We start from the raw sequence: 57,671 nt of genomic DNA, 5'->3' as shown, positions 1-57,671 counted from the left end.
TGTCAGCGACAGCCGGTTCCCGGCCAAAGAGGTCGAGAAAATCCCGTTGCTGGATGACAGCCATATCGCGATGCGGGTTAATCTGGATGCTTGCATCAACTGCAACCTCTGCGTCCGGGCCTGCCGGGATGTGCAGGTCAATGATGTGATCGGGATGGCCGGGCGCGGTCACACCGCGCAGGTGGTGTTCGATCAGAACGACCCGATGGGCGATTCAACTTGTGTGGCCTGTGGTGAATGCGTTCAGGCCTGTCCGACCGGTGCCCTGATGCCTGCCACAGTGCTGGACGATCAGCAGCAGGGAGACAGCAAGGATTACGATAGCGAAACTGAAAGCGTCTGCCCGTTCTGTGGCGTCGGCTGCAAGGTCTCGCTGAAGGTCAAGGACGGCAAGGTCAAGTATGTCGAGGGCATCAACGGCCCGGCCAACGAAGGCCGCTTGTGCGTCAAAGGCCGCTTTGGTTTCGACTATATCCACCACCCACACCGCCTGACCAAACCGCTGATCCGGCGAGAAGATGCGCCTGCAAAAGGGTTGAATGTCGATCCGGGCAATCTGGGCACTCATTTTCGCGAGGCGACTTGGGAAGAGGCAATGGATCTGGCGGCCACCAAGCTGAAGGCGCTGCGTGATGAAGATCCGCGCAACGTCGCTGGCTTCGGCTCGGCCAAATGCACCAACGAAGAAGCCTATCTGTTCCAGAAGTTCATTCGCCAGGGCTTCAAACACAACAACGTCGACCACTGCACCCGGCTGTGCCATGCCTCGTCCGTGGCGGCGCTGATCGAGAACGTGGGCTCGGGCGCGGTGACCGCGACCTTTAACGAGGTTGAAAACTCGGACGTGGTTATCATCATCGGCGCCAACCCGATTGAAAACCACCCCGTGGCGGCAACCTACTTCAAGCAGTTCACCAAGCGCGGTGGCAAGCTGATCGTGATGGACCCACGTGGTGTCGGCATGCGTAAATTTGCTGATGAGATGCTGCAATTCCGCCCCGGTGCCGATGTCTCGATGCTGAACGCGATCATGAACGTGATCGTCGAAGAAGAGTTGTATGACAGCCAGTATATCCACCGCTGGACCGAAAACTGGGAAGCCGAAAAAGAGCACCTGCGCGCTTTCACGCCTGAGGCGATGGCCCCGATCTGCGGTATCGAACCCGATCAGCTGCGCCGCGTGGCGCGCATCTTTGCACAGGCCAAGGCCGGGCTTATTTTCTGGGGTATGGGTGTCAGTCAGCATATCCACGGCACCGACAATTCGCGCTGCCTGATCTCGCTGGCGTTGATGACCGGCAACGTTGGTAAACCCGGCGCGGGCCTGCACCCGCTGCGCGGTCAGAACAATGTGCAGGGCGCGTCGGACGCGGGCCTGATCCCGATGTTCCTGCCCGATTACAAAACGGTGACCGATGACAACATCCGGGCACAGTTCACCTCGGTCTGGGGATCTGAGGATTTCTCGAACGAAAAAGGCCTGACCGTCACTGAAATCATCGATCAAGCATATGCGGGCAATATCAAGGGCATGTATATTCAGGGTGAAAACCCAGCCATGTCCGACCCCGATGTAGGCCACGCGCGGGACGCGCTGGCCAAGCTGGAGTTGATGATCGTGCAGGACATCTTCCTGACCGAAACGGCGAACTACGCCGACATCATCCTGCCTGCCTCGGCGCTGTATGAAAAGAACGGCACCGTGTCGAACACCAACCGTCAGGTACAACGAGTGCGTCCGGCTGTGGCGCCTCCGGGTGAGGCGCGCGAGGATTGGAAAATCACCGTCGAACTTGCGCAGCGCATTGGTCTGAACTGGTCTTATTCGGATGTGTCCGAAGTGTTTGCCGAGATGAAGCTGACCATGGCGTCGCTCGACAACATCACCTGGGAGCGGCTGGAGACCGAAACAATCACCTACCCGTCGCTGTCTGAGACCGATCCGGGCCAAGCGATTGTGTTTGGTGATGGCTTCCCTCGTGCCGATGGGCGGGCCAAGTTCACTCCTGCCAGTGTGATCCAGCCGGATGAAGCGCCGGATGAGGAGTATCCGATGATCGCCACCACGGGTCGTCAGCTTGAACATTGGCACACAGGGTCAATGACCCGCCGGGCCACGGTGCTGGATGCGGTTGAACCAGAGGCCAACTGTTCGATGAACCCACGTCAGCTAAAGCTGATGGGAATCGAACCGGGCGAGACCATTCGCCTGACCACCCGTCGCGGCTCGATCGAGATCATGGTGCGTGCCGACCGGGCGATTGCAGAGGACATGGTGTTCATCCCCTTTGCCTATGTTGAGGCGGCAGCGAATATCCTGACCAACTCGGCCATCGACCCTTATGGTAAAATCCCTGAGTTCAAATTCTCGGCCATTCGCGTTGAAAAGATCGAAGGCGTAATCGCGGCTGAGTAAGAGTGTCGGAGTAGAGTTTTTGAGGGCGGCCTTGCGAGGCCGCCCTTTTAGGTTTCCGTAACGTCAACGGGGAAATAGGCATTTCCCACTCAGCTTTGCGCCATTTGCGCCATATTTCTCTGGTTTCAGCAATTTTAAACCTAAGAAAACGCCACCAAGCGCCCATTTTGCGGTCGTGAGGTTAGGTCTTGATTGGGTTTGGAAACGAAATTGGGGAACCGATTGCGCAGGGCCCGAACCTGTGGGCAGTCGGGCCTAGGCGCCGAAGCCGAAATAGATGGTAGTAGTGCGATCAGAGCAACAAGGGCTGAATGAAACCGCAAGACGTGTATAACGATTTGAAACAGGCTGAGCTTTCGTTTGTCGTATTGCCGGGTATGTCGGTTGATGCGATCCTGAGCGAAGTCCTTAGTTTTTTCCTGTCCAGAAACTTCCTGATGTTTCTGCCCGCTTTGATGCTGTTGCTCCTTGGTGCGACGCCGTCATTGTTTGCTGAACCGCTAAACGGGCTGGGGCGATCGATCTATTGGATGTTCGGATTGCTGGGGTATATGGGTTCGGTGGTTCTGATGTTGCTTTTTGAGGCAGTCTGCAGCCGATATCTGGGCATCAAACGGTTTTTCACCCCGCTGACATGTTTTCCCGTTGCGTATGGGGCGATGAAGTTTGCCCAATTCGCAACGACAATGGTTTTCAGTACGTTTCTGTCTTTCAGCTTTGAAAACTCGCCGCTTTTGCTGCCTCAGTACTTTCTCGTCGTTGGAATTGAAGTGATCGTAATCGTTTGGGTTTTTCCACCTTATCTGGCCCGCCTGCGCGCCGGCGATCCGCAACCCGAGGACGAGCCGGATAGCAGAGTGGAATCCCGTGTTCCTGTGGCCAATGGTTTAGTGTCCGCCAATGGGCAAAATTTTTTGGCCAAGGATATCTTGTTCGTTCAGGCTCAGCAGCACTATGTCACCCTGCGTGTAGATGAAAAAGAAGTGCTGGTGCGTTCAACGTTCAAAGGCATCCTATCGCAAATGCCAGAATGCTATGGCCTACAGGTGCATCGGTCCTTTTGGGTTGCTAATCGGTGTGTGGATATTGCTAAAAGCCTGAATGAAGTCGGATATCTGGTTCTGGGCTGCGGCAAAAAGATCGCGATCGCCCGTAGCCGGCACGGCGCCGTGCGTGATTGGCTGTCCGAGATGGCGTCAGCGGAAAGCCCGGCAACAGTTAAAGCTTCACAACAACAAACCTGACATCGTTCGGCGGAAACATCCGGCTTATCGGTTCGTTTAGATAATCCACCTTCCCATCGCTGCTGGGTACAGAATACGCAGTGGATGGGAAGGTGGGCAGTTCAATATTTTTAGTAATGAAAAGATTTGAATTTTGATCTTTTGCTTTCCCCGATTTTGAGTTTTTCCCCCTCTATAATCAGGTCGTACTGGTCAACAAGTCACTCGATAAAGACGCCGCAAAACCAGGCGCTGCCTTCTTTTCCTGCATAGGCACGGACCTGGCAATGAAATTGGTACGAAACGTCAAAAATTCGAAACGAACGGCAATGAAAATTCGTGTCGCACGAAATGAATAGAGCGACTTGTGCATTCGCTGTCATGTTAAGAAATTGATAGTAAAGGGGTTAATGAAATTCCCTGCCTTCCTGTGATTTGGCCCGAAACTGTTGTCACAGATGCAGAGTTTCGCGCAGGATTAGTAGTCGCGCTCGAAAAAGACACCCAATCCCGTTTCCCCCCGCCCGTCAACGGTTCCGCGCATTGTGATATTATCGGTGACGTCCAGATTGAGGTTCACTTCGGTATTTCCTTCGGTGTTCACGTTGAAATCGGTATAGAGATTGTCACCCAGATACGCCCCGGCGCCCAAAATTCCGCCGCTTGACGTTGCTCCGATATCGACTGTGTCGACACCGGTCGACTCCCTCAGACCCTTGGTCGCATCCCCTCCTGCACCGCTGAGCTGCGCCAGCGAAGCCGCCATCTGGGCAATGACAAAGGGCGACAGCTCAGAGAAACGGTTGCCAAACAACAGCATGGCCAGCGCCTCTTCTGCTGGCCGTTCCGGATCCGAGAACACGTTGACCTCGGGGGCGTCCAGCGGCCCGGCGATTTCGATTGTAGCGGTCCCGTCCGAGGTGCTGTTTGATGATTCAAATTCGATATAGGGTGTCAAGTCGCCTTGTAGGGTCACGATCCCTTTTGTCAGGGCCAGCCTGCGGCCCAGAATGTCGAAATTGCCTCGGATTAGAGCGATCTGGCCCGAAGGAATGATCGAGGTTGTTGTTCCGCCTATGTACAGCTGTCCGCCGAGTTCGGCATTCACGCCTCGACCTCGGACAAACACGGCCTTGGGGGCGAGCAGAGCGATGTCCAGCGCAATACGGGAATCGCTTTGGGTGGCATCGTCCTGTTTTACCAAACGGGCACGTTCCCGAGTCCTATAGCTGGCCGCGTTTTCGTTGATATGTTCGATCTCTGGTATGGGCGCAGCGCCAACCGCACCCGAGGCGGCGGCGAGGTTAATATTGGTTTCTTCGAATGTAATTTGCCCGACTATTGTGCTGTTGCCGGCCAAAGCTCCGGTCATTGCGATTTGCCCGTTCAGGATCGTCTCGTACAAAAGCTGATCCGTCAGCACGAGACGATTGAGCGTGGTCGTAATTTGCGCATTGAACGGAGGCGTCAGGTCAATCGGGCCCGCGACGGTGAAATTACCCCCGGCGCGGGTTCCACCATTTAGGGAGATGTTGGCGCGGTTGTTGGCCAACTCGACCGCGCCGCTGATGCCGGTAATGGTCTGACCGGCACCCGGTATCGCCAACGAGGTTCCAGAGGTCGTGATCGACCCGCTGAGCGCCTCAAGCGAGGGTTGGCCATTCAAGCTAAGGTCGTACCGCGCAGTCCCGTCGATTTGGTTGGGGGTGATGAACAGGTTTGCGATACCGATATTAACCCCGCCTTGCGCCTGCAGATCGGCGTTTCCTGTGGTTTCATCGAACGTGCCCGAGATTTCGCCGGTGATCTGTGCCGGACCCTGCGCCGAAGAGTTGATGGTCCAGACGCCTGCCTCGCGCTTTGCGGTCCCATTGGCGGTGATTGTACCTGGAAAATCTGGGGCGAAACGCTCGACCTTGTTTAGCTCGGCGTCAAAGTCCAAGTCTGCCGATCCGTCAGAGCCGACCGACCCCGTCAGCGACGCGTATGAACTGTCCGGCCCACGCAAGCTGACTCTTCCTTCAAGGCCCGAAGCTGTTGGCGCGGCGTTGCCTTCCAGCGTCAGTGGTCCTGACAACGTCTTGGAAATCCGCGCCAGATCGTCCAGCTCTACCGAATAGCTCAGCCCTCCGGTCTCTTTGCTGACCTGACCCGAAGCGTCTGCGGTCAAGGCGGTGCCCCGCAGTTTGAAGTTTTGGACATTCAGACCCTGATCACTGTTTTCGGCATCGACACGCAGCGTCGTTCGACCTTCGATCAGTTTGTCGACGAGGCTGATGCCAATCTGGACGTCCTGCGCATCGACATCGCCGGCTATGTCGAAGGTCTGGCTGGACAAAGCTCCGTTGCCATTGATATCCGCGGTAACCGACCCGGCAAGATCCCGGCCCGCGAGATCCGAAAATAGCGAAAGATCAGGGACAGTCACCTGTGCCTGACCATCAAGAACTAGATTGTCGGTTGGGTCATTGATCGACGCGCTTACTTGTGCTGTCACGGCCCGTCCGTTGATGGTGGCTTTGCGTATGTCGATAAGGTCTCCCGTTTTCGCACCATCCCAGGTGATCACGGTTTTGCCTGCAAGCAGAGGATCGACTTCGGACATACCTGTCTGCAGATCCTGCGTCGTAATGCTGGCCGTGCCATCAAACTCTTGCGTCTGCAGGGTGCCTTTGCCGTCCATTTGTGCGCTGAGCGACCCGCCAAGCTGCCGCTGGGCCAGCCCGGAAAAGACCGAGAGGTCGGGCGCGTTGAGGCTGGCCTGACCGTCGATTGTCAGATTGCCATCAGGCGTGGTCACTTCGCCACTGGCCTGTGCCTGCGCGGCCTGACCGTTCAGTTTGAACTCGCGTATGGATATTCCATCCGCCCCACGACGAGCATCCAGAGCGATGGTGGTCTGGCCGGTGATTACGGGGTCGATATCGTCGCGACCGGTCGACAGGTTGTTGCCCTGAACAACAATTTTTCCGTCAAAGCTGCCCTCAAGCGGAGAGCCCTTGCCCTGAACCTCTGCCGACGCCGACCCTGCCAGTTCCAACTGGGCAAGGCCAGAGAACCGGGACAGGTCGGTGGCGTCCAGCGTAGCCTTGCCATCAACAGCCAATCCGCTGGTCAATCCACTGATCAGCGTGTCCAGCGACAGAGTGTAATCCGACCCGACCAGTTCGAAACCGGACAATGTCAACGACTGGTCGTCACCATACTCAAATTGCCCGTCCAGCGTGATGCGATCTCCGACGGCTGTATTCAGGTTCGGATCGGTCAGATCAATGCCCGTGACGCTGGCTTGCAGATCGCCGTTCACCGTAAATCCAAGGGTCTGATCGAGCACGCCTTGCGCGATAATTTGCATGCTCTCAAGTTCGGCCTGGGGGGATTTGAACTTATCTGCTGTCAGGCTAAGATCCCAGAGATTGCCGTTCTTCTGATCAAACAAGGTCGAGATCTGCGCGGACTTGATCGTTTTGTCACCACCGCCAACCGGAAGCGTGACCGCCTGTCCCTGCGGCGGGGTAATGCGTCCCTGCAAGGCGGCAAACTGCAATGTGCCACCTTCGGCAAGGGCCAACTTCCCTTCAAGGTTCAGGGCCTGCGTTGCAAGCTGAAGATCGGACAGGTCCAGCGCCCCTTCGGGCAGGGTCTGGCCCTGCACGAACAGCCGCGAGTCCGTCCCGAAAAACGGGTCGATTGCAGGGCCGACGAAGGGTGTCAGGTCTCCGTTCAGATCGGCGGTAAATGCTATGCCTTCCGCAGTGTCGTCAGGGGCCGAACCAAGCCGAACCTGCCCAGCCAGACGCTGCTGCCCGTCACTGCTCAGCCCGATATCGGCGGTGAAATCCGTCAGCGGTCCGGCACCTTTTGCCGTCAGCTCGATCGTTGGGCTGTCGGGAATGTTCAAAGCGGTCGAAATAAGCCCGCCGGATGCCTCGGCCACGTTCAGGTCCAGATTGATCTCGCTTGTCGAGTTGTCGAACCCGGCGGTCAGTGTGATCTCATCTCCGGCACGATCCAGCCGCACCACGTCGAGATTGGTGTCCAGCGTTCCATCAGCAAGCGACAGATTGCCGGTGACGGATAAGTCGGCGGCTACCCCAATCAGCGGCTGCCCCAGCGACAGCTGATCCACGCGGATTTCGCCGATTTCAACTGCGACAGGCAGCTCGGGCAGCTGGAATGTCTGGGTTTCCGCAGAAGGAGGAGGGGCATCTTTGGTTGTGGCGCCCGGCGCACGGGCTACGTCGATCTCTTGCGCTGTCAGCGCATTGACCGAGAACCGCCCACGTATCAGGGCCAGTCTGTTCCAATCCAGTTCGGCATCTTTGATGGTCAGCCAGACGCCCTCATCATCCGATACGGTGATCTCTGCGATTGTGGCCCGTGCGCTCAGCGCGCCTTGCAAGCCTTTGACGGTTACGTTCTGATCATCACCGGACAGGGTATCCTGCAGAAACTGCTCTAGCATACTGCCGCCTTCGTCCTGCGCCAGAACGGGGTAGGGTACCCACAGCAGAACAGCCGCCAAAACTGGATATGAGAAACGATGTGTCAAAATGCCTGACCAATTCCGATGTAAAACTGCAATCCGTCCCCGGTGCCGCCCTGAACGGGAAGGGCGAGATCAAGACGCAGGGGGCCAAAACCACCGAGGTCATATCTGATACCAAGCCCGGCGCCGGAATGGCTCTCTGCGGCGCTGCTGACAAACGAGGACGTGTCGACAACACCATAATCATAAAACCCGACCAGCGATATTGTCTCGGTGATTTTGCCGCGAACTTCGCCAGATAGACCGAGGAAAGACTTGCCGCCAGCAACCTCATTGCCAACAGGAATGCCGAGGCTTTCATAGGGCTGACCGCGCACAGTGCCCGCACCGCCCGAAAAGAACAGGAAATCGGGTGTGACCCCGTCCAAGGCGGGTCCTACAATTGACCCAATCTGGACCCGTCCTGCCAGCACGAGACGACCTTGCGTCCGCAGACTGGTATAGGCACGCGCGTCCGCAAACATCCTGAGGCCTGTTTCTGTGTCGGACAGGCCGACAAATGGCATCACACGGGCATCCAGGTAATAGCCATTGGTGGCGCTGACCTTGCTGTCCCTTTCATCCCATTCTGATCGGAACGGCATGATAAAATAGCGGAACTTACGCCCGTCGCCATAGGCGTCATCTGCATCCGACCACTGAAACCCGGCGGATGCTTCGGCGTATAGGCGGTCTGAAAATGTGCGTCTTGCACCATAGGCCAGAGACGTCACCGTCACGTTGTAATTGTCGGTGTTGCGACGTTCCAGAAGGGCGCTCCAGAACGTACTGTCATCGGGGCCCAGCCGGTCGGGCTGATCCAGCCGCAGCCCGATGCGCCCGTCCAGATCCTCGGCCCCGCCAATATTGCGCAACGATGCCTCAAACCGCAGCCGCTGGGCGCGGCGGAACACGTTGCGATGCGTCCAGGTCGTCGACAGCTCCATCCCGTCGCGCGAGGCCACTTCCAAACCGAAGGTCAGGCGGCGTTTGGGCATGTCTTCAAGATAGACATCGAAATCCAGGGAGCCATCAGGGTTGGGAGTGTCGTGCTCTTCGATCGAGACAATATTAAACGTGCCGGTGCGGCGAAGCCGGGTTCCGACCTTTTGCACCTGCTGGGGGGAATACACCTCTCCGGTTGGGAAGCCGGCGATTTGTTCGACGGACCTGTGGCGAACATCGCTGTCGCCTTTGATGTACATTTTTCCAAAGCTAAGACGCGGTCCCGGGGCGAGGTCAATGCGGGAATCCAGCTTTGCCTGGGCGTGGCGGGCAATGACTTTCTGGCCGCTGACCTCGGCCTTGGCATGACCAGCGTCACGCCATCCCTGCACGCCTGCTGACGCGGCTTGCTGAATGGCGCCGGTGGTGGCCAGTTTGCCCGACGCATAGTCTTCGGGAAGAACCGTTTCGGTCGCGATCGGCCGGACCACCGCCTGGCCAAATGTGAAGGTTGGGCCGGTTTTAACAGCAATCACGATTTTGTTGATCTGATTGGGCACGTTGAGTGAACTGAGTTCCGCCGCCTCTTTCCCGTCCAGTTTAATGCTGACGACGGGACTGAAATAGCCTTCGTCATAAAGGATCTGTACAATGGTGGTATAGTCCGACAGGGCCGCTGACAAAAGTTCAAGCGGCGTGTCCAGCCCGCGGGATTCTGCGGTTGTCACCGATGCGGTATCTTCGATCCGTTCAACCAGCGCTTTCGGAGCGCCCGGTGCCGTGAGGACGGTTTCCAATGCGGCCAGCGATGTGGGCAATGTGGCGACGACTATTCCGAACAGACAATTTCTCACAAAGCTGCATTGTCTTATTCGCTGCATCTATTGGCTCCAGCTGCCCCAACTAGAAATTAATTTCGGCGCCTTTTCGGATGTGGCGGCCCCTTAAGGATAGTTAGAACATCTGTAATCGTGTAGGGGAAGCGTTTATCGTTTGGCCAAGAAAATTAACGGAACAAGTGATGGCTCAGTGCCAGTTCAAAGGCCAGCATTGCGGAACCAGCGAATGATCGCCGCGCGATCTTCCGGTTCCATATAGGTGACATTTGCGGGTGGCATGGCGTGACTGACACCGGCCTGCAGGTAAATCTGTTTCGCATTGCGGGCGATGTCACCTTGGGTTTCCAGAAGAATGCCTTTTGGCGCCCACAGGATGCCGTCCCAAACCGGTTCGCGCGCATGGCACATGGAACAGCGCCCCAGAACGACATCATGTGCCTGTTCGAACCCGTCTGCTGCTGCGTATTTCTGTTCAAATGCGGTGAGCGGCTGTGCCTCGGCCTCCTCCAGAGGTTTGTACATAGGCGCGGTGGACAGCCACATGATGGCGATGAACAGAAGAGCGGTCACCAGCCAGGTCCAGGTCGGATCACCGGCGCGGGCGTGGCGTGTATTGAAGTAGTGACGAATTGTGACACCCATCAGAAATACCAGCGCCGCAATGATCCAGTTGTATTGGGTGGCAAAGGCCAGCGGGTAGTGGTTCGAAAGCATCAGGAAAACCACTGGCAAGGTCAGATAGTTGTTATGAGTCGAACGCAACTTGGCGATCTTGCCGTATTTCGGGTCCGGGGTGCGGCCATTCTTAAGGTCGTCTACGACGATGCGCTGGTTCGGCATGATGATGAAGAATACATTCGCTGTCATGATCGTGGCGGTGAATGCGCCCAGATGCAGCATCATCGCGCGCCCGGTGAATATCTGGTTGTACCCCCAGCCCATCACCACCAGCAGGACAAACAGCAGCACCATCAGTAATGTTGGGCGCTCACCCAGGCCGGATTTGCACAGGAAGTCGTAGATCAGCCAGCCAATAGTCAACGAGGCAGCCGAGATCAGAATGCCCTGCCACAGTGCCAGATCGGCCTTTTGCGCATCAATCAGATAAAGCTCTCCACCAACCCAGTAGACGATCATCAACAGCGCAGCTCCGCTAAGCCAGGTGGCATAGCTTTCCCATTTGAACCAGGTCAGATGATCCGGCATCCGCTCGGGTGCGACGAGGTATTTCTGAATATGGTAAAAGCCGCCGCCATGTACCTGCCATTCTTCCCCGTCGGCGGGGCCGGGGATATCCCGATTCAGGCCAAGGTCCAGAGCGATGAAGTAAAAGGATGATCCGATCCAGGCGATAGCAGTGATTACGTGCAGCCAGCGCACAGCAAATGCCATCCAATCCCAGAACACGGCGAATTCAAACATGAGAGTTCTCTCCAGTAGGTTATAGTCACCCTAGGCAAACTGGCTTTTCTTCGGTATTCCCGTATATTGTCAAACTGTATCAAAAAAAACGATAAGATGTCCTATCTCGACAATATTCGCACCTTCGTTCGTGTCTATGATCTGGGCAGCATGTCTGCTGCCGGGAGGGATTTGCGTGTTTCACCGGCGGTGACTTCGGCGCGAATATCACAGCTTGAGGATCATTTGGGCGTGCGTCTGTTTCAGCGGACTACACGTAACCTCAGCCCGACCGAGCAGGGACGTGCGTTTTACCCCGGAGCGGTTGCGGTCCTGGATGCCGTAGATGAAGCCGAGGCGCAGGTTGTTCACCTGACCGAAGCTCCCCGCGGGTCACTATTCGTAGCCGCGCCTTTGGGCGTCGGGCGCAGGTTATTAGCCCCACATGTGCCGGATTTTCTCTCGGAATACCCCGAAATTGATGTGCGATTGCGCCTGACCGACAGGTCAGTGGACCTGACGACCGAAGGATTGGATCTGGCCTTTTTCATTGGTCAGCCCGAGGACAGCACCCTGCGTATTCGCAAGATCGCGGATTGCGCGCGGGTTCTGTGTGCCGCACCGGACTATGTAAAACGTAGGGGGATGCCGCAAAACGGAGCCGATCTTGTGTCCGACAAGCACGAGTGTCTTAACCTGCGGTATCCCGGTGCTGCAGAGTTTCAGTGGATGCTGGAAACTCCAGACGGGCCAAGACGTTATGCCGTGTCGGGCCGGTTTGAATGCGATGACGGAGACGTTTTGACCGATTGGGCGTTGTCAGGGCAGGGGATCGCGATGAAACCTGTGTTTGAGGCAGCGGAACATCTCAAGGCAGGACGTCTGGTGGTGGTTGCGAAGGAGACACCTCCTGTCTCTGTTCAGATGGCGTGTCTCTATACCCATCGACGTCACCAGGATCCCAAGGCGCGTTTGTTCATGGATTTCATGATCGCGCGAATTGGCAAGGTTGTTCAAAACTCGGAGATCAACGGTTAGCAAAGGCTCCCGGCCGCGCGTAGCTTTTCTCGAAGGGCTGTAACCGCCACTATCCGCGCCGCGCCCAACGGGTGCGGCGCCCGGCTCAACAGGAGGAGGCCCGGCAGGGGCGATCGACGGGCGGGAGGTTCGCCCGGTCAGTTAGCTGCCACGATACGTGGAGTAGCTGTATGGCGATAGCAAGAGCGGCACATGATAGTGGGCGTCTGCTTCAGACATACCAAACCTGATTGGAATCTCATCCAGGAACAGCGGTTCGTCATCCGCCTGGCCAGAGGCGCGCAGATAGTCACCCGCACTGAAAACAAGCTCGTATTCCCCGGTTTCAAAGTTTGCTTGCGGTAGTATTGGGCTGTCTGTTCGCCCGTCTGCATTGGTCAGCATCTCAGCCAGTTTATGGCGTCCGTCCTGGGTAATCGCGTACAGAGCAATTTTCAGCCCCTCTGCGGGACAGCCTTTGGCGGTGTCCAGAACATGGGTTGTCAGGTATCCTGCCACGCGTTTCTCCTCATATTCCGATCACCGCAACGAGTGGCTGTTGAAAACCGCAAACTGCAATCGAGCATTGATTGACGCAGTCTGGGGCGAAACCCGAGACTTTGGGAATGCCGAAAGAAAAGGAAACAGCGTTCGGATTGATTTGATAATACTGCATCCAATTCTGCGGTAAAGCGTAGGTAGTGTAACACAACTGAGACGGAACATTCATGCAGCCCCCTCGCTATCCCCGTGACATGATCGGATACGGAGCCAACCCGCCAAACGCCCAGTGGCCTGGCGGAGCAAATCTGGCCGTTCAGATTGTGCTGAACTACGAAGAGGGTGGCGAGAACTGCGTGCTTCACGGTGATGCCGCGTCCGAGGCCTTTCTGTCCGAGATTGTCGGCGCAGCGCAATGGCCAGACCAGCGTCATTGGAACATGGAATCGATCTATGAATATGGGTCGCGGGCAGGGTTCTGGCGTCTGCACCGCTTGATGCAGGGCTTGCCCATAACCGTTTACGGTGTCGCTTCGGCGCTGGCACGGTCGCCCGATCAGGTTGCCGCCATGAAAGACGCAGGTTGGGAGATCGCAAGTCACGGCCTGAAATGGGTCGAACATAAGGATATGTCTGAAGCGGAAGAGCGCGCTCAAATAGAAGAGGCCATCCGCCTGCATGCTGAGGTCGTGGGGGAACGTCCCTATGGTTGGTATACCGGCCGGTGTTCCGAGAACACCGTGCGTCTGGTGGCAGAAGAGGGGGGCTTTGCCTATGTGGCGGACACCTATGCGGATGATCTGCCCTATTGGATGCAGGCCTCTGGCCGGGACCAGTTGATCGTACCATATACTCTCGATTGTAACGATATGCGCTTTGCAACGCCGCAAGGTTTCAATTCGGGCGATCAGTTCTATTCCTATCTCAAAGACAGTTTCGACGCGCTTTATTCCGAGGGTGAAGCCGGTGCGCCCAAGATTTTGTCGATCGGTCTGCATTGCCGCCTGATCGGTCGTCCAGGTCGGGTCATGGCGCTGAAACGGTTTCTGGATTATGCGCGTGGGCACTCGGATGTCTGGTTCGCGACCCGTCTGGAGATCGCCCAGCATTGGGCAGCGCAGCACCCGCCTGTATCAGGTCCAAAGCCGTCAGAAATGGCGCGGGACGCTTTCGTTGCCGCTTATGGCGGGATCTTCGAACATTCGGCTTGGATTGCAGAGCGCGCCCATGGGCTGGAACTCGGCGCGGCTCACGATACTGCCGGCGGGTTGCACAACGCATTGACGCGCATGTTCCGTTCGGCCTCGGATGAGGAGCGGTTGGGCGTGCTGACCGCGCACCCGGATCTGGCAGGCAAGCTGGCACAGGCCAAGCGACTGACGCAGGAAAGCACGGCGGAACAATCCTCGGCGGGGCTGGATGCGTTGACGGATGCCGAACGCGATGCCTTTACCGATCTGAATAGGCGCTATACCGACAAGTTCGGATTTCCCTTCATTATTGCTGTGCGTGATCATGACAAAGCCTCTATCCAGCAGGCGTTTCTGCGGCGGATAGATCAGGACCGGGACACAGAATTCGCCGAGGCCTGCCGACAGGTCGAGCGTATTGCCGAATTCCGCCTGAGGGATGTGCTGCCTTCATGAAACAGATCCGGACTGTTCCTTTAACGCCTGACGCTTTTGCCCCGTTCGGAGATGTGATCGAGGCATCGGGCGACCCGGACAAGATCATCAACCAGGGCCAGTGCGGGCGTTTTCATGACCGGGCGGCCCTTGATTTCGCGGGCGGCCGCGCCGGGATCAGCCTGTTCAACGCCAACCCCCGAACCCTGCCGTACCAGTTGGATATGGTTGAACGGCATCCTGATGGCAGTCAGGCCTTTGTGCCCATGACCCATCAACCCTTTCTGGTCATTGTTGCACCAGATGTTGACGGGCAGCCGTGCGAGCCGTGTGCCTTTGTCACCCGGCCCGGTCAGGCGGTGAATTATCATCGTGGGACGTGGCACGGCGTTTTGACACCGTTGCATGGCCCTGGATTGTTCGCCGTTGTTGATCGGATCGGCGATGGGCCCAACCTGGAAGAATACTGGTTCGATACCCCTTATCAGGTGGTGTCGTAGCCAAATGAAGCCGCAGCATAAGCGGTAAGACCCCCGTGAATCTGACAGAGAGGACAGTAACTCATGGCTGACACTTCAATAGGGACACCCGAACAGCTTCGGGATCCAAATTATACCCCGGCGCTGCACAAGGCAGTTCCGCTGGGCATTCAACATGTTCTGGCGATGTTCGTTTCGAACGTGACGCCTGCGATCATCGTTGCAGGGGCCGCCGGGTTTGGGTTCGGTTCGAACTCCCCCGATTTTCCCGAACTGCTGTACCTGATCCAGATGTCGATGCTGTTTGCCGGCGTCGCGACCTTGCTGCAAACGGTGACGATTGGCCCGGTAGGAGCGGCTTTGCCTATTGTTCAGGGCACCAGCTTTGCGTTTCTGCCGATCATGATCCCGCTGGTTGCTGGCAAAGGCGTCGATGGTCTGGCCGCATTATTTGGCGGTGTCATTATCGGTGGGGTGTTCCATGCCCTGCTGGGCACGGTGATTGGCAAGATCCGTTTTGCCTTGCCACCTCTGGTCACAGGTCTTGTGGTGACAATGATTGGTCTGGCGTTGGTCAAGGTCGGCATTCAATACGCCGCCGGAGGGGTTCCGGCCATTGGAACGCCTGAATACGGCTCGGCGCTAAACTGGTCGGCTGCTTTGGTCGTGGTTGTGGTAACGCTGGGGCTGAAGTTCTTTACCCGCGGAATGCTTTCGGTTTCTGCCGTTCTGATTGGTCTTGCGGTTGGGTATGTCTATGCCCTGATGGTTGGCATGATCACGTTTGAGGCAATCGGAACAAGCTGGAGCCGCGCTGCAACTTTCGCCCTGCCTGTGCCCTTCAAGTATGGGTTCGAGTTCTCATTCGCCGCCATAATCGGGTTCTGTCTAATGGCCTTTGTTTCGGCAGTTGAGACGGTGGGGGATGTGTCGGGTGTGACCAAAGGCGGAGCCGGGCGCGAAGCCACGGACAAGGAAATCACCGGTGCAACCTATGCTGACGGCTTCGGCTCGGCCCTGGCGGGCGTGTTCGGCGGCTTACCCAACACGTCGTTCAGCCAGAATGTCGGGCTGATCGCAATGACCGGCGTCATGAGCCGAAATGTCGTCACCATCGGCGCCTTGTTTCTGATCCTGTGCGGCCTGGTGCCCAAGGTTGGCGCGATCATCCGCACCGTTCCGATCGAAGTCCTGGGCGGTGGCGTCATCGTCATGTTCGGGATGGTTGTCGCCGCGGGTGTTTCGATGTTGTCCGATGTGGATTGGAATCGGCGCAACATGGTGATCTTTGCCATCGCGCTGTCAATCGGGTTCGGCCTCCAGCTCGAGCCGGGTGCGGTGCAACACTTGCCCGATACTCTGGGCATCCTGATGAAAAGCGGGCTGCTGCCTGCGGCTCTGATCGCTATCGTGCTGAATCTGATCCTGCCGGATGAGTTGGCCGATGAGGCAACCGAAGAAGTTTCGGGCGGCATGTCGGGGCACGGGTCGGGCAGCCTTCCCGGCAAGTAACCAAATGAAAATCGGCGGATCGCGTTAGGTCGCGGTCCGCCTATGTGTCGGCCATCATACGAGCGACATCCAGCATGCGGGCTGAAAACCCCCATTCATTGTCATACCAGCCAAAAACACGAACCTGAGTTTCGCCGATCTGCCGGGTTTCTGGCCCTGCGATGATCAGAGATTCCGGCCGCGTCCGCAAATCGGACGACACCAGCGGCTCATCCGTCCAACCCAGAACGGGAGACTCTGCAACGGCTGCACGTAGGGCGGCTTCAAAATCGCAGGCGCTCAGGCCGCGCTTCAGCGTCACAATCAGATCAACCGCGGAAACGCTTGCCGTAGGCACCCTGACCGCCGCGCCCGAGATGCGCCCGGCCAGATGGGGCAGGACTTCGTCTATCAGGTGCATAGCGCTGGTGGTGGTCGGGACCATCGACAGCGCTCCGGCGCGTGACCGTGCCAGATCACCACGCGGAGCGTCGATCATCGGCTGGCTGTTGGTGTAGCAGTGGATGGTGGTCATATGGCCCGACGCGACACCAGCGATCCCGTCCAGAACCTTGACCAGCGGAGCCAGCCCGTTGGTGGTGCAAGAGGCATTTGACACGATCCGCGCATTGCCCAGATGATCCTCATTTGCGCCCAGAACGATTGTGGCCTCGGTCGCGGGCGAGGGGCCGGAAATCAGTACTTTCCTTGCCCCTGCGGTCAGGCCCTGACTGGCAACATCCGATGTCCGGGCAACGCCGGTGCAGTCCATCAGGACATCTACACCGGACAGATCAACCCGGCTAAGGTTGGGGCTGTGTGTAACAGAAATAGCGTGCCCATCGACAACCAGTTGCGCAGTTCCCTGTTCCACTTTGCCCGGATAAGGCCCAAAAGTGCTGTCGTACTTGAACAGATAGGCGCAGGTCTCTAGCGGTGCGATATCGTTGATCAGCACCAGTTCGATGTCGTGACCGAGCGGCATGGCCAGAAGCTGCCGCAAAATCGTGCGGCCGATGCGGCCGAATCCGTTAATTGCGAGTTTCATGCGCAAGCTATGGCAGGGGCTTGAATTAACCTCAATGCCAGTTTCCTGTCCGGGTCAGTTACAGCTGACCTGTGAAAAGAACTGGCCCGAGATGTTCTGGTACATGCTGGCCACAATCGGCTTGCACCCGGTTGCCTGCTGAATAGCCGCGATGGCCTGAACAGTGCGCAGCCGGGGCGGGGGGCCGAATGGGTTGAGATTGTTGTTATCACGTGTGGCACGGTATACGACCGGAGCTTCCGAAACCTGGGTAATGGCCCAGGTGCGGCTCATGACGTTGACGGTATTCGTCTCTTTGGCGGTTGCAGGGTTCACATCCAGGGCCGTCAGGCTGATTGCAGCCGCCAGTGCCAGCGTTACATTGCGCAGTGCCATCGTACAATCTCCTGAACTAAAACCGTTTGTTATTCCATCAGATTACCGCGCTTGCCGAGTTCCGCCAAGGCCGAATTTATCCTAGCGCCCGCCTGGTGAAAGAGGCATCTGGCGGTTCACATCTTTGTACAGCAGATACCGGAACCGCCCGGGACCGCCCGCATAGCACGCCTGAGGGCAAAAGGCGCGCAGCCACATAAAGTCTCCGGCTTCGACCTCGACCCAGTCCTGATTCAGCCGGTAAACGGCTTTGCCTTCCAGCACATACAGCCCGTGTTCCATGACATGGGTTTCGGCAAATGGGATCACGCCACCCGGTTCGAAAGTCACGATGTTCACATGCATATCGTGGCGCAGGTCCTGCGGATCCGCGAAACGTGTTGTGGCCCAGCGACCCTCGGTACCCGGCATTTCGATCGGGGCGACCTCTTGCTCATTGGTGATGATCGGGTCCGGCGCGGGCAGGCCGGGCACTGCCTCATAAGCCTTTCGAACCCAATGAAACCGCGCTGGCTGCTCCGTATGGTTGCGCAACGCCCATTTGGAACCAGCGGGGATATAGGCATATCCACCAGTTTCCAAAACGTGAACACTTCCCTCAAGCGTCAATGTGACCGCCCCTTCGACAACGAACAACACCGCCTGCGCTTCGGGGTCCGTTTCGGGCGTATCGCTACCGCCACCGGGTTGGACCTCCATGATGTATTGCGAAAAGGTTTCGGCGAACCCGCTAAGGGGGCGTGCCAAAACCCACAGGCGGGTGTCTTCCCAGAAGGGCAGATAGCTGGTGACGATGTCGCGCATCGTACCCTTGGGTATAACGGCATAGGCCTCGGTGAACATGGCGCGATCTGTTAACAGGGTGTCCTGTCCGGGGTGTCCGCCATGGGGCGCATAATAAGTCGGGTGTGCCATCAAATGCCTCTGGTTCGTGTTTCGTGCACTATGCGAGGGACGCTCGGTATGGCCTAGCGTCAGAGTTGCAATAGGTTTCTTCGGGATAATTTGAAGGTTGCAGACTAGGGCTTGGCCCTGTGCCTTCCCGGGTATATCCTTGAATGTAAATTGGTTGCAGAATTGCGAGGCGGTATGAGAATTTGGGGATCACTATTAGTTGCAGGTGTTCTGGTGCTGAGCATTGGTGTTGCCGGCAGCGCGAAACCGCTGTCGCGCATCATCGCAGAGTCGGGGTTGAGCCCGGATGATTTCACATTGCTGAGTGCAACCACAGACACCATGCTGGGCAGTGGTTTGCCGCAGGTTGGTGCCGAAAGTGAATGGATCAGCACCGAGACCGGGGCCAAGGGCACCGTCCGTGTGCGCGAGGTCCGCGATAATTGCGTGCATCTGCAGCATTTTATCCGACCTCCGAGTGCCGAGCAGACCCGTGAGATCAGAACCCGCAGGTGCCAGGATGCCAATGGTAACTGGATTTTCACACCCTAATTGGGTTGCTACACCCGCGCGCGACGCAGGTTATTGACGGCTATACGGTTGCCAGTCTCCGGTTACTGCACTCGTTTAATCTCATATAGGGTTGGGTTACGTCCCGTCACCCAACTGGACATCATGACGGTGGCTAAGTCATTCTCGGCCCAAAGGTAATGCCCGCGTGTCGGGGCGGAGGAGAAAACTCATGAACATGTCATTCGGCCTGCGCGAGGAAAACCGCGAACTGCTGACCCGCGTAACAGAGATGATCCGAAATGAAGTCATGCCGCTGGAAGAAGAGTTCCATGCTGAAATCAACAAAGGTGACCGCTGGCAATATACCGACCGGCAGGCGGATATCCTTGAAGGGTTGAAGGCCAAGGCCAAGGCGGCGGGATTGTGGAACTTCTGGCTGACCGACAGTGAAAAAGGGCTGGGTTTGACAACTGTGGAATACGCCTTTTTTGCTGAAGAAATGGGAAAGACCCCGCTGGGTGCCGAAATCTTCAACTGTTCGGCCCCAGATACGGGCAACATGGAAGTATTCGAGCGGTACGGGTCCGAAAAGATGAAGCAAGAGTGGCTCAAGCCGCTGCTCGATGGGCAAATCCGTTCGGCCTATCTGATGACCGAACCGGATGTCGCCTCGTCAGATGCCACCAATGTTTCGATGTCCTGTGTGCTGGACGGCGAATCCTACGTTCTGAATGGCGAGAAATGGTGGGCCTCAGGCGCCGGTGATCCGCGGTGCAAGGTCTATATCGTCATGGTCCGGACGGGCGGTGATGACCTGCCTGTTCACAAACGCCAGTCGATGATCGTGGTGCCGGCGGGAACGCCCGGGATCGAGGTGCTGCGCCCGATGGAAGTCTACGGCCATGATGATGCGCCGCACGGGCATATGCATATTCGCTTTACCAATGTCCGGGTGCCTGCCGAGAATATCCTGCTGGGCGAAGGGCGTGGGTTCGAGATCGCTCAGGGTCGATTGGGGCCGGGACGTATTCACCACTGTATGCGTGCTATTGGACAGGCAGAGATGGCCCTGGAGCAGATGTGCAAACGGTCGCTGCAACGCGAAGCATTTGGCAAGAAGCTGGCGCAGCTTGGGGCGAATTTCGATATCATAGCCGAATGCCGGATGGAGATCGAAATGGCCCGGCTACTTTGCCTCAAGGCTGCTTGGTACATGGATCAGGGCGATGCGCGTGCGGCGGCCCCGTGGATCAGCCAGATCAAGGTCGTGGCCCCGCGGGTCGCATTGAAGGTGATTGATGAGGCGGTGCAGATGTATGGCGGGCAAGGGGTAAGTCAGGACACGCCGCTGGCGACCGCGTGGACGCATGTACGGACCCTGCGGCTAGCCGATGGGCCGGACGCGGTGCATCGTCGCCAGGTCGCACGGACCGAACTGAAAAAGCATACACAGGAAAAGGTCTGAGGTCCCAAGTGGTCTTGAAATCTGATATGTCCAGGTTGCCCTATTTCAGACTACGCGCGGACGGGGTTTTTGTCGGCAATGACCCGGCGCGGGGTCCGTGGTCTGCCGAACATTGCCATGCTGGTCCGGTCAGCGGTCTGATCGTGCGCGCCGCGGAATCTGAAATTGGTCCGGACAAGATGCTGACCCGGCTGACGGTCGATCTGCTGCGTCCGCTGCCCCTGTCCGGGTTGCGGGTTGCGGCCGAGACGACGCGGCACACCAGAACGCTGGCGACCACTCGGGTTACTGTGCACGATCTGGACAACACTTTATGTGCCGTAGCCACAACTATGCACCTTGCCCGCCGCGACCTTGGCCCGGTTCCCAATGTCGCTCTCTCATCTCCGCAACTGGCGGACTCGGTGGACGGCCCATTTCCCATCGGCGAAATTCGGCACGATCTTCCTGGGTTCGCGACCTATTCCGATGTCCTCTATCCCAAGGGTGGAAATCAGGGCGTCGGTCCCAAAACGATCTGGATGCGCACGCCTCCGCTGCTTGGGGACGAGGTGCAATCTCCGATTCAGGCGCTGTGTCCACTGGCTGATTGCGGCAATGGCATTTCGTGGAATGCCCCCACAACCGAGATGGGGTTCATGAATACCGATCTGACGGTTCAAGTGCACCGCGAGCCGGTCTCGGATTGGCTGGCCTCCGAGTCTGTCTGCCATTGGCAACCCTCGGGTATCGGCATGTCGCAATCGGTTTTGTATGACACCCAAGGGCCGGTTGGAACAGCCCTGCAGACCCTTGTGTTGTTCCCACCTGCCTGAGCCATCGGCCAGCTTCTGCGCGCCCGGCCCAAATGGGATTGCCGGGCGCAGGCCGACACCCTATCTTTCGCCCATGCGCTGGCTTGTGACCCTAGTGACCTGCTGTTTGCCGATCCCGGCGATGACGCACCCGCATGTCTTTATCGACACGGGGCTGGAATTCGTCGTGGACGCTTCGGGGCAGCTGACCCATGTCCGTGTGACCTGGGCCTATGACGAGTTTTACTCTTTGCTTGTCCTCGAGGACATGAAGCTGGATCAGGATGGCGACGGTATCCTCAGCAAAAGTGAACAGGATCATCTGTCCGGGTTCGATGCACAGTGGGATCAAGGCTATAACGGCGATCTGGTCGTCTGGTCCGAGTCTGAGGTATTGCCGCTTTCTGGCCCACTGGAGCCGAAAGCATTGATGGAGGACGGGCGCATCGTGACCTCGCATCTGCGCAGTGTCGAAGGTGGGCCTGTACCGGCCACCGCCTTATCGGCGAAGGCGTTTGATGAGACATATTATACCGCATATGACCTGACGCGCCCGGTGACGGTTTCGGGGAGTAAGACCTGCCAGATTGACCGCGTCGAGCCAGATGTCGACGGACAGCTTGCCCAAATGCAGGCGTTTCTGCTGACGCTGGATGCCAATTACGACCTTGAGGAAAATGACATCCCGATGGTGGGCGAAAACTTTGCAACCGAGATCCGAATTTCATGTCCAAATACCTGATTGTCCCGTTTGTTCTGGCGGTCGGAGTTCTGCTCTGGTTCTGGTTCAGCGGCGGGTTTGACCAACTTGCGGCATGGGCTGCCGGTGAACAGCGTGCATTTCAGAACCAGATTGCGCGGTCTCTGCGCGCTGCCCGCGCCGAACAACCTCAGGCGGTCATGACTTTGTTGACGGTGTGCTTCGCTTACGGGTTCTTCCACGCCATCGGTCCTGGGCATGGCAAAGTCCTGATCGGTGGCTATGGGCTTGGCCGGCGTGTGGCGTTCTGGCGGCTTTCAGCGATCAGTGTGTTGTCCAGCCTTGGACAGGCCGTAACCGCGATTGTTCTGGTCTATGCCGGTGTGCTGGTGTTCCAGATGTCTCGGGAAAGACTGGTCGACACAACGGAGCAAATCATGGCCCCAGTCAGCTATGGGGCGATCACTGCGATCGGGCTTTGGCTAGTGTTTCGCGCCTTGCGCAGCTTTGCCAAACGCAGCCGGGATCACGGTGCAAATCATCATCACCACGACCACGAAACCTGTTCGGATTGCGGCCACCGGCATGGTCCGTCCGCGGATGAGGTGGCGCAGGTCGGTAGCCTGCGCGAGGCGGCGTTGCTGATCGCTGGAATCGCCGCACGCCCCTGTACCGGGGCGCTGTTTGTGTTGATCCTGACCTGGCAGATGGGCATCGCCATCGTTGGCATCGCCGGGGCGTTCTGCATGGCGCTGGGCACTGCGACTGTCACCACTCTGGTAGGGTGGACCTCTTTCGGTCTGCGCGGCGGGATGCTGGCCTCGGCCTCAGCGACGCGGTTTGCACAGGTGCTGGCCCCAACCATCGAACTGGTCGCCGGGTTGCTGATAGCGGTGATAGCTGGTGGCCTTTTACTGCGCGCGCTTTAGTCGAACACCGGGTTCGGGTAGCCGACCCGCGCAAGATACAACCCCTGCGGCGGACAAACCGGCCCGCAGGCGGCGCGATTCTCAGCTTGCAGTGCCTCTCGCACATCTTCAGGCGTCCAGGGCCCGGCGCCGACACGTTCCAGAGTGCCGACAAAGCTGCGCACCTGATTGTGCAGGAACGACCGTGCCCGGACGTGGAAATGAACCTCGGGGCCTGAAAAGCCCTGCACCTGTTCCACCCGCAACTCATCCAGCGTTTTGACCGGGCTGGCCGCCTGACAGATCGTGGACCGGAACGTGGTGAAATCATGCCGTCCGATCAGCATGTCCGCCGCGGCCTGCATCGCATCAATATCCAACGGGTGATTGACTTGCCAAACTTGCCCCGCGTCATGGGTTGCAGGCGCGCGGCGCATCAGGATGCGAAACAGATATTGCCGTTCAAGCGCCGAGAACCGTGCATGCCAGTCATCGTCCACCCGTGCGGCTTTCACGATGGCCACTGGTTGCGGCTTGAGGTGATAGTTCAACGCTTCGGACAGTCGGAAAGGGTCCCATTCCTTGATCAGGTCGCAATGGGCGACCTGTCCTAGCGCGTGGACACCGGCATCGGTGCGACCTGCCGCAGCGATCGTGTGGTCCCCGGGTTGTATCCGCGACAATGCCTCTTCGATCGCCCCCTGAACCGAGGGCTGATCTTTCTGCCTCTGCCACCCGGCAAACGGCTTTCCGTGATATTCGACTTTCAACGCGTATCTGGGCATGGGCTGCTGGTACCGTGCTGCGCGGCGGCGGGCAAGGGGCCGGAAAGCGCTGGCATGTCGGACGGTGGCTACCTATCTTGAGCGAAACGATAAAAGCGGGGCGACGGCTTGGTCATCTCATCTATGGCAGACAGTCTTGTGCGCGGCATGGAATCCGTGGGCGACAGCGTTTCCGAAGCTCTGTTCGAGCCGGTCATCCGCCTTGGTGTCACTGGGTTGGCGCGTTCGGGCAAAACGGTGTTCATCACCTCGCTTGTTGCAAATCTGCTGGACCGTGGGCGAATGCCGGGCCTTGTTGCGCAGCATGAGGGACGGATCAACGCAGCTTACCTTCAGCCGCAGCCGGATGATACCGTGCCCCGGTTCGACTATGAAAACCATCTTGCTGCGCTGACCGGGCCAAACCCGCATTGGCCCGAAAGCACCCGCGCCGTGTCCGAGTTGCGCCTGTCGTTCAAGGTTCGCCCTGCCGGTCTGCTGTCTGGCCTGAAGGGGCCGCGAACCGTGCATCTGGATATTGTAGATTATCCGGGCGAATGGTTGCTGGACTTGGCCCTGCTGGACAAATCATATGACGACTGGTCAACCGAAACGCTGAACCGCATCACAGAGCGGGCCGAAGCACAAGAGTTTCTGGCGCAGGCCAAAGCGGTCGCGCCAGAGGCAAAACATGATGAGCCGGTGGCGCAATCTTTGGCGCAGGCGTTCTCGGGCTATCTGAACACGGCGCGCGATGCCGGGTTTTACGATTGTACCCCGGGACGGTTCCTGTTGCCGGGTGATCTGGCGGGATCACCGGTTCTGACCTTCGCGCCGCTGCCAGTCGAAGGGGTCGCCACCCGTAAAAGCCTGCACCGCGAAATGGCGCGGCGCTACGAAGCCTATAAAATGCGCGTGGTCAAACCGTTCTTTCGCGAACATTTTGCCCGGATCGATCGACAGGTTGTTCTGGTCGACGCGCTGGGTGCGATTCACAAAGGGCCGAAAGCGGTTGAGGATATGCGCCGGGCGATGGGAGATATCCTGTCGGCCTTCCGTCCGGGGCGCAACGCGTGGCTCAGCCAGTATCTTCTGGGCAAACGGGTCGAGCGCATTTTGTTTGCCGCCACCAAGGCCGATCATTTGCACCACCTGCAGCATCCACGTCTGACCAGCATCATGGAGGCGTTGACACGCGACGCCCGTGACCGCGCCAGTTTTGCCGGGGCCGAGACCTCGGCTGTGTCACTGGCGGCTTTGCGGGCAACAACCGAAGAGATGCGAACCCATGAAGGAGTGCCGCTTGCCTGCGTGCGGGGCACTTTGCTTGATGGCAAGCAGGCGGCCTTCTACCCCGGTGAGTTGCCCGAAGACCCGGCTCATTTGTTGGGGGCAGCCCGCAGCGGAGCAGAAAGCTGGCTGGGCGAAGACTATGGGTTCATGAGTTTTGCGCCTGCGAACCTGACCCTGCGATCGGGTGACGGCCCGCCCCATATCCGGCTTGATCGCGCGGCCCAGTTCCTGATCGGAGACCGGCTATGACCGTAACGCTCCGCCCTGCGCGCAGCACGGATGCTGGCGCGACGGGGAAAATCCTGCATGGTTTTGCTTGTGAAAATGAGTGGATGCCAGAGCTGCATTCCTGTGCCGAAACCATCGCCTTTTGCGGCGTGATGATTGATCGCGACTGGATCACCGTTGCTGAAAACGAGGATGGTGTAGTTGGTTTTCTGGCATTGAATGGTTCAGAGGTCCATTCGCTTTACCTGCGTGCGTCAGCGCGCAATCAGGGCATCGGGCAGCGCCTGTTGGATCAGGCGAAATCTGGCCGACAAAAGCTGTCCCTGTTCGCCTTTCAGGCCAACCATGGCGCGCGAAGATTCTACGAGCGCAACGGATTTGCAGAGATTGCCCGCGGTGACGGGGCCGATAATGACGAAAACCTGCCGGACATCAAATTTGTCTGGAACAGAGAAAGAGCTTCTGATGGCTAAGGGTCCAGTTCTGATCGATCTTGATCCCGAGGAACCTGTTGCGGATGTCGCTTTGGCACCGCCCGTTCCGGATGCGGGCGAACCACAGGGGAAGGCGATGCAGGCCGCCGCGCGTCTGGCTGTACGGAAACCGTCGGCCCTGTCACGCTGGTTCTGGGGACTGGCGGCGGCGGTCATCGGCGCGGTTGTCTCGGTGGCGGCATGGGATTTTGTGACCGCTTTGCTGTTGCGCGCGCCGGTTTTGGGATGGGTCGTAACTGGCCTGATTGGCGCGTTGCTGCTGGTTGCCCTGATCATCGCTTTGCGAGAACTTGCCGCGATCGGGCGGCTTTCGCGTGTTGATGGAATCCGTCGCGCCGCAGACACCGCGTTGGCAGAGGCGGATCTGACGCAAGCCCGCGCCGTAACCAACCGGTTGTTGGCATTTTACAACGGGCGCGAGGACGTTCGATGGGGCCGCGATAGGCTGGCCGAACGTATCGCCGAGCCTTTCGATGCCTCGGATCTGATGGCTCTGGCCGAGGACGAGCTGCTGGCCCCTCTGGATGCTGCGGCCAGTCGAGAAGTCGAGGCCGCAGCGCGTCAGGTCGCGACGGTGACCGCTCTGGTTCCTTTGGCTCTTGCGGATGTGGCGACGGCTTTGGCAGCCTCGTTGCGAATGATCCGGCGCATAGCTGAGATCTATGGTGGAAGGGCCGGTTTTCTGGGCAGCTGGCGCCTGACCCGGGCGGTCTTTGTGCATCTGGTCGCAACCGGCGCGGTGGCAATGGGCGACGACTTGCTTGAACCGGTGCTGGGTGGGTCTGTCCTGAGCAAACTGTCGCGGCGGTTTGGCGAAGGCCTGGTTAACGGGGCGCTTAGCGCGCGCGTCGGCGTGGCCGCGATGGAGGTCTGCCGTCCTTTACCGTTCTCGGACCGTCACAAGCCCTCGACCCGGTCGATGATCAAGCGTGCGCTGGCGGGGCTGTTTTCGAAAACTTGACCTGAGACAAAGCGTTCCTGCCAGCCGCGCATCATAACAAAGCAGGAGGCACCCATGACAGACCATGGACACAGCCAGCAAGAAATCGCGGCACGTATCAACGCGCCGCCGGGGCGTGGCGTTTTGCGTGATGTGGTTTACGGCGGGATCGATGGATCAGTCACCACTTTTGCCATCGTTGCGGGCGTTGCCGGGGCGGGGCTGTCACCGTTCATCATCATAGCGCTGGGGCTGGCCAATGTGCTGGCTGACGGGTTTTCGATGGCGGCGGGGAATTACTCGGGCACCAAGGCTGAACTGGATAACATCCGGCGCATTCGCGCGATCGAGGAGCGTCATATACATCTTTACCCCGATGGTGAACGGAACGAGGTGCGCGAGATTTTAGCCCAGAAAGGACTGTCGGGCCGTGTGCTGGACGAAGCCACCGATGCGATCACGGAAAACCATGACAACTGGATCGACCTGATGATCGAGGGAGAATATGGCCTGGGCAGCGTCGATCCGCATCCGCGCAAAGCTGCGGTGGCGACGTTTTTTGCCTTTCTTGTGGCCGGCATGGTTCCGCTTTTGCCGTTTCTGTTTTCGGTGGACCGGGCATTTGCTGCTTCGGCCTGGATGACGATGGGTGTTTTCTTTGCCATTGGTGCCCTCAAAAGCCGCTGGTCGCTGGCTCCGTGGTGGCGGTCAGGGATCGAAACGCTGCTGATTGGTGGGGCCGCTGCCGCAATCGCCTATTTCGTCGGTTCACTGTTTCACCCCTAGCGGTCGGAATTGTCGCAGTTTGCCCGGTGCCGCAGACGGCTGCCGCTCGACCCGCTAGGTTGGGGCGCAACTTCAGCAGGTTAGGTGCCCGATGCAAGGTTCTGGGAAAAATATACTTGTTCTAGGCGCTTATGGGTTTATCGGCGCGGCGATGATGCGGTCTCTTTCGGATCGAGGTGCCAATGTATGCGGCCTTGTGCGCGATACAAACCTGGGTGAGAAAATCCTGCCTGGGATGTCTTTGGCTCAGGGAGATTTGCGCCAGCTCACGAACCCACACGATTGGCGGGAAATTCTGTCAGGTTTTGATTGTATCGTGAACTGCGCCGGGGCGTTGCAGGACGGACCAAAGGACGATCTTGAGGCGGTGCATCACACTGCGATTGCCGCCCTCGGGCAGGCCTGCGCCGCGCGCGAGATTGCTTTGGTTCAGATTTCTGCAACCGGAAGCAGCCCAGAGGCAGACACGGAATTCATGCGCACCAAAGCCTCCGGGGATGCCGCCTTGCAGGCCAGTGGTGTGCCGCTGTGGATTCTAAGGCCGGGCCTTGTGATCGGACAGACTGACTATGGTGGAACGACCTTGTTGCGCATGCTGGCCGCAATTCCGCTTGTGCAACCGATCGCCTATCCGCAGACGCTGGTTCAATGTGTTGGAATGGCCGATTTGTGCAGCGCCGTGGCGGCGGCCGTTGATGAGACGTTGCCACAGGGTACCTATGATCTGGTCGAGGATCAGGCTCATTCGCTGTCCGAGGTTCTGGACGAAACCCGCCATTGGATGGGGTTCCCTAAGGCACGTGTTCGGATAACGGCACCGGCTGTGGTTGCTAAGCTCGCCGCCGGTTGCGCCGATCAACTTGGGCGCTTGGGGTGGCGTTCGCCCCTTCGCAGCAACGCAATGACGGTCATGGCTACCGGAGTTCTTGGCGACCATGGGCAGAACGCGCCTGCATCGCTCAACTTTGTGTGGCGGTTTTCTACCTGCTGGCGGCCTCATTTATGGTTCCTGCCTTGTGGCTCGACCCGCTTGGACCGCTTGTTAAGGTCATGCCCGCGATCATGTTGTCTCTGGTCGCACTGCCAATGGTGAAAAGCCGATGATGGACCCGGATCTGATCTTGCGCTGGTTTCATGTGATCGGGGCCTGCGTCTTGTTGGGAACCGGGGCCGGAATCGCATTCTTCATGCTGATGGCCCATCGGTCACGCGACCCGCGTTTCATCGCCCAGACGGTGGCAATCGTGGTGCTGGCCGATATGCTGTTCACCACAACCGCCGTTGTTTTGCAGCCAATTTCAGGTGGCTTGCTGGCCTTCAGATTGGGCTGGTCACTGGTCGAAGGGTGGGTGCTGCTGTCACTATTGCTGTATGTCCTGACCGGTGTCTTCTGGCTGCCGGTCGTCTGGATGCAGATAAAGATGCGGAACCTCGCGCAAGAGGCGGCAGATCGCGATACTGCTCTGCCGCGTTCGTATTTCATATTGTTCCGGCTTTGGTTTGCATGTGGGATCCCCGCATTTCTGGCCGTTTTGGCCATAGTCTGGCTGATGGTTTCCCGCCCTTCAATAGACCTGTTTTGATTTCAGGCCATGTCGCGGTATGCAGGACGGTATTCCGGACTGTTTCTACCTGATGCATCAGGTTAGCCTGCAGAGAATTTGATAGGAGAAACAGGTTGGAATCCCTTCTGGTCCTTCTTGCGTTGGTTGCGCTGGCTATTCCTTTGACCATTGTGCTGCTGCTTGTCAGTCAGGTTCGGTTGCGGCGGCGGGTCGTCCAGTTAGAGGCGGACATCCTGTCACTGAAACAAGGCACTAATACTGAACCAGAACTCGCAACAGAGCCCGAGTCCAAGGCGCAGACTATTCCGGCCAAAGCGCCTCCAGTGTGGCCGATAGCCGACCAACCTGAGACCGAACAGCCAATCCCCCCGCAATCTCCTCAAGAAGCACTGGTTTTCAGCTCTGACCGTTTCGCGTTGCTGCAGGAATGGCTGCAGGAAAACTGGTTCTATGTCGTTTCGGCACTGTCGCTGGCACTGGCGGGAATTTTTTTGGTGCAATACGGCGTCGAGAACGGGTTACTGCCGCCGTCGGCACGTGTCGTTGCCGCATTGCTGTTTGGCGCGGCGCTGATTGTCAGCGGAGAGGTCATTCGCAGGCGCTATGGCGATGGCGTGGACTCCGCGAGCGCCTATTTGCCCTCGGTGTTCTCAGGCGCGGGGCTGGTCACATTGTTTGGCGGCGTTCTGGCGGCGCGGCAACTATATGGCTTGATCGGCCCTGAATTTGCGCTTGTCGCCATGATTGGCGTTGCATCTGTCGGGTTGGTTTTGGGTTGGTTCCATGGTCCGCTATTGGCAGCTGTCGGACTGACAGGTGCCTTTGCCTCCCCATTCTTGGTCGGTGGCTCTTCGGATGATCCGACCTGGTTATATGGCTACTTCCTAACCATAACGGTTCTGGGCCTGGGCATAGACACCGTCCGCCGATGGGCGTGGATTTCGGTTCTGACACTGGTCGGAGGTTATTCTTCGTGTCTGCTGCTGGTCCTGTCGGAACCGATGACAGAGCCGGGCTATCTGACCTGCATCACCGCCTTTGCGCTCATCACTATTGCGATTCCGGTCCGGCGAATTCGGCCTGATCACACCGGCCCGATGGTCAGCGAAATGATCCGACGCCAAAGCGGCGAGGCATGGCCCGAGTTTCCGACGCGTCTGGCATTTGGTGCGGTTGCGGTCAGCTCGGCCATCCTGGCGCTGCACTGGCCGGATTCTGCCGGTGAGTTCTGGTTGAGCCTGACGCTTTTGGCTGGTCTGACCTTTGCGATGATCGTTTGGACAAGCGGGGCGAGGGCACTTCAGGACATCAGTGTTTTCCCGATTGTTGGCCTTGTCTGGCTCGTATTTCTCCAGGGTTGGGAGCGGGGCAAAGTCGCACAGCGTTTTGCTGAGACCTATGCCGAAACCCCCGAGGCGGATTTTCCCTTTGTCGTGACATTGCTTGTGGCACTAGGTGCTGCCCTGTCGGTTGCGGCGGCGTGGCGGTCGATGCAGCAGGGGCGCTATGGCGTGGTCTGGGCGGCTGGGGCGGTAAAAACCGCACCGATACTTGCCATCGCTCTTGAGATCGCTTGGCGCCCGGCCGAGGTTTTGGGCGCGTATTTCTGGGGGCTGCACGCAATGGCTCTGGGTGCCTTGATGGTGGTCTTTGCCGAACGCTATGCGCGCGTGGATGGTGAACAACGTATACGTCCTGCGCTGGCCACGTTATCCGCGCTGTCCTGTCTTGCATTTGCCTGTGTCATCGTGCTGAGTTCTGGCGCCTTGACGATTGCGTTGGTTGTGACCGTTGTAGCCGCTGCCGCGCTGGATCGTCGGTTCAACCTGCCTCAGCTCAGTTGGTTTATCTGGGCCGGGGTCTTCACGGTGACTGTGCGGCTGATCCTGAACCCGGGCCTGTACTGGGCCAATACGGTGCCGGTCGGTGAAATGACGTTGGTCTATGGCGCCGCCACCCTTGGATATGTTCTCGCCTGGGGCCTGATCCGGGGATTGAACCGCCCCGTTGCAATCTTGCTGCTGGAAAGCGCAGCCTGGGCAACCGCGGGGATATTGCTGTCATTGCTGCTGCTGCGCTGGCTGGAAGGGTTCGGTCAAGGCGGGATGGAGGATAGCCATTGGGGGTTGGGCCTGATGGCGGTGATCTGGCTGCTGTTGGCGGCGGCACAGATACGGCGGTTCGATTTGGGCGGGCCGTTGAACTATGTCCGCTATGGGCTGGCGGCGTTCTTTGCCGCCCATGCCCTGTTCCGACTTGCGCAAGCGCTGACCGAGGCAAATCCCGTTCTTTATGTGCACAGTGATCCCGTGTTGGGGCCTGCGCTGATGAACACGCTTGCCATAGCCTACCTTCTTCCTGCCGGGGTCCTTGCCATGTCAGCCTGGCGCATTGAACAGATGCCGGTTTGGTTGCGGCAGGGCTGTTTCGGTCTTGCGGGTGCGCTTGCAGCATATTGGCTGGGTGCTTCTATTCGTCATTTCTGGCAGGGTCCCGGTGGCATGTATGTCGGGGCTGGGGTCAGCCAACCAGAGCTTTACACCTATACCTTGGCCCTTTTGATTGCAGGCGCGGCGCTGTTTTATCAATCTTTGGCCCGTCGGTCCGACCTGTTGCGCAAAGTGGGGCTGGCTGTGATCGGACTGGCCGTGGCTAAGGTATTTCTGATCGACATCGCCGGGCTGGGCGGCCTGATCCGGGTCTTTTCGCTGCTGGCGCTGGGGCTTGCACTGGCCGGTTTGGCGTGGCTGAATCGCTGGGCAAAGCTGCGCCAATCGCCACAAGGGGCGGAACCTCTGGACCATTAGCTGTCGGCGTCCTATAAGCGCGGCCATGTATGCCCGTCTGGCCATCATTATTCGAATTATTTCCCCGGCGCTCTGACCACTGAGACGCCGGGCAAAGGTGTTTGAGAACTCGCACCGACCGCTTCGATCCCAATACGACCAGATCATTCAAAGGACGCCCCCAATGTGCGCCGACACGACCCAAACACCTGATTACAAAGACACGCTGAACCTGCCGAAAACCGATTTCCCCATGCGCGCAGGCCTGCCCAAGCGCGAACCCGCATGGCTGGAACGCTGGGAAGAGATCGGTGTCTATGACCGCCTGCGTGAAAAACAGGGCCGCACGCCCTTTACCCTGCACGATGGCCCTCCGTATGCGAACGGTCACCTTCATATCGGTCACGCGCTGAACAAGACGATCAAAGACATGATCGTGCGCAGCCATCAGATGATGGGCCACGACGCGCGCTATGTGCCAGGATGGGATTGTCACGGTCTGCCGATCGAATGGAAGATCGAGGAACAGTATCGCAAGAAGGGCAAGAACAAGGACGAGGTGAACGTTGTCGACTTCCGTCAGGAATGCCGCAAGTTCGCCGAGGGCTGGATCGACATCCAGCGTGAAGAGTTCAAGCGTCTGGGCATCACCGGCAACTGGGCCGATCCCTACATCACCATGGACTATCACGCCGAGGCTGTGATCGCGGATGAGTTCATGAAGTTCCTGATGAACGGAACGCTCTATCAGGGGTCCAAGCCAGTCATGTGGTCGCCGGTTGAAAAAACCGCGCTGGCCGAAGCCGAGGTCGAGTATCACGACAAGGAAAGCTTCACCATCTGGGTGAAGTTCAAGGTTGTGAATGCGGGCAATCTGGATGACGCGTTTGTTGTGATCTGGACGACGACACCTTGGACCATGCCCTCGAACAAGGCTGTGGTCTATGGCAAGGACATCTCCTACGGGCTGTACGAAGTCACTGATGCGCCAGAGGAATGCTGGGCTGCTGTTGGCGACAAGTTCCTGCTGGCGGACAATCTGGCCGCTGACGTGCTGGGCCGCGCCCGCTTGAACGACGACCAGTGGACCCGCGTCCGTGATGTCACAGCAGATGAGCTGTCATCTGTCCAACTGGCCCACCCGCTGGCCGGGGCCGAGGGCGGTAATGGCGAATGGGATGACATCCGCGACTTCCGCGCGGCTGAGTTCGTGACCGACACAGAAGGAACGGGGTTTGTTCACTGCGCGCCGTCGCACGGGATGGAGGAATTTGAGCTCTACCGTGATCTTGGCATGCTGGAGCAGGTCATCACCTATAACGTGATGGACGATGGTTCGTTCCGCGCTGATCTGCCGTTCTTTGGCGGCAAATACATCCTGTCCCGCAAGGGCGGTGAGGGTGATGCCAACAAGTCCGTGATCGATAAGCTGGTTGAGGTTGGCGGGTTGCTGGCGCGCGGAAAGATCAAGCACAGTTATCCGCATTCCTGGCGCTCGAAGGCTCCGATCATCTATCGCAACACGCCGCAATGGTTTGCCTCGGTCGACCGCAAACTGGACGACGGCATGGGCGAAATGGGCGATAGCATCCGCGAACGCGCCCTGCGTTCGATCGACGAGTTGGTGAAATGGACCCCGCAGACCGGCCGCAACCGCCTGTATTCCATGATCGAGGCCCGGCCAGACTGGGTTCTGTCGCGCCAGCGCGCCTGGGGCGTACCGTTGACCTGCTTTACCAAGAAGGGCGCTTTGCCGACCGATCCCGATTTTCTGCTGCGCGACCCTGGCGTGAATGCGCGCGTCAAAGAAGCGTTTGAACAGGACGGGGCCGATTGCTGGTATCTTGACGGCGCGAAAGAGCGCTTCCTGGGCAATGACTATAACCCGGATGACTGGGATCAGGTGTTCGACGTTCTGGATGTTTGGTTCGATTCGGGCTCGACCCATGCCTTTGTGCTGCGCGACCGTGAGGACGGCACCGAGGACGGCATCGCCGATGTATATATGGAAGGCACCGACCAGCATCGTGGGTGGTTCCATTCGTCCATGCTGCAGGCCTGCGGCACCAAGGGCCGCGCGCCCTATCGCAACGTGGTGACCCATGGCTTTACGCTCGATGCCAAGGGCAACAAGATGTCCAAATCGCTGGGAAACACCATCGTGCCCGAAGAGGTCATCAAGCAATACGGTGCCGATATCCTGCGCCTGTGGGTGGCTCAGACCGATTACACCGCTGACCAGCGGATCGGACCTGAAATCCTGAAGGGCACCGCCGACAGCTATCGTCGGTTGCGCAACACCATGCGGTTCATGCTGGGCTCGCTGGCTGATTTTTCTGAGGCCGACCGGGTGGACCCTGCGGATATGCCGCGCCTGGAACGCTGGGTGCTCAGCCGTCTGGCCGATTTGGATGAACAGGTGCGAAAAGGATATGCGTCTTTCGACTTCCAGGGCGTGTTAAGTGCGGTGTTCACCTTTGCAACTGTTGATCTGTCGTCCTTCTATTTCGACGTCCGCAAGGATGCGCTGTATTGCGACGGCGACAATCTGCGCCGTCGTGCCGCGCGCACCGTGCTGGATATACTGTTCCACCGTCTGACCACATGGCTGGCCCCAGTTCTGGTCTTCACTATGGAAGAGGTCTGGCTGGAGCGGTTCCCGGGTGACGACAGCTCGGTCCATCTGGTGGACTTCCCGGAGACGCCTGCTGACTGGCGCAATACCGAGCTTGAGGCTGGCATGGCCAAGATCCGCCGGGTCCGCCGCGCTGTGACTGCCACGCTCGAAGTTCAGAGACAGGATAAGGTCATCGGTTCCAGCCTTGAGGCCGCACCGATCGTGCATGTCGAAGATGGTGAAACCCGCAATCTTCTGGCAACGTTTGACGTCGATGACATGTGCATCACGTCCGGTTTGACCGTCACCGGAGATCCGGCCCCGGCCGAGGCGTTCCGCCTGCCGGAAATCGAGGGCGTGGCCGTGGTGTTCGAAAAGGCTGAGGGCGAGAAATGTCAGCGCTGCTGGAAAATCCTGCCTGATGTGGGGCGCCATGCACATGACGGCGTGTGCGGGCGCTGTAACGACGCGCTGAACTAGTCGACGTTCTGCGGCAGAGGCGGAGTCTTTTGCGAGGCTCTGCCTCGCGCTCCGAGGTATTTTTGGCCAGATGAAGATCCGGATCCGCAGAATTCGGGTTGTGATGCGCGCGGTTTCTGTCAGCCTGTTCGCATGGGAATGATTGCGGTTGAGACCCGTTTCGGGACTTTGGGTGTTGAAGAAACAGATGGCGCGGTGACGCGTCTGATCTGGAATGGCGGCAATCAGGGCGAAGTCACGCCCCTGTTGCAGGAGGCCGCCGCGCAGCTGCGCGCCTATGATCAGGGGCGTTTGGACAGGTTCGATCTGCCTTACCGTATCGAGGGGTCGGAATTCCTGCGTCAGGTTTGCGACCTGATGTTTGCCATTCCGCTGGGCGAAACCAGAACTTATGGTGATCTCGCGAAGGAACTCGGTCAGCCCCCGCAACCTGTGGGGCAGGCCTGTGGCGCCAATCCCATTCCGGTGATTATCCCCTGCCACCGGGTGCTGGCCGCAAACGGGCTGGGCGGGTTTTCAGGTGATGGCGGGATTGAAACCAAAGTCGCGCTGTTGCGCCATGAACGCGCCGCCGGTCTGCTGATCTAGAAAGCGGAATTCTGTTGCAATCCCGCTGGTTGATGCCCAATTTGTTTCAAATAGAGATTTCAAAGGATCGCATGGTATGACCGATCAACCAGACTTGGCAGTTCGTAAAAAGGCCATCATCGACCGCCTTATGTCGCTTGAGGAGCAAGAGCTTGCGACCGCACAGGCGCATTACGACGCTTTCCTGAAAGATTCGCAGCTTGATGACCGGGAAGGGCATGACAAGGATGACATCGCAGCCTCGCGCGAGAATGCCGATCTGGCAGCAGCCTTCGATGCGCCGGTGCATGCGCATCATGCCAAGATCGATGTAATCGAGAATACGGATTTTGATCTGACCGACAGGGTGCAACCGGGTGCGGTGGTCAAGTTCAACAACCGGCGCTTTGTGGTCTGCGTCTCGACCACGCGGTTCGAAGTGGACGGCAAAACCTATATGGGCATCTCAACCCAAAGCCCGATTTACCTGGCGATGGCCGGCCTGCAACAGGGTGATGTGTTCGCTCATAACGGAACCGAGTTCGAGGTGCAGGAGGTCCTGTGACCTTATGCTTTGCGTGGCGGGATCACCTGCTGGGCAATTCCTGCGAACACCAGATACAAGCTGGTGATCACCAGACCCCAATGGGCCCAGCTTTCGGGGTGGAAATCGACCCAGGCAGCCCATCCGGCGAAGAAGGTCCAGGCAAATGCCATCGGCAATGACACATTGCGCCAACGTTCCGTGCGCACCGGGTGGATGAACTTCAATGGCAGGAACATCGCCAGCGAAAGCAGCGTCACCAGCAGCAGGATAACCCAGAAATTGGGCTCGAGCGCGAAGATCACAATGACGAACATGTTCCAGCAGCCCGGAAAGCCGGAAAAGGAATTGTCCTTCGTCTTCATCCTAGTGTCGGCAAAATACATAGCGCTGGCAAAGGTGATGACAATGATGGCGAACCAGCCGGTCCAGCCGTCCATCAAGCCCGATTTGAACAGGGCAAAGGCCGGGATGAACACATAGGTCAGGTAATCAATGATCAGATCCAGAAGCACGCCGTCAAATTCCGGGGCGTTCTTTTTGACGTGATAGTGCCGCGCCAAGGGGCCGTCGATACCGTCCACAATGAACGAGACGACCAGCCACAGATACATCAGGCTCCATTTCTCTTCGACGGCGGCCAGCATGGCGAGCATTGCAAATACAGCGCCGGTCGCGGTGAATAGATGTACGGAAAGAGCTTTGAATCTGTGTGTCATGGTGTCTCTTGAATGATGCACGGGCCAGATGCAAACCAAAAGCCCGGTCAATATGGATAGCGTTTGCTCAGGCTTTTGGGTGGGTGCGGTTGTAAACTTCCATCAGGCGCGCCGTGTCGACCGCAGTATATGCCTGGGTGGTGGACAACGATGCGTGGCCCAGCAATTCTTGAATGGTGCGTAGATCACCGCCCGCAGACAGCAGGTGGGTCGCGAAACTGTGGCGCATGGCATGGGGTGTTACAGTGGAAGGCAGCCCAAGCTGCTGGCGCGCTTTGGCCATCACCCCCTGAATGGCTCGGGGGTTCAGGGGGCCTCCGCGAACCCCGCGAAACAGTGCCTTCTCCCTGGATTGGGGGTGGGGGCACAGCTTTACATATTGATCTACAGCTGTTTGCGCGACCGGCAGGACCGGGACGACCCTTTCTTTGTTGCCCTTGCCGGTGATCCGCAGCGAGTTGGGCAAAGGGGTATCCGCTCCGGTCAGTGAGAGAGCCTCGGAAATACGCAAACCGCAGCCATATAAAAGAGTAACGACCGCAACGTCGCGGGCAGAAACCCAGTCGCTGGCTGATTGCATCTCGACCGTTTCAATCATCGCACGTGCGGCATCCTCGGCCATGGGACGAGGGAGTTTTTGGGTAAATTTGGGGGCGCGGGTCGACAGAACTGCGGTCGGCTCAAACCCTTCACGCTCCGAAAGCCAACGGTAGAAGGTTTTTACGGCGGAAAGTTTGCGCGCAAGCGAGCGCGAGCCAACGCCGGATGCGCGCTGATCGGCCATCCATGCCCGCATGTCCGAGATTGTAATCCGTGCAATCGCCGCCATCCCCTGGCTCTCGCTATGGTGCAGTGTCATGAAGGACAGAAATTCGGACACATCCCCCCGATAGGCGGTAAGCGTGTTTTCGGACCGGCCTGACAAGGCCCCCAGGCCATCAAGCCAGTTTTGCAGTGCGTCACGACAAGCCGGAGAAATAAGGCTCACGACAGCCAATGGCGCATCGACCGTTCGAAGACACCAGCAAAGAAAGTCAGAAGATCCGTACCCAGCTTTGGCGTAAAGTGCCTGGGGTCTTTTGCGCTCATGATGATCATGCCAGGCAGGCGGCCTTCGCCCAAATCCAGCCTCAGACAAGCTTCAGAGCGCAGGTGATCCGCATCACTGCCGAATATCCTGTGCGCGGGGTGGATGATTTCACGCAAGACGACCTCGCGTGCAGGGCCGCTGTGGTCAAAGGTCAGATAGTTGTCGACGAAACCGGGTTCGACGATGGCCAGCACGCCTGCCAGTCTTGAGATAGCCGGGTCTTTCTGGACTGCCGTCGTTTCAAGAACCAGCGTAATGCGTTCGACACGCAGTATGTCAGCCACATCTGCACCAAGTATTTGCAGGAATTCCTCAAATCCGACCGGTTCAAGTAGCCGAAGAATGGCCCGATGAACCTGATTTGTGCCTGCCAGATTTTCATAGGCTGCCGCAATGACCGAGCGGTGCGTATCCTCCAGCCGGTCCAGCCGGGCCTCGAGCCGTTGCATGGCTATGCCGCGCAGGTCGATGACGTTATTCCCGCGCGCCTGCTCATTTGCGGTGACGAGGGCCTGCATCAGGTCCTTGTCATCCAGAATGGCATCTGGTTCGGCCAGAATCGCCTCGCGCAAGGTGTCCTTGAGTATGGTGTTGCTGCTCATGTCCTGTCCGGTCTTTTTTATTTTTCGGCCTTATAGCACGGCTTGCCGGATCTGCCTCGGGAAAAATGAGCGTCAATTTGAATTTCGCGGGGAATGTGGTCGGGAAAACTCCGGTCTGCAAAGATCTGATCCGAGATCAGATTCAAAGCAGCTGGGCCGAGCGCGGCGCCAGGGGCGCCGCGCGGGTTCGCGCAGAATCAGAGGATTTTCTGACCCGTTTTCGCCCAATCGGACAGGAAGGTTTCAAGGCCTTTATCGGTCAGCGGATGATCGGCCAGCTTCTTGATCACGGCGGGTGGCGCGGTGATCACGTCGGCACCGATGCGGGCGCTGTCGGTCACGTGGTTCACGGTGCGGATCGACGCGGCGAGGATTTCGGTCTCATACCCATAATTGTCATAGACCTGACGGATATCAGCGATCAGGTCCATGCCATCTAGGTTGATGTCATCCAGACGTCCGATGAAGGGCGAGATGAAAGTTGCGCCGGCTTTGGCGGCCAGAATCGCCTGATTGGTCGAGAAACAGAGGGTCACATTGACCATCTGGCCTTCGTCACTAAGCGTTTTGCAGGTTTTCAGGCCCGCCCATGTCAGCGGGACTTTGACAGCGATATTCGGGGCGATCTTGGCCAGCTTGCGACCTTCGGCGATCATGTCGTCGGCTTCGGTTGCCACGACCTCGGCCGAGACCGGTCCGTCGACCAGATCGCAGATTTCCTTGGTCACTTCCAGAATATCGCGGCCCGATTTCAGGATCAGCGAAGGGTTGGTGGTCACACCGTCCACCATGCCCAGATCGTTCAGTTCGGCGATTGCGTCGATCTCGGCTGTGTCTACGAAGAATTTCATGCGGGCAGTCCTTTGATGGGTTGGCCTTGGTCGCGGATGGCTTTACCTCAAAGAGACCCATGCTGGAACCCCTTGCCAAGGATATGCATTGAGCACTCAGGAGTTTTTCGACCAAGGTGAGCTGGTGGCGGTGCTGACCGCCCAACCGCTGGACCGGACGCTTGACTATAAGGCGCCCGAGGGCGGGTGCTTTCTGGGCGCTTTTGTCGAGGTGCCGCTGGGCCCGCGCAAGGTCTTGGGCGTGGTCTGGGGGTCGGGGCAGGGTGGCTTTGACCTTGCCAAGGCCCGCTCGGTGATCCGGGTGCTTGAAGTCGCGCCGATGCGCGAAGAGATGCGCCTGTTTCTGGGGCGCGTCGCCGATTACACGCTGACCCCGATGCCTGCGATGTTGCGATTGGCCACGCGCGCGCCCGGATTGGGCGATCCGCCTTCGATGCGCAAGGTCTATCGGCTTGGCGACAGGGACCCTGACAGGGTGACCGACGCGCGGACCCGTGTGTTGGAGGTGCTGCGCGACTACGGCGGGTTGGCCTTTACGCTGAAGGAACTGGCCGAACAGGCGGGTGTGACCTCTTCAGTCGTGAAGGGGTTGGTCAAACTCGGTGCGGTTCGCGAAGAAGACAGCCCGCGCGATCTGCCCTATCCACATCTGGATCCGGATCTGCCGGGCAAGGCGTTGACCGATGATCAGGCCTCTGCAGTGGAAACCCTGCAATCTGGCCTGCGAACGGGTGATTATGGCACGACCTTGCTGAAAGGCGTCACCGGGTCGGGCAAGACCGAGGTTTATCTTGAGGCCGTCGCCGAAGCGTTGCGCCAGGGGCGGCAGGCGCTGGTTCTGCTGCCCGAGATTGCCCTGACCGCCGAATTCCTGACGCGCGTTGAGGCACGATTCGGCGCGCGCCCGGCAGAGTGGCATTCGGGCGCGACGATGACCGAACGCCGCCGAGTCTGGCGCATGGTGGGGCAGGGCGATGCACAGCTGGTTGTCGGCGCGCGCTCGGCCCTGTTTCTGCCGTTTCGCAATCTTGGGTTGGTCGTGGTCGATGAAGAACATGACACCTCGTACAAACAGGAAGACGGCGTGCATTACAGCGCCCGTGACATGGCTGTGCTGCGGTCCGCCATATGCGGCGCGCGCGTTATTCTGGCAAGTGCGACGCCGTCACTGGAAAGCTGGGCCAATGCCGAGGCAGGCAAGTATGAGCGGCTCGATTTGACTTCGCGCTTTGGCGATGCGGTGTTGCCCGAGATGAAGCCCATCGACATGCGGGCCGAGAAGATGCAGCCGGGGACGTGGATTTCTCCATCGCTGCGGCAGGCCGTCCATCAGCGGATCGAGCGGGGTGAACAATCCCTTCTGTTTATTAACCGCCGGGGATATGCGCCGGTCACCCTGTGCCGGGCTTGTGGCGAGCAGATTGCCTGTGATCACTGCGATGCGCGCATGGTTGAACACCGGTTTCTCAAGCGTCTGATGTGCCATCAATGCGGTGAGACCAAACCCATGCCCGAGGTCTGCCCCTCCTGTCAGGTCGAGGGCAAGCTGGCCCCGGTCGGGCCAGGGATCGAACGGCTGGCTGAAGAGGCTGAGGCAACATTTCCCGAGGCAAATATTGCCATGCTGTCATCCGATCTGTTTGGATCGGCGCGCGCATTGAAAGCAAAGATCGAAGAGATTGCTGCCGGTGACGCCGATATCGTCATTGGTACGCAGCTGGTGGCCAAGGGGCACAATTTTCCGAAACTGACACTGGTGGGTGTCATTGACGCCGATCTCAGCCTGCATGGGGCGGATTTGCGTGCGGCCGAGCGCACATTCCAGCTGATGCGGCAGGTGGCTGGCCGCGCCGGGCGCGCGGATAAGCCCGGACAGGCGCTGTTGCAGACGTTCCAGCCGGAACATCCCGTCATTCGCGCCATCCTGTCGGGCGATGAAGAGGGGTTCTGGAAAGCCGAAGCGGCCGGGCGGTTGGCAACCGGAGTTCCCCCCTATGGACGCATGGCCGGTATCGTTCTGTCTGGCCCCGAGGTCGGTCCCGTTTTTGACATCGGCAACGCTATGGCCCGCAACGACGCCCCGTTGCGGCAGATCGGTGCGCAGGTCTTTGGTCCAGCGCCTGCGCCCATTGCGCGTATCCGCGGGCGACACAGGGTGCGGCTGCTGGTCAAAGCCCCCAAACGGGCGCCAATTCAGGATGCCATCGCCCGTTGGATAGCACCGCTGCGGCTGAAGGGTGACATCAGGCTGACCGTTGATATTGACCCGCAAAATTTCTACTGACCTCTGCATTCATGCAGAGCCAATGTGCATGCCCTTCTTCCCACTCGCCAAAACCAGAAAATGGGCGTAGAGGGACTCTCATGCTGAAACCCATGCCACTTTCCGAGGCGCAAAGCCTTCCGTTCTGGCGCCGTCCCATCACGCTTTTATTCGTGATGGCACTGACCATGCCCATTGCTTTCAACGCATGGAGCGCGTTGTTGAACAATTTCGTTATTGAAGTGGCGAATTTCGACGGTGCCGACATCGGCCTGCTGCATACCGTGCGCGAGATCCCAGGCTTTCTGGCTGTAGGCGTAATTGCCGTGATCTTGTTTGTTCGGGAGCAGGTGCTGGCGATGATCTCGCTGATCATGCTGGGTGTTGCGACTGCGGTGACAGCGTGGTTCCCAAGCCTTGGCGGCTTGTTGTTCGTCACACTGCTGAGCTCGATCGGGTTCCACTATTATGAAACCGTGAACCAATCCCTTCAGCTGCAATGGTTGCCCAAGGACCGAGCGCCACAATTTCTGGGCTGGATGGTCGCCATGGGATCAGCTTCGACATTGGTTATCTATGGGCTGATTGTCCTGACGTGGGATCGGTTCGATCTGTCCTATAACACTGTATTCATGGCTGCGGGTGGGCTGACGGCTTTGCTGGCGTTGTTCTGTCTGGTCGCCTATCCGCAGTTCGACGCGCCGACTCCGCAAACCAAAAAAATTGTGCTGCGCCGCCGATACTGGCTGTACTATGCGCTTCAGTTCATGGCGGGCGCGCGTCGTCAGATCTTTGTCGTTTTCGCCGGTTTCATGATGGTCGAGAAATTCGGGTTTGAGGTCCACGAACTCACCGGTCTTTTCTTGATCAACCTGGTTATCAACATTTCGGTTGCGCCGATGCTAGGCAAAGCTGTGTCCGTATTCGGTGAACGTCGCACTTTGATTTTCGAATATGCAGGCCTGGCAGTTGTATTTGCAGCCTATGGCGGTATTTATTGGTTCGGTTGGGGCGTTGTTCTGGCGGCTACTCTCTATGTGATTGACCATGTGCTTTTCGCGCTGGCTCTGGCGCTTAAAACCTATTTCCAGAAAATTGCCGATCCGGCAGATATTGCGCCAACCGCAGCGGTTGCCTTTACGATCAACCATATCGCCGCGGTATTCCTACCAGCGCTTCTGGGCCTGCTCTGGGTGTACTCGCCCGGAGCGGTCTTTGCGGTGGCTGCAGCGATGGCGTTGATTTCGTTATCGCTGTCGCTGCTGATCCCGCGCCACCCAGAACTTGGGAATGAGACGATACTGTCGAAATACGCGCCCGCTCCGGCGGAATAGCTGCCAATGCTTGACCTTCGCGGGCCCGCACCCTAGGCGCTGTGTCAGCTGACACAGGAGGCTCCCATGCCCACATTCACCGCGCTTACCACCCTGACCGGCAAAAAGTCCGCCGATGGTCTGGGCGAAGCCATGGAGCGTCTTGATCCCGAACCCACGGGCGTGGGCGTATTCGAAGTCGAAGATGGCTCGGGCCTGTGGGAGATTGGCGGTTACTTCACCGAAGCGCCGGATGAAACGGCACTGGCGGTTCTGTCGGCTGCGTTCGGATCCAAACCCTTTGTAATCTCGGAACTGCCCGAAACCGACTGGGTCGCCCATGTCCGCCGTGAATTGGCGCCTGTCGAGGCTGGCCGCTTTTTCGTCTATGGCTGTCACGATGCCGACAAGCTGCCCGAAGGCCGTATCCCTTTGTTGATTGAGGCTGCAATGGCTTTCGGTACCGGGCATCACGGCACCACCCTTGGGTGTCTCAAGGCTCTGGATTTTCTGCTCGATCAGGGTTTTACCGCGACAAAAGTTGCAGATATCGGCTGCGGCACCGCCGTTCTTGCGATGGCTGCAGCCCGCGTTTGGGATGGCGACATTATCGCCAGCGACATTGATGAGGTCGCCGTCGAAGTTGCTGAAGCCAACCTGAAGGCAAACGGCATGTCAGGGAAGGTTCAATGTGTCGAGGCTGCGGGGTTTGATCATCCGGAGCTGAAATCTCTTGCGCCCTATGACCTGATATTCGCCAACATCCTCAAGGGCCCATTGGTGGCCCTGGCGCCCGAAATTTCAGCGAATCTGCGAGTCGGGGGTAAGGCGATTCTATCGGGAATCCTTAACGAGCAAGCCGAGGACGTTGTTTCCGTTTATCTCCAAAATGGCTTCAATGCCTCTAGAAATGACCAAATTGGTGAATGGACGTCGCTAGTCTTAACCAAACAGGGCTAAAATCGGGCCATTTGCAGGAGTTTTGTGGGGTTTCGCCTCTTTTTTGTCGCAATCTGTTTTTACCGTCAATGACGTGGAATTGGGGGGCGGTTGATTTGGAGGCTGCCATGACTGGAAAACAAATTGAATTTGATCAGCGCGTTCATCGGCTGAACAAGAAACATTCGAAGATGACCCGTGGTTATCGTGCGACTATGCGCAAAGATGGCCTGGTTGTTATGAAACCACAGCGGGTTCAGTCCGCGGTGCCTGCAAAGGCTCTGCTGATCTGCTTGGCTGGGCTGTTCGCCTTCAAAACGCTTTTGCTGACCAGCTTGGGGTCGTCGGCCTACCAGTATCGTGTCGATAGCCTTGCGCAAGGGACCGAAGTGGAGAAGGCGGGGGCATGGATCATGCAGATCGACCCGGTATCACAGGCCCTCTCGTCTCAACTCAGCAAAGTTCTCCGCTAAGTTTCTTCCGTTTTGAATAGAAACGCCGCGTATCCGGGGATACGCGGCGTTCTTCTTTGCCCCGAGGGAGAAGGGGAAAATCAACGGTAAGTTTGCTTTGCCTTAGCGGCGGCCTTCCACGACGATTTCAATGTCGCCACGGCACAGGCCGATATCTTCCAGCTCGCGGTCCGACAGACCGCTCAGCGCGTTGCGTGTAACGCGGGCATCATTCCATTCGACAACGGCGTTTACGACCATTGCGAAAGTCGCGCCGATACGGCCGACGAGGCCAAATGAGCCAGTGGTGGTGCGGGTTGTGTCCAGTGCAGCCATATCCTGTTTCCTTCCGGTTTGTGTTAAACTCTGATCTTGCGATCTGACGGGCATTTAGGGATGGTTTTCTGACTGCACAAGCATAGAAATTGCATGTGTCCTATGCGTTTTTTGCAATGCTCGAAAAACATGGAAACGCCTTAATTTATTGGCAATTTTGCCTTCATCAAGCTGGTCGGAACCCGACATTTTTCAGTCGCAATCAGCTCATTCTGTCGGAGACAGGACGACCGTGTCGCAATCTGACCATCAGTCAATTCGCTTGGAAAATGTTCTTGTTTCGTGCTAGTCGGTAAAAAAGAACACACAAACCCGAGCAGGCCGAGGCTATATATGCGAATTCTGGGCATTGATCCGGGGCTACGGACCCTGGGATGGGGCGTCATCGAATCACATGGCAGCCGTCTCAGTCATGTTGCCAATGGGTTATGTAAATCGGACGGGGATGATCTGGGAGAGCGGTTGCTATCGCTCCATAATCAGATCGTCGAAGTGATTGCCGAGCATCAGCCCGATCAGGCCGCCATCGAACAGACCTTTGTGAACAAGGACGGAGCCGGTACGCTTAAGCTGGGTCAGGCACGAGGTGTGGCACTGTTGACGCTGGCGCAGGCCGGGTTGCCGGTGGGGGAATATGCGCCCAATCGAGTCAAGAAAACGGTTGTGGGCGTGGGCCATGCCGAAAAGGAACAGGTTCTTCATATGGTCAAGTTGCAACTGCCGGGCTGTCAGCCCAAGGGCGCGGATGCCGCGGATGCGCTGGCGATAGCGATCTGTCATTCCTTTTATGGGGCAACGCCACGGTCGCGGATGAAACAGGTGCGGGCATGATTGGCAAGCTGACAGGCCGGTTGGATTACCGCGCGGCGGATCACGTGCTGATCGACGTGCGTGGGGTCGGCTATCTGGTCTATTGCTCGGACCGTACGATGGCTGCGCTGCCGGGCGTGGGTGAGGCGATCTCGATCTACACCGACATGGTGGTGCGCGAGGATTTGATGCAGCTTTACGGGTTCCTTTCGCTGGTCGAGAAGGAGTGGCATCGCCTGCTGTGCTCGGTGCAAGGGGTCGGGGCCAAGGTTTCGCTAGCAATCCTCAGCGCCTTGGGCCCCGATGGTGTTAGCCGGGCGATTGCTCTGGGCGATTGGGGGGCGGTCAAGGCAGCCAAGGGCGTGGGCCCAAAAACCGCGCAGCGGATCGTGCTGGACCTCAAAGACAAGGCGCCCGGCGTTATGGCCATGGGCGGCACGGTGACCGAGGCAATGGATGGCCCCGCGCTGGATGTGGTGGAACTGACTGAACCGACACCTGTGCCAAAGCGGCCCACCATAAGCGCATCAGGTAATGCAGCAGCATCTGCCGGGGCATTGTCGGCACTCTCCAATCTGGGCTACGGCCCGTCCGAGGCCGCGTCAGCCGTGGCCGAAGCCGCGGCAAGCTTGCCCGAAGCGGGTGAGGCGGACCTGATCCGCGCTGCGTTGAAACTATTGGCTCCGAAAGGGTGATTGAATGGTAGATGCCGATCCCACCCTGCGCCCCGAGCCGTTGCCGGAAGACAATGACCGCGCCTTGCGCCCGCAGGGACTGGACGAATTCATCGGTCAAGCCGAGGCGCGCGCCAATCTGCGTATCTTTATCCAATCCGCTCGCCAAAGGGGTGAGGCAATGGATCATACGCTGTTCCATGGCCCTCCCGGTCTGGGCAAGACCACGCTGGCGCAGATCATCGCGCGTGAGTTGGGCGTGAATTTTCGGATGACATCTGGCCCGGTTCTGGCAAAGGCGGGCGATCTGGCGGCGATCCTGACCAATCTGGAAGCGCGCGATGTGCTGTTCATTGACGAAATCCATCGATTGAATCCAGCGGTCGAAGAGGTCCTGTACCCGGCGATGGAGGATTTCGAGCTGGATCTGGTGATTGGTGAAGGCCCGGCCGCGCGCACGGTGAGGATCGAGTTGCAGCCGTTTACTCTGGTCGGGGCCACCACCCGGATGGGGCTGCTGACCACGCCGCTGCGCGACCGCTTTGGCATCCCGACACGCCTGCAGTTCTATACCGTTGATGAATTGCACGAGATTGTCACCCGCAACGCGCGCAAGCTTGGGGCACCGGCTGATGACAGCGGCGCCCGAGAGATCGCGCGCCGGTCACGCGGAACGCCTCGGATCGCCGGGCGCCTGCTGCGGCGGGTGGTGGATTTCGCAATCGTCGAAGGCGATGGACGGATCACCCGCGATTTGGCTGATGGGGCGTTGACGCGGCTGGGGGTCGATCATCTGGGGCTGGACGGCGCGGACCGCCGGTATCTGAAGCTGATCGCCGAGAATTACGCGGGCGGGCCGGTAGGTATCGAAACCTTGTCGGCAGCTCTGTCGGAAAGCCGGGACTCGCTGGAGGAGGTGATCGAACCCTTCCTCTTGCAGCAAGGCCTGATCCAACGCACACCGCGTGGCCGGATGCTGGCGCAGAAGGCGTGGACGCATCTGGGCATGGCCGCACCCAAGGGGCAAAACGATCTGTTTGGTTGAAGCCGAGCCTGCGAGCTTTTAAGGGTTTCGCCAAACATTGTCCGATTGCCGAGGATTGCGCGTGACACCCGACGACATTCAAGCCCTGTTCACCCGCGAAAGCGGAGAGTTCCTGTTTGCGCGCTGGGGCCGCCCCATCGTGCCGATCGTCTTTGGGGTCGAAGATGAAAGTTTGGCCACGGTCAAAGGCGCGTTCGAGGCAGTGGTAACACTGGCAGGGCATCAGATGGCAGAAACCGACCCCGAGCTTGGCGCCAACTGCATGGTCTTTTTCTTCCGCGACTGGAAAGAACTGACAGAAGTGCCCGATCTGGACCGTTTGGTCCCTGATCTGGGGCCGTTGGTTGATCGGTTGATCGCGGCCGATGCCAACCAGTACCGGATATTCCGTTTTGAAGAAGACGGCGCCATTCGTGCGGCCTTTGTGTTTTTGCGGATGGACAATGAATTGTCGCAAGTCCCCGCTGAAACGCTTGCGCTCAGCCAGGTGGTGCAAACGGTGCTGCTCTGGTCCGATACCGCTTTTCGCAACCAGTCGCCCTTGGCAGTGGCGGGTGACGCGACGATATTGCGACCAGACATTGCCGGGTTGATCCGGGCGGCATACGATCCTGTCCTGCCGGGCGCGGCGCAGGATGCCTCTCATGCGCTGAGATTGTTTGCCAGATTGGATCAACCGCAATGAAGCACGTCTATTCCGTTAAAGTTTATTACGAAGACACCGATATGGGCGGCGTGGTCTATCACGCTAACTATTTGAAATACATCGAACGCGCCCGGTCGGACTATGTGCGGCGCCTGGGCAATGACCAGAATGCCATGCGTGACGCAGGTATCGTTTGGGTCGTGCGCCGGATCGAGGCGGAATACCTGGCCCCGGCCAAATTTGACGACGATCTGGAGATCGAGACCGAAATCAAGTCTCTGTCCGGTGTCCGTCTGATCATGGCGCAAGTGGTCAAACGGGGCGAAGAGGAGATTTTTCGCGCCATCGTTACCGCCGTCTGTATGAATGCGCAGGGCAAGCCCGTACGCCTTCCGGCAGAGATTCGCGCATTGTTGTAACAATTTGCAGGGCCCGGGTGGTTCTGTTGGCAATTCGCCCCCATCTGCGTTAGCGTTTGACAAAACAAGGCCGTAAGGCTGTCAGGCAAAACAAAGAGCAGGTTCATGGAAGCTGAAACGCTGGCGCTGGCGCAGGAGATCGATTTCTCCATGTGGGGGCTTTTTGCCCGCGCGACTTTTATCGTTAAACTGGTAATGCTGATGCTGATTGGCGCATCAGTCTGGTCCTGGGGGATCATCATCCAGAAACTGATCAATTACCGTGCTGCAAGGCGTGAAGCTCAGGTTTTTGATGAGGCTTTCTGGTCCGGGAACCCCCTGGATGAACTGTTCGAGCAGATCGGTACCCAACCCGATGGCAGTTCGGAGAAGATATTTGCCTCGGGCATGATCGAATGGCGCCGCTCGCACCGCACTGATGGCGGTCTGATAGCTGGTGCCACCGCACGCATTGATCGGTCGATGGATGTGGCCATCGCGAAAGAGGCCGAGGCGCTGCAAAAGGGCTTGCCCATTCTGGCCACGGTCGGCTCAACTGCACCCTTCATTGGTCTGTTCGGAACGGTTTGGGGTATCATGAATGCGTTCATCGAGATTGCCGAGCAGCAGAACACCAACCTGGCTGTTGTCGCGCCCGGTATTGCCGAGGCGTTGCTGGCCACCGGCCTGGGCCTGTTGGCCGCGATTCCGGCGGTGATTTTCTATAACAAACTCAGCGCAGATAGTGATCGGATCGTTGGAGGCTATGAAGCCTTTGCCGATGAGTTCGCCACCATTCTGTCGCGCCAGCTGGACAGCTGAGATGGGGGCTGCGGTTCAGCAATCCTCGGGCGGGAATGGACGCCGGCGGGGTCGGCGTCGCGGTCGCGCGCAGCCGATGGCTGAGATCAACGTCACACCCTTTGTGGACGTTATGCTGGTGCTGCTGATCATCTTCATGGTGGCCGCGCCCTTGCTGACTGTTGGTGTGCCTGTTGATCTGCCCAAAACGGCGGCCAGTGCGCTGCCCGGCGATAACGAGGAACCTTTGACCGTCACGCTGACCGCGGATGGCAGGGTGCAAATCCAAACCACGGATATTCTGCGCGAAGAGCTGATTGGCAAACTACGCGCCATCGCAGCAGAACGCAGTAGCGACCGAGTGTTTTTGCGCGCGGATGGTGCGATCCCTTATGCGCAGGTGATGCAGGTAATGGGCGCGCTTAATGCGGGTGGGTTCTCCAATGTGGGGCTGGTGACCGATACGGGCGGCCCGACACTGGACGACGGTGGAGAGTGAGGCCGCACGGTGGATACCGGCACCAAGATCTCGGCGATTGCCCATGTCAGTCTGATTTGTTGGGCATTTTTTGGCGGTACCTTCCGGTCCGAACCGTTGCCTATGGCCGTGCAGGACGTGTCGGTCATTTCGGCTGAGCAATTTGCGGCAATGACCGCTCAGCGGGATGCGCCCGAAGTGCCAACGCCAACAGCGCTACAGCCGCCCGAAGCCCCAACAGAAGAGGAGCCAGCGCCGGAACCGGTAGTGGAGGAGCAGCCTTCGTTGCAAGAGGCGGAACCTGCTGAACCCGACCCGGACCCGGATCCTGAGCCTGAACCGGTTGAGCCGCCGCCAGAACCGGTGGTGATTGAACAGCCACCGGTGTTGGACACGCCTGACCCCGAGATCGTCGACGTTACGGTGCCTTCTGGGCCAGAAGCACAGCCCAGCCCGGCCGAGAATGTTGCGCCGGTGCCGGTTGCGCCGCCTCCGCCCGAGGCCGCGCCTGATGAAATCGAAACCCCGGCCGTATCTTTGGACGAGAGAGCCGAGACCCAGCAGGAACAGCAGGATCAGACCGCCCCCGAGGAAAAGGCTGACGAGATTGTGACCGAAGCGGAAGAGCCCAAGGAAAACGCTCCCCGAACATCGCCGCGCCCGCGGACCCGTCCCAACCGCCCGACACCGCCGGTCGAGCCCGAAGTGGCGGAGACGCCCGAGCCCGAACCCACAGAGCCCGCGCAGACGGAAACAGCCATCAACGATGCGCTGGCCGAGGCGTTGGGACAAGGGAGTGAACCCTCTGGTCCGCCCTTGACCAGCGGCGAAAAGGACGCGATGCGATTGGCTGTTTCCCAATGCTGGAACGTCGGGTCCTTGTCCACGGATGCTCTGCAGACAGTTGTTGTTGTCGGATTTTCGTTGACCCCTGATGGCAAGGTGGTTGGCGGCAGCTTGCGCATGATCGACAGCTCAGGCGGTTCTGACGGCGCAGCCAGACAAGCCTATGAGGCTGCTCGACGTGCCATTTTGCGCTGTGGAGCCAAAGGATATGACCTGCCAACCGATAAATACGAGCATTGGCAGGATATTGAGATTACATTCAATCCCGAGAGGATGCGGATCAAATGATGAGACTTCTGACCAGCCTGTTGCTTGGCCTGACACTGGTGTCGGCACCTGTTCACGCCCAAAGTGGACCGCTTCGCTTGGAATTGGATCAGGGGATTATCGAACCCTTGCCCTTTTCGGTTCCGAATTTTGTGCCGGACAGCACAGCAGCTGCGCAATATGCCCAGGATATCTCGCGGGTTGTGGCCGCCGATCTAACCGGAACAGGGCTGTTCCGCGAAATTCTGTCTGATGCTTTCATCAGCCAAGTGGCCAGCTTTGAAGATCCCGTTCGGTTCGCGGATTGGAAAGCCATCAATGCCGAGGCTTTGGTGACAGGTGCTGTGAATGTGTCGGGCAATCGCCTGACGGTGCGGTTCAGGGTCTGGGATGTGTTTTCTGGGCAGGAGCTGGGCAACGGTCTGCAGTTTGCCGGGACGACTGAAGGGTGGCGGCGCATGGCCCATAAAGTGGCGGATCAAGTCTATAGCCGTGTAACGGGCGAGGGCGCCTATTTCGACAGTCGCGTTGCCTTTGTCTCGGAAAGCGGCCCCAAAAACCAGCGCCTGAAACGGCTGGCGATCATGGATTATGATGGTGCGAATGTGCAGTACCTGACCGACAGCGCCGCCATTGTTCTGGCACCACGCTTTTCACCTGCCGGTGATCAACTGCTCTATACCAGCTACGAATCCGGTCAGCCGCGCATCTATGTTCTGGATATCGAGCGGGTCAGGCGGACTGAGTTGAACACCCAGGGCGGCACGATGAGCTTTTCGCCCCGGTTTTCGCCGGATGGACGGTCGATCGTCTATTCGCTTATTCAGGGCGGCAATACGGACCTGTGGAAAATGGATCTGGCTTCCGGGCAAAGCGTGCGGCTGACCAATACGCCCGCGATCGAAACCGCCCCCAGCTATTCGCCGGACGGTTCCCAGATCGTGTTTGAAAGCGACCGTTCGGGCACGCCACAGCTTTACATCATGCCCGCAAACGGGGGCGAGGCGACGCGGATCAGCTTTGGTCAGGGCCGTTATGGAACGCCGGTCTGGTCCCCCCGTGGCGATCTGATTGCGTTTACCAAGCAGAACAAAGGCCGATTTCATATCGGTGTCATGCGAACAGATGGCAGCGAAGAGCGTTTGCTGACCTCGTCGTTTCTGGACGAAGGACCGACATGGTCCCCTAATGGTCGCGTGATCATGTTCACCCGAGAAACCCAGGGCGCAAGTGGCCGGGCGACGCTGTATTCGGTTGATATCTCGGGACGCAACCTGCGCCCGATCCGCACCCCGGATGGGGGCAGCGATCCGTCATGGGGTCCACTGCAGAATTGATCACGGCTGCTGGCAGGAAAAGTTCACAAGGAACCTGCACTATGCTACAGAGACGGCAATAAAGAGAAAAAACAACGAGGCACCTGAGATGAACGTATTGGGCAAAATCCTAGCACTAGGTGTGTTTGGCGCGTTGGCAGCCTGCACCAATAACGATCCGTCTGCGCTGGGCGGCGGCTTTGGCAATGGCGCAAATGGCGGGCTGGCCGCGGGCTCTCCAAGTGATCCGCGCTCGCCTGCATATTTCCAGCAAACTGTTGGTGACCGGGTTCTGTTTTCAGTCGATCAGTCGACGCTTACTCCGCAGGCGCAGTCAGTGCTGCAGGGGCAGGCCGACTGGCTGATGGCCAACCCCGACTTTGTGGCAACGATCGAAGGCCATGCGGATGAGCAGGGCACGCGTGAGTATAACCTCGCACTGGGTGCGCGCCGGGCAAATGCCGCCCGCGAGTTCCTGATTTCCCGCGGAGTAGCGGGCAACCGGCTGACAACTGTCAGCTTTGGCAAGGAACGCCCGATCGAGATTTGCAGCACCGAGGACTGCTATTCGAAAAACCGTCGCGCGGTGACGGTGCTGACCGGATCAACTTTGGGATAAGACGATGAAACTAGCAGGATGGGTTCTGGCCGCAGTTTTGGCGACCGCCGGTTTGGCACAAGCACAGGATCAGCAAACCTTGGCGGATATCCGGCAGGAACTGACGGTGCTGCATGTGGAAATTCAGCGGCTCAAGCGCGAGTTTTCAACAACCGGCTCTCCGGCCCCGAACCTGTCCGGCAGTTCGATACTTGAACGTGTTGATGCCATAGAGGCCGAGTTGCAGCGCCTGACGCGCCAGACCGAGCAGTTGAACCAGCGTGTACAGAATATTGTAACCGACGGCACCAACCGCATCGGTGATCTTGAGTTTCGGTTGGTCGAACTGGAAGGCGGCGACCTGAGTACGCTCGGTGATACAACAACTCTGGGCGGAGAAACGGACATCACATCCGCAGCCCCTGCTGCTCCGACAGCGCCAACCGATTCCGACCTGGGTGAGTTGGCAGTAGGCGAGCAAGCGGATTTCAATGCTGCTGCTCAGGCGCTGGCCGATGGAAACTTCCAGGCCGCTGCGGATCAGTTCGCAGTATTCGATACATCATATCCCGGAAGCCCGCTTGCGCCCGAAGCACACCTAAAGCGCGGGCAGGCGTTGGAAGGCATTGGCGACACCCGCGAAGCTGCAAGGGCTTTTCTGGCCAGCTTCACGGGTGATTCCGAAGGCGCCTATGCGCCTGAGGCTTTGTTCGAACTGGGTGCTGCTCTGGGCCGTCTGGGACAGACCGAACAGGCGTGTATCACACTGAGCGAGGTTAGCGTCCGGTTCCCGGCCTCGGCATTGGCCTCCAGCGCCACGCAGGAAATGACGTCACTGGGTTGTACTTGACCACACAAGGCACACTCCTGAAATCCGAACTCCGGGCGCGATTGCCGGAAAACCTTCCGCGCCGTCTAGGCGTTGCGGTGTCCGGTGGCGGTGACTCGGTTGCTTTGCTGAGTTTGTTGAAGCACATCGCCCAAGAGGAACAGGTTGAGCTGTTTGTCGCCACGGTGAACCACAATCTGCGCCCCGAAGCGGTGGCGGAGGCAGATTGGGTGGCGCAGCTTGCCCAGGGTCTGGGCCTTCCACATGAGACGTTGCACTGGCAGGGGTGGGACCAGACAGGTAACCTGCAGGATAGGGCGCGGCAGGCCCGGTACCAGTTGCTGTCAGACTGGGCGCGTGACAGGCAGATCGGCGCGATTGCCCTGGGACACACCGCCGATGATCAAGCCGAAACCATGCTGATGCGATTGGCGCGCGCTGCTGGTGTGACGGGATTGTCCGGCATGCCCGCAATGCGGAACTATCAAGGGATCATGCTGCTGCGGCCGATGTTGGGGATCACCCGGCAACAACTGCGCGATTATCTTGCCAAGATTGGGGCAGATTGGATCGAGGATCCATCGAATCACGACCGGCGGTTTGATCGTATCAAGGCGCGCGACGCGTTGACCGGCTTGTCCGAAATTGGGATTTCGGCGCATTCTCTGTCCCGCGTTGCTGAAAACCTTGCTCAAGCCCGTGAAGCATTAGAGCAGATTACGCAGGATTCCGCCCGTCAGGTCCTGAGTGTCGATGGCGGCGATATCTGTGTCGATCGCGCGCAATTTTCCACTCTGCCTGCGGAAATTCGACGTCGTCTTCTTACAGGTTGTGTCCGCTGGATTGCGGGCCGCGGATATCCACCGCGTCAGGCTGCAACAGACCGGGCGCTGCTCGCGATTGATCAGGGTGAGGCGGCGACGATAGGTGGATGCCTCTTGATCCCAAAAGCCGATAAAATGTGGATTTGCAGAGAGCTAAATGCCGTTGAGAGCGAAACCGGCGCACCCGGTCAGATTTGGGATGGACGGTGGATCCTGTCTGGCCCGGCGATTCCCGACGCGCAGGTTCACCCGTTAGGTGCGGCTGGTTTGCAGGCCGTGCCAGATTGGCGTGCACTTGGAAAACCGCGCGCCGCGCTTCTGGCGTCTCCGTCCGTCTGGAGTGGAGAGGTCTTGGTATCTGCACCTATGGTGGGTTTCTCAAATGGTTGGCTTGCAGAACTGACGCCAGAAGAGCCCGAGTTTCACTCTTCGGTTTTATCGCATTGAACCTGCTTGAATCATCTCTATTTTAAAGAGCAACCCGGCAGATCCCCATCTGCCGAAATCTTTTGGGAGATTTTTCTTGGGCAACGCTCGTAACATCGCCTTTTGGGTCGTTCTGTTTTTGCTGATCCTTGCACTGTTCAATCTGTTCAGCGGACCAGGTGGAACGCTTCAGAGCAATGAAAGAACCTATTCTGATTTCGTGACCGCTGTTGAAGGCGGCGAAGTCAAAAACGTGACATTGGATGGCGAGCAAATTCGCTATACCACGCAAAGCGGCGCAAGCTATGTCACGATCAAGCCCGGCGATGCCGAGGTGACCAAACTGCTGATCGATGAAAGCATCCCGGTTCAGGCTGTGAAACAACAGCAATCGGGCATTCAGTCTTTCCTGGTCACTCTTCTTCCTTTCCTGCTGCTGATCGGTGTCTGGGTCTACTTCATGAACCGGATGCAGGGTGGCGGCAAAGGTGGCGCGATGGGCTTTGGCAAGTCCAAGGCCAAGATGCTGACCGAAAAGCATGGCCGTGTAACTTTTGATGATGTCGCTGGCATCGACGAGGCCAAGGAAGAACTGGAAGAGATCGTAGAATTCCTGCGCAATCCGCAGAAATTCAGTCGTCTGGGTGGCAAGATTCCAAAAGGCGCTTTGTTGGTGGGCCCTCCGGGGACAGGTAAAACGCTGCTGGCCCGCGCCATTGCGGGTGAGGCGGGTGTGCCCTTCTTCACCATTTCGGGTTCGGACTTTGTTGAGATGTTCGTCGGTGTCGGTGCATCCCGTGTCCGCGACATGTTCGAACAGGCCAAGAAAAACGCTCCCTGTATCGTCTTTATTGACGAGATTGACGCCGTTGGCCGCCATCGTGGTGCCGGTTATGGCGGGGGTAATGACGAACGTGAACAAACGCTCAACCAGTTGCTCGTCGAGATGGACGGGTTCGAGGCCAATGAGGGCGTGATTATTCTGGCGGCCACCAACCGTAAGGACGTTTTGGACCCTGCGCTGCTGCGTCCAGGCCGTTTCGACCGCAACGTGACTGTCGGCAACCCCGACATTAAAGGCCGCGAAAAGATCCTGGGCGTTCACGCACGCAAGACACCCCTCGGACCTGATGTCGATCTGCGCATCATCGCGCGCGGGACTCCGGGCTTCTCGGGTGCTGATCTGGCCAACCTCGTGAATGAGGCCGCGCTGATGGCCGCCCGCGTCGGTCGCCGCTTTGTTACCATGGAAGATTTCGAGAATGCCAAGGACAAGGTGATGATGGGTGCCGAGCGCCGCTCCATGGTGCTGACCCAGGACCAGAAGGAAAAGACTGCCTATCACGAATCAGGGCATGCCGTTGTTGGTATGACGCTGCCATTGTGTGATCCGGTCTATAAGGCAACGATCATTCCGCGCGGTGGTGCGCTGGGCATGGTGGTGTCACTGCCAGAAATGGACCGCCTGAACTATCACCGCGATGAGTGTGAGCAAAAGCTGGCCATGACGATGGCCGGTAAGGCGGCTGAGGTGATCAAATATGGCGAGGACCATGTCTCGAACGGTCCGGCGGGCGATATCATGCAGGCCAGCCAACTGTCGCGGGCGATGGTGATGCGCTGGGGCATGTCGGACAAGGTCGGCAATATCGACTATGCCGAAGCGCATGATGGCTATTCTGGCAACACTGCCGGGTTCTCGGTCTCGGCCCATACCAAGGAACTGATCGAGGAAGAGGTCAAGCGCCTGATCCAGCAAGGATATGAGCGTGCGCATCAGATCTTGTCAGAACAGAACGAGCAATGGGAACGTCTGGCCCAGGGGCTGCTGGAATATGAAACCCTGACCGGTGACGAGATCAAACGCGTCATGAATGGCGAGCCGCCCAGCGAAAGCGATGACGAGGGCGACAAACCTGATGAGGGCAGCGCCCCCAGCGTGACAGCCATTCCGAAAACCAAGGTTAAGAAAACTCCGCCCGATGGCGGGATGGAGCCGGAACCAACGGCTTAAACTTTCAAAGACCCGGGCCTGTCCCGGGTCTTTTTTCTTTTCAATCGCGAAGGTTTGCCCTTTATTCCGCATCAGATGTCAGTTCTGAAAAAGGGATAAATATGCCGGTATTGCGCGAAACCGAATTCACGGGCGAAGTTGTTTGGTTGGGCCACGTACCAGCAGGTAAAACTCTCCGGGCCAATTCCGTGGACAGTCTGGATTTGGGTTTCTCGGGTGATCAAGGCGCGCGTCACGAAGGCGTGAATCGTACCTCTTGCGTACGGGTCAAAAACCTGTACCCGGTGGGCACCGAAATTCGCAATGTGCGACAGTTATCGATCCTGTCCGCAGAAGAACTTGATGCCATCGCGCAGGAAATGGGCTTGGGTAAGCTGGACCCGTCCCATCTGGGTGTCAGCATTGTCTTGCGCGGCATTCCGGATTTCACCCATATTCCGCCCTCGTCTCGTTTGCAGGTGGAAAATGGCCTGACGCTGACGATCGACATGGAAAACCGGCCCTGTATCCTGCCAGGGCGCGAGATCGAGGCTGACTTGCCCGGGTATGGTGCGGCCTTCAAGCCTGCAGCGCAAGGACGGCGGGGAGTCACGGCTTGGGTCGAAAGACCCGGAGAGCTGAAGCTAGCCGATGAGCTTACACTGTTTGTCCCCGATCAGAGAGCCTGGACACCATAAGGGACCGCAATTTCCGATCGGAAGGCGCCGATGTGACGCTACGACGTTTCAAGGCGCAATTATGTCGGAATCCATAGCCACCAATTTGGTACACAACGGTATGGAGTGAGCAGCGCCGGCGTTCTGCGTCGGGTTTGCACGGAATTCAATCAGGGACCGAAACCCAATGAGCTATAAATCTGACATCGAAATTGCGCGTGAGGCGAAGAAGAAGCCGATTCAGGAGATTGG

Annotated in this window: 52 protein-coding genes and 1 pseudogene (1 of these 53 running past the window's edge); 40 read left to right on the top strand and 13 right to left on the bottom strand. The window is 58.3% G+C overall.

What is annotated here, in order from left to right:
* Positions 1–2,416 carry the 3' portion of a formate dehydrogenase subunit alpha gene (fdhF, locus tag AC2FHW_RS18250; protein WP_271952329.1) on the top strand. Its footprint begins 368 nt before the window's first position, so the window shows 2,416 of its 2,784 coding nt (coding positions 369–2,784); the start codon falls outside the window, past its left edge; it ends in the stop codon at positions 2,414–2,416.
* A gap of 311 nt (positions 2,417–2,727) precedes the next feature.
* The gene (locus AC2FHW_RS18245; protein WP_271952328.1) at positions 2,728–3,660 is read left to right on the top strand and encodes a LytTR family DNA-binding domain-containing protein; all 933 of its coding nucleotides are present in this window, start codon (positions 2,728–2,730) and stop codon (positions 3,658–3,660) included.
* A gap of 457 nt (positions 3,661–4,117) precedes the next feature.
* Here AC2FHW_RS18245 and AC2FHW_RS18240 read toward each other — a convergent pair whose 3' ends face one another.
* From AC2FHW_RS18240 to AC2FHW_RS18230, 3 genes are all read right to left on the bottom strand, one after another.
* Complete coding sequence (locus AC2FHW_RS18240) at positions 4,118–8,191, bottom strand: translocation/assembly module TamB domain-containing protein (protein WP_496821157.1); 4,074 nt, start codon at positions 8,189–8,191, stop codon at positions 4,118–4,120.
* A complete protein-coding gene (locus AC2FHW_RS18235) occupies positions 8,188–9,993 on the bottom strand; it encodes an autotransporter assembly complex protein TamA (RefSeq protein ID WP_496822405.1) in 1,806 nt (601 codons plus the stop codon). The genes AC2FHW_RS18240 and AC2FHW_RS18235 overlap by 4 nt, the downstream gene beginning before the upstream one ends.
* A gap of 156 nt (positions 9,994–10,149) precedes the next feature.
* Entirely contained in the window at positions 10,150–11,373 is a 1,224-nt protein-coding gene (locus AC2FHW_RS18230) for a urate hydroxylase PuuD (protein WP_142640105.1), read from the bottom strand.
* A gap of 96 nt (positions 11,374–11,469) precedes the next feature.
* Between AC2FHW_RS18230 and AC2FHW_RS18225 the strand changes: the two genes are divergently transcribed.
* A complete protein-coding gene (locus tag AC2FHW_RS18225) occupies positions 11,470–12,390 on the top strand; it encodes a LysR family transcriptional regulator (protein WP_496793106.1) in 921 nt (306 codons plus the stop codon).
* Positions 12,391–12,531: 141 nt separating this feature from the next.
* Here the strand turns inward: AC2FHW_RS18225 and uraH are convergent, their stop codons facing one another.
* Positions 12,532–12,888 carry a hydroxyisourate hydrolase gene (gene uraH, locus AC2FHW_RS18220; RefSeq protein ID WP_142640109.1) on the bottom strand — a complete coding sequence of 119 codons (357 nt, stop codon included), beginning with the start codon at positions 12,886–12,888 and terminating at the stop codon, positions 12,532–12,534.
* A gap of 209 nt (positions 12,889–13,097) precedes the next feature.
* On the opposite strand from uraH, the gene puuE reads away from it, so the two are divergent.
* From puuE to AC2FHW_RS18205, 3 genes are all read left to right on the top strand, one after another.
* Positions 13,098–14,516, top strand: coding sequence for an allantoinase PuuE (gene puuE, locus AC2FHW_RS18215; RefSeq protein ID WP_496822403.1), 1,419 nt, complete (start codon positions 13,098–13,100; stop codon positions 14,514–14,516).
* Positions 14,513–14,995: an ureidoglycolate lyase gene (locus tag AC2FHW_RS18210; protein WP_496822401.1), complete on the top strand. Its 483-nt coding sequence runs from the start codon at positions 14,513–14,515 to the stop codon at positions 14,993–14,995. The genes puuE and AC2FHW_RS18210 overlap by 4 nt, the downstream gene beginning before the upstream one ends.
* A 63-nt stretch (positions 14,996–15,058) precedes the next feature.
* A complete protein-coding gene (locus AC2FHW_RS18205) occupies positions 15,059–16,486 on the top strand; it encodes a nucleobase:cation symporter-2 family protein (protein WP_142640116.1) in 1,428 nt (475 codons plus the stop codon).
* Positions 16,487–16,526: 40 nt separating this feature from the next.
* On the opposite strand, the gene AC2FHW_RS18200 is transcribed toward AC2FHW_RS18205, so the two are convergent.
* The 3 genes from AC2FHW_RS18200 to AC2FHW_RS18190 all read right to left on the bottom strand — a co-directional run bounded on the left by AC2FHW_RS18200 (position 16,527) and on the right by AC2FHW_RS18190 (position 18,803).
* Positions 16,527–17,513, bottom strand: a complete 987-nt coding sequence (locus tag AC2FHW_RS18200; protein ID WP_496822400.1) for a type I glyceraldehyde-3-phosphate dehydrogenase — start codon at positions 17,511–17,513, stop codon at positions 16,527–16,529.
* 54 nt (positions 17,514–17,567) lie between these two features.
* Positions 17,568–17,888 carry a hypothetical protein gene (locus tag AC2FHW_RS18195; protein ID WP_496822399.1) on the bottom strand — a complete coding sequence of 107 codons (321 nt, stop codon included), beginning with the start codon at positions 17,886–17,888 and terminating at the stop codon, positions 17,568–17,570.
* Between the two features lie 81 nt (positions 17,889–17,969).
* Positions 17,970–18,803, bottom strand: coding sequence for a bifunctional allantoicase/(S)-ureidoglycine aminohydrolase (locus tag AC2FHW_RS18190; protein ID WP_496822397.1), 834 nt, complete (start codon positions 18,801–18,803; stop codon positions 17,970–17,972).
* 174 nt (positions 18,804–18,977) lie between these two features.
* Here AC2FHW_RS18190 and AC2FHW_RS18185 point away from each other — a divergent pair, with 174 nt between their 5' ends.
* From AC2FHW_RS18185 to AC2FHW_RS18165, 5 genes are all read left to right on the top strand, one after another.
* The gene (locus AC2FHW_RS18185) at positions 18,978–19,334 is read left to right on the top strand and encodes a hypothetical protein (protein ID WP_496701077.1); all 357 of its coding nucleotides are present in this window, start codon (positions 18,978–18,980) and stop codon (positions 19,332–19,334) included.
* A 190-nt stretch (positions 19,335–19,524) separates the two neighbouring features.
* Entirely contained in the window at positions 19,525–20,760 is a 1,236-nt protein-coding gene (locus AC2FHW_RS18180) for an acyl-CoA dehydrogenase family protein (RefSeq protein ID WP_496694652.1), read from the top strand.
* Between the two features lie 26 nt (positions 20,761–20,786).
* On the top strand, positions 20,787–21,575 hold the full coding sequence (locus AC2FHW_RS18175) for a thioesterase family protein (RefSeq protein WP_142640128.1): 789 nt from the start codon (positions 20,787–20,789) through the stop codon (positions 21,573–21,575).
* A 73-nt stretch (positions 21,576–21,648) separates the two neighbouring features.
* On the top strand, positions 21,649–22,296 hold the full coding sequence (locus AC2FHW_RS18170) for a DUF1007 family protein (RefSeq protein WP_142640130.1): 648 nt from the start codon (positions 21,649–21,651) through the stop codon (positions 22,294–22,296).
* On the top strand, positions 22,281–23,183 hold the full coding sequence (locus AC2FHW_RS18165) for a nickel/cobalt transporter (protein ID WP_496679194.1): 903 nt from the start codon (positions 22,281–22,283) through the stop codon (positions 23,181–23,183). The genes AC2FHW_RS18170 and AC2FHW_RS18165 overlap by 16 nt, the downstream gene beginning before the upstream one ends.
* Here the strand turns inward: AC2FHW_RS18165 and truA are convergent.
* Positions 23,180–23,947, bottom strand: coding sequence for a tRNA pseudouridine(38-40) synthase TruA (gene truA, locus AC2FHW_RS18160; protein WP_271952303.1), 768 nt, complete (start codon positions 23,945–23,947; stop codon positions 23,180–23,182). The genes AC2FHW_RS18165 and truA overlap by 4 nt on opposite strands.
* Before the next feature lie 108 nt (positions 23,948–24,055).
* Between truA and AC2FHW_RS18155 the strand changes: the two genes are divergently transcribed.
* From AC2FHW_RS18155 to AC2FHW_RS18105, 11 genes and pseudogenes are all read left to right on the top strand, one after another.
* Positions 24,056–25,468 (top strand): YcjX family GTP-binding protein, encoded by a 1,413-nt coding sequence (locus AC2FHW_RS18155; RefSeq protein ID WP_496679202.1) that lies wholly within the window; start codon positions 24,056–24,058, stop codon positions 25,466–25,468.
* Complete coding sequence (locus tag AC2FHW_RS18150) at positions 25,465–25,920, top strand: GNAT family N-acetyltransferase (protein WP_271952301.1); 456 nt, start codon at positions 25,465–25,467, stop codon at positions 25,918–25,920. The genes AC2FHW_RS18155 and AC2FHW_RS18150 overlap by 4 nt, the downstream gene beginning before the upstream one ends.
* The gene (locus AC2FHW_RS18145) at positions 25,913–26,902 is read left to right on the top strand and encodes a YcjF family protein (RefSeq protein ID WP_271952300.1); all 990 of its coding nucleotides are present in this window, start codon (positions 25,913–25,915) and stop codon (positions 26,900–26,902) included. The genes AC2FHW_RS18150 and AC2FHW_RS18145 overlap by 8 nt, the downstream gene beginning before the upstream one ends.
* Positions 26,903–26,956: 54 nt before the next feature.
* A complete protein-coding gene (locus AC2FHW_RS18140) occupies positions 26,957–27,667 on the top strand; it encodes a VIT1/CCC1 transporter family protein (RefSeq protein WP_281973820.1) in 711 nt (236 codons plus the stop codon).
* 91 nt (positions 27,668–27,758) lie between these two features.
* Positions 27,759–28,160 (top strand): annotated as a pseudogene (locus tag AC2FHW_RS18135) (NAD-dependent epimerase/dehydratase family protein); the annotation flags it as partial.
* A gap of 380 nt (positions 28,161–28,540) precedes the next feature.
* Positions 28,541–28,771, top strand: a complete 231-nt coding sequence (locus AC2FHW_RS18130) for a DoxX-like family protein (protein WP_334223326.1) — start codon at positions 28,541–28,543, stop codon at positions 28,769–28,771.
* A complete protein-coding gene (locus AC2FHW_RS18125; RefSeq protein ID WP_271952334.1) occupies positions 28,771–29,250 on the top strand; it encodes a DUF2269 family protein in 480 nt (159 codons plus the stop codon). Before AC2FHW_RS18130 ends, AC2FHW_RS18125 begins: the two co-directional genes overlap by 1 nt.
* Before the next feature lie 95 nt (positions 29,251–29,345).
* Positions 29,346–32,039: a DUF2339 domain-containing protein gene (locus AC2FHW_RS18120; RefSeq protein ID WP_496822394.1), complete on the top strand. Its 2,694-nt coding sequence runs from the start codon at positions 29,346–29,348 to the stop codon at positions 32,037–32,039.
* Between the two features lie 163 nt (positions 32,040–32,202).
* A complete protein-coding gene (ileS, locus tag AC2FHW_RS18115) occupies positions 32,203–35,115 on the top strand; it encodes an isoleucine--tRNA ligase (RefSeq protein WP_496729659.1) in 2,913 nt (970 codons plus the stop codon).
* Positions 35,116–35,247: 132 nt separating this feature from the next.
* Positions 35,248–35,703 carry a methylated-DNA--[protein]-cysteine S-methyltransferase gene (locus AC2FHW_RS18110; RefSeq protein ID WP_281973816.1) on the top strand — a complete coding sequence of 152 codons (456 nt, stop codon included), beginning with the start codon at positions 35,248–35,250 and terminating at the stop codon, positions 35,701–35,703.
* 76 nt (positions 35,704–35,779) lie between these two features.
* Entirely contained in the window at positions 35,780–36,247 is a 468-nt protein-coding gene (locus AC2FHW_RS18105) for a hypothetical protein (protein ID WP_271952288.1), read from the top strand.
* Positions 36,248–36,249: 2 nt separating this feature from the next.
* Here AC2FHW_RS18105 and AC2FHW_RS18100 read toward each other — a convergent pair whose 3' ends face one another.
* The 4 genes from AC2FHW_RS18100 to fsa all read right to left on the bottom strand — a co-directional run bounded on the left by AC2FHW_RS18100 (position 36,250) and on the right by fsa (position 39,488).
* Positions 36,250–36,945, bottom strand: coding sequence for a CDP-alcohol phosphatidyltransferase family protein (locus AC2FHW_RS18100; protein WP_271952286.1), 696 nt, complete (start codon positions 36,943–36,945; stop codon positions 36,250–36,252).
* A 67-nt stretch (positions 36,946–37,012) separates the two neighbouring features.
* Positions 37,013–37,933 (bottom strand): tyrosine recombinase XerC, encoded by a 921-nt coding sequence (locus AC2FHW_RS18095; protein ID WP_142640159.1) that lies wholly within the window; start codon positions 37,931–37,933, stop codon positions 37,013–37,015.
* The gene (locus AC2FHW_RS18090; RefSeq protein ID WP_142640161.1) at positions 37,930–38,637 is read right to left on the bottom strand and encodes a DUF484 family protein; all 708 of its coding nucleotides are present in this window, start codon (positions 38,635–38,637) and stop codon (positions 37,930–37,932) included. Before AC2FHW_RS18090 ends, AC2FHW_RS18095 begins: the two co-directional genes overlap by 4 nt.
* A gap of 197 nt (positions 38,638–38,834) precedes the next feature.
* On the bottom strand, positions 38,835–39,488 hold the full coding sequence (fsa, locus tag AC2FHW_RS18085) for a fructose-6-phosphate aldolase (RefSeq protein WP_142640163.1): 654 nt from the start codon (positions 39,486–39,488) through the stop codon (positions 38,835–38,837).
* Positions 39,489–39,576: 88 nt separating this feature from the next.
* On the opposite strand from fsa, the gene AC2FHW_RS18080 reads away from it, so the two are divergent.
* The 4 genes from AC2FHW_RS18080 (at position 39,577) to AC2FHW_RS18065 (ending at position 44,476) form a co-directional block, all read left to right on the top strand.
* Positions 39,577–41,772 carry a primosomal protein N' gene (locus AC2FHW_RS18080; RefSeq protein WP_496822392.1) on the top strand — a complete coding sequence of 732 codons (2,196 nt, stop codon included), beginning with the start codon at positions 39,577–39,579 and terminating at the stop codon, positions 41,770–41,772.
* 80 nt (positions 41,773–41,852) lie between these two features.
* Positions 41,853–43,085 carry an MFS transporter gene (locus AC2FHW_RS18075; RefSeq protein ID WP_271952281.1) on the top strand — a complete coding sequence of 411 codons (1,233 nt, stop codon included), beginning with the start codon at positions 41,853–41,855 and terminating at the stop codon, positions 43,083–43,085.
* A 66-nt stretch (positions 43,086–43,151) separates the two neighbouring features.
* Positions 43,152–44,024, top strand: coding sequence for a 50S ribosomal protein L11 methyltransferase (locus tag AC2FHW_RS18070; protein ID WP_281973811.1), 873 nt, complete (start codon positions 43,152–43,154; stop codon positions 44,022–44,024).
* A gap of 107 nt (positions 44,025–44,131) precedes the next feature.
* Positions 44,132–44,476 carry a hypothetical protein gene (locus tag AC2FHW_RS18065; RefSeq protein WP_142640171.1) on the top strand — a complete coding sequence of 115 codons (345 nt, stop codon included), beginning with the start codon at positions 44,132–44,134 and terminating at the stop codon, positions 44,474–44,476.
* 102 nt (positions 44,477–44,578) lie between these two features.
* Here the strand turns inward: AC2FHW_RS18065 and AC2FHW_RS18060 are convergent, their stop codons facing one another.
* On the bottom strand, positions 44,579–44,791 hold the full coding sequence (locus AC2FHW_RS18060) for a DUF1127 domain-containing protein (protein ID WP_142640173.1): 213 nt from the start codon (positions 44,789–44,791) through the stop codon (positions 44,579–44,581).
* 333 nt (positions 44,792–45,124) lie between these two features.
* Here AC2FHW_RS18060 and ruvC point away from each other — a divergent pair, with 333 nt between their 5' ends.
* The 14 genes from ruvC (at position 45,125) to AC2FHW_RS17990 (ending at position 57,440) form a co-directional block, all read left to right on the top strand.
* Positions 45,125–45,622, top strand: coding sequence for a crossover junction endodeoxyribonuclease RuvC (gene ruvC, locus AC2FHW_RS18055; protein WP_496822390.1), 498 nt, complete (start codon positions 45,125–45,127; stop codon positions 45,620–45,622).
* Positions 45,619–46,296, top strand: coding sequence for a Holliday junction branch migration protein RuvA (gene ruvA / locus AC2FHW_RS18050; RefSeq protein WP_271952277.1), 678 nt, complete (start codon positions 45,619–45,621; stop codon positions 46,294–46,296). Before ruvC ends, ruvA begins: the two co-directional genes overlap by 4 nt.
* A 4-nt stretch (positions 46,297–46,300) precedes the next feature.
* Entirely contained in the window at positions 46,301–47,320 is a 1,020-nt protein-coding gene (gene ruvB, locus AC2FHW_RS18045) for a Holliday junction branch migration DNA helicase RuvB (protein ID WP_142640179.1), read from the top strand.
* A 61-nt stretch (positions 47,321–47,381) separates the two neighbouring features.
* Complete coding sequence (locus AC2FHW_RS18040) at positions 47,382–48,005, top strand: hypothetical protein (RefSeq protein WP_142640181.1); 624 nt, start codon at positions 47,382–47,384, stop codon at positions 48,003–48,005.
* Positions 48,002–48,385: a tol-pal system-associated acyl-CoA thioesterase gene (ybgC, locus tag AC2FHW_RS18035; protein WP_142640183.1), complete on the top strand. Its 384-nt coding sequence runs from the start codon at positions 48,002–48,004 to the stop codon at positions 48,383–48,385. The genes AC2FHW_RS18040 and ybgC overlap by 4 nt, the downstream gene beginning before the upstream one ends.
* A gap of 105 nt (positions 48,386–48,490) precedes the next feature.
* A complete protein-coding gene (gene tolQ, locus AC2FHW_RS18030) occupies positions 48,491–49,186 on the top strand; it encodes a protein TolQ (RefSeq protein ID WP_142640185.1) in 696 nt (231 codons plus the stop codon).
* A 1-nt stretch (position 49,187) separates the two neighbouring features.
* Positions 49,188–49,664: a protein TolR gene (gene tolR, locus AC2FHW_RS18025; RefSeq protein ID WP_142640204.1), complete on the top strand. Its 477-nt coding sequence runs from the start codon at positions 49,188–49,190 to the stop codon at positions 49,662–49,664.
* Positions 49,665–49,673: 9 nt separating this feature from the next.
* Positions 49,674–50,777, top strand: a complete 1,104-nt coding sequence (gene tolA, locus AC2FHW_RS18020; protein WP_142640187.1) for a cell envelope integrity protein TolA — start codon at positions 49,674–49,676, stop codon at positions 50,775–50,777.
* The gene (gene tolB, locus AC2FHW_RS18015; protein WP_496822388.1) at positions 50,774–52,093 is read left to right on the top strand and encodes a Tol-Pal system beta propeller repeat protein TolB; all 1,320 of its coding nucleotides are present in this window, start codon (positions 50,774–50,776) and stop codon (positions 52,091–52,093) included. Before tolA ends, tolB begins: the two co-directional genes overlap by 4 nt.
* Positions 52,094–52,181: 88 nt before the next feature.
* Positions 52,182–52,691: a peptidoglycan-associated lipoprotein Pal gene (gene pal / locus AC2FHW_RS18010; RefSeq protein WP_281973807.1), complete on the top strand. Its 510-nt coding sequence runs from the start codon at positions 52,182–52,184 to the stop codon at positions 52,689–52,691.
* A gap of 4 nt (positions 52,692–52,695) precedes the next feature.
* Complete coding sequence (gene ybgF, locus AC2FHW_RS18005) at positions 52,696–53,520, top strand: tol-pal system protein YbgF (protein WP_281973806.1); 825 nt, start codon at positions 52,696–52,698, stop codon at positions 53,518–53,520.
* Positions 53,517–54,770 carry a tRNA lysidine(34) synthetase TilS gene (gene tilS / locus AC2FHW_RS18000; protein WP_496694666.1) on the top strand — a complete coding sequence of 418 codons (1,254 nt, stop codon included), beginning with the start codon at positions 53,517–53,519 and terminating at the stop codon, positions 54,768–54,770. The genes ybgF and tilS overlap by 4 nt, the downstream gene beginning before the upstream one ends.
* 76 nt (positions 54,771–54,846) lie before the next feature.
* Positions 54,847–56,763: an ATP-dependent zinc metalloprotease FtsH gene (gene ftsH / locus AC2FHW_RS17995; protein ID WP_142640196.1), complete on the top strand. Its 1,917-nt coding sequence runs from the start codon at positions 54,847–54,849 to the stop codon at positions 56,761–56,763.
* A 101-nt stretch (positions 56,764–56,864) separates the two neighbouring features.
* Positions 56,865–57,440, top strand: coding sequence for an MOSC domain-containing protein (locus tag AC2FHW_RS17990; protein WP_496701055.1), 576 nt, complete (start codon positions 56,865–56,867; stop codon positions 57,438–57,440).
* Positions 57,441–57,671 lie beyond the last annotated feature (231 nt).

Source organism: Ruegeria sp. YTSA108, assembly GCF_059610185.1.
The sequence above is the reverse complement of the archived record's forward strand: the minus strand, read 5'-3'. Positions and strand labels throughout refer to the sequence as shown.

Excerpts from the sequence above, each read along its gene's own strand:
- AC2FHW_RS18245 (WP_271952328.1), top strand. The coding sequence starts at position 2,728 with ATGAAACCGCAAGACGTGTATAACGATTTGAAACAGGCTGAGCTTTCG.
- AC2FHW_RS18235 (WP_496822405.1), bottom strand. The coding sequence starts at position 9,993 with ATGCAGCGAATAAGACAATGCAGCTTTGTGAGAAATTGTCTGTTCGGA.
- AC2FHW_RS18230 (WP_142640105.1), bottom strand. The coding sequence starts at position 11,373 with ATGTTTGAATTCGCCGTGTTCTGGGATTGGATGGCATTTGCTGTGCGC.
- AC2FHW_RS18225 (WP_496793106.1), top strand. The coding sequence starts at position 11,470 with ATGTCCTATCTCGACAATATTCGCACCTTCGTTCGTGTCTATGATCTG.
- puuE (WP_496822403.1), top strand. The coding sequence starts at position 13,098 with ATGCAGCCCCCTCGCTATCCCCGTGACATGATCGGATACGGAGCCAAC.
- AC2FHW_RS18210 (WP_496822401.1), top strand. The coding sequence starts at position 14,513 with ATGAAACAGATCCGGACTGTTCCTTTAACGCCTGACGCTTTTGCCCCG.
- AC2FHW_RS18205 (WP_142640116.1), top strand. The coding sequence starts at position 15,059 with ATGGCTGACACTTCAATAGGGACACCCGAACAGCTTCGGGATCCAAAT.
- AC2FHW_RS18200 (WP_496822400.1), bottom strand. The coding sequence starts at position 17,513 with ATGAAACTCGCAATTAACGGATTCGGCCGCATCGGCCGCACGATTTTG.
- AC2FHW_RS18195 (WP_496822399.1), bottom strand. The coding sequence starts at position 17,888 with ATGGCACTGCGCAATGTAACGCTGGCACTGGCGGCTGCAATCAGCCTG.
- AC2FHW_RS18190 (WP_496822397.1), bottom strand. The coding sequence starts at position 18,803 with ATGGCACACCCGACTTATTATGCGCCCCATGGCGGACACCCCGGACAG.
- AC2FHW_RS18185 (WP_496701077.1), top strand. The coding sequence starts at position 18,978 with ATGAGAATTTGGGGATCACTATTAGTTGCAGGTGTTCTGGTGCTGAGC.
- AC2FHW_RS18180 (WP_496694652.1), top strand. The coding sequence starts at position 19,525 with ATGAACATGTCATTCGGCCTGCGCGAGGAAAACCGCGAACTGCTGACC.
- AC2FHW_RS18175 (WP_142640128.1), top strand. The coding sequence starts at position 20,787 with ATGTCCAGGTTGCCCTATTTCAGACTACGCGCGGACGGGGTTTTTGTC.
- AC2FHW_RS18170 (WP_142640130.1), top strand. The coding sequence starts at position 21,649 with ATGCGCTGGCTTGTGACCCTAGTGACCTGCTGTTTGCCGATCCCGGCG.
- AC2FHW_RS18165 (WP_496679194.1), top strand. The coding sequence starts at position 22,281 with ATGTCCAAATACCTGATTGTCCCGTTTGTTCTGGCGGTCGGAGTTCTG.
- truA (WP_271952303.1), bottom strand. The coding sequence starts at position 23,947 with ATGCCCAGATACGCGTTGAAAGTCGAATATCACGGAAAGCCGTTTGCC.
- AC2FHW_RS18150 (WP_271952301.1), top strand. The coding sequence starts at position 25,465 with ATGACCGTAACGCTCCGCCCTGCGCGCAGCACGGATGCTGGCGCGACG.
- AC2FHW_RS18145 (WP_271952300.1), top strand. The coding sequence starts at position 25,913 with ATGGCTAAGGGTCCAGTTCTGATCGATCTTGATCCCGAGGAACCTGTT.
- AC2FHW_RS18140 (WP_281973820.1), top strand. The coding sequence starts at position 26,957 with ATGACAGACCATGGACACAGCCAGCAAGAAATCGCGGCACGTATCAAC.
- AC2FHW_RS18125 (WP_271952334.1), top strand. The coding sequence starts at position 28,771 with ATGGACCCGGATCTGATCTTGCGCTGGTTTCATGTGATCGGGGCCTGC.
- ileS (WP_496729659.1), top strand. The coding sequence starts at position 32,203 with ATGTGCGCCGACACGACCCAAACACCTGATTACAAAGACACGCTGAAC.
- AC2FHW_RS18110 (WP_281973816.1), top strand. The coding sequence starts at position 35,248 with ATGGGAATGATTGCGGTTGAGACCCGTTTCGGGACTTTGGGTGTTGAA.
- AC2FHW_RS18105 (WP_271952288.1), top strand. The coding sequence starts at position 35,780 with ATGACCGATCAACCAGACTTGGCAGTTCGTAAAAAGGCCATCATCGAC.
- AC2FHW_RS18100 (WP_271952286.1), bottom strand. The coding sequence starts at position 36,945 with ATGACACACAGATTCAAAGCTCTTTCCGTACATCTATTCACCGCGACC.
- AC2FHW_RS18090 (WP_142640161.1), bottom strand. The coding sequence starts at position 38,637 with ATGAGCAGCAACACCATACTCAAGGACACCTTGCGCGAGGCGATTCTG.
- fsa (WP_142640163.1), bottom strand. The coding sequence starts at position 39,488 with ATGAAATTCTTCGTAGACACAGCCGAGATCGACGCAATCGCCGAACTG.
- AC2FHW_RS18075 (WP_271952281.1), top strand. The coding sequence starts at position 41,853 with ATGCTGAAACCCATGCCACTTTCCGAGGCGCAAAGCCTTCCGTTCTGG.
- AC2FHW_RS18070 (WP_281973811.1), top strand. The coding sequence starts at position 43,152 with ATGCCCACATTCACCGCGCTTACCACCCTGACCGGCAAAAAGTCCGCC.
- AC2FHW_RS18065 (WP_142640171.1), top strand. The coding sequence starts at position 44,132 with ATGACTGGAAAACAAATTGAATTTGATCAGCGCGTTCATCGGCTGAAC.
- AC2FHW_RS18060 (WP_142640173.1), bottom strand. The coding sequence starts at position 44,791 with ATGGCTGCACTGGACACAACCCGCACCACCACTGGCTCATTTGGCCTC.
- ruvC (WP_496822390.1), top strand. The coding sequence starts at position 45,125 with ATGCGAATTCTGGGCATTGATCCGGGGCTACGGACCCTGGGATGGGGC.
- ruvA (WP_271952277.1), top strand. The coding sequence starts at position 45,619 with ATGATTGGCAAGCTGACAGGCCGGTTGGATTACCGCGCGGCGGATCAC.
- ruvB (WP_142640179.1), top strand. The coding sequence starts at position 46,301 with ATGGTAGATGCCGATCCCACCCTGCGCCCCGAGCCGTTGCCGGAAGAC.
- ybgC (WP_142640183.1), top strand. The coding sequence starts at position 48,002 with ATGAAGCACGTCTATTCCGTTAAAGTTTATTACGAAGACACCGATATG.
- tolQ (WP_142640185.1), top strand. The coding sequence starts at position 48,491 with ATGGAAGCTGAAACGCTGGCGCTGGCGCAGGAGATCGATTTCTCCATG.
- tolR (WP_142640204.1), top strand. The coding sequence starts at position 49,188 with ATGGGGGCTGCGGTTCAGCAATCCTCGGGCGGGAATGGACGCCGGCGG.
- tolB (WP_496822388.1), top strand. The coding sequence starts at position 50,774 with ATGATGAGACTTCTGACCAGCCTGTTGCTTGGCCTGACACTGGTGTCG.
- pal (WP_281973807.1), top strand. The coding sequence starts at position 52,182 with ATGAACGTATTGGGCAAAATCCTAGCACTAGGTGTGTTTGGCGCGTTG.
- ybgF (WP_281973806.1), top strand. The coding sequence starts at position 52,696 with ATGAAACTAGCAGGATGGGTTCTGGCCGCAGTTTTGGCGACCGCCGGT.
- AC2FHW_RS17990 (WP_496701055.1), top strand. The coding sequence starts at position 56,865 with ATGCCGGTATTGCGCGAAACCGAATTCACGGGCGAAGTTGTTTGGTTG.